Origin of the sequence: Pseudomonas sp. K5002 (assembly GCF_013386655.1) — a bacterium.
Taxonomy (GTDB): Bacteria; Pseudomonadota; Gammaproteobacteria; order Pseudomonadales; family Pseudomonadaceae; genus Aquipseudomonas.
In genome coordinates this window covers 1-41,043 of record NZ_JACARK010000196.1, presented here as the reverse complement: position 1 = coordinate 41,043, position 41,043 = coordinate 1, and the positions used below count along the sequence as shown (strand labels likewise).

The following is a 41,043-nucleotide window of genomic DNA, read 5'->3' as shown; positions in this document are numbered from 1 at the left end:
GGTGCCGGCGCCGAGCTGCCGACCACCCTCACCGGTGCGGCCGTGGCCATCGCTGACAAGCTGGATACCCTCGTCGGTATCTTCGGTATCGGCATGTTGCCTACCGGCAGCAAAGACCCGTATGCGCTGCGCCGTGCGGCCCTGGGCGTGCTGCGGATCCTGATCGACAAGAAGCTCGACCTCGACCTGACCCAGGCCGTGGTGTTTGCGGTTGGCCAGTTCGGTGCCAAGGTCAAGCAAGCGGGCCTGGCCGAGCAAGTGCTGGAGTTCGTGTTCGACCGTCTGCGTGCGCGTTACGAAGACGAAGGTGTGGACGTTTCGGTGTACCTGTCGGTACGTGCCCTGCAACCAGGTTCGGCGCTGGACTTCGACCAGCGTGTGCAGGCCGTACAGGCCTTCCGCAAGCTGCCGGAAGCCGGTGCCCTGGCCGCCGTGAACAAGCGTGTATCGAACCTGCTGAGCAAGGCCGACAACCTCGGCAATGCCGAAGTCGACCCGGGCCTGTTTGCCGATGCCAAGGAGTTCTCGCTGAACTCGGCCATCGCCAAGGCAGAAAATGCAGTGAAGCCGCTGATCGCCGAACGCAACTACGCCGAAGCACTGGCGCGCCTGGCCACCTTGCGTGAGCCGGTGGATGCGTTCTTCGAAGCGGTGATGATCAATGCCGAAGACGCGGGCGTGCGGAAAAACCGCTACGCCATGCTGGCGCGCCTGCGCGGCCTGTTCATCAATATCGCTGACATTTCCGTACTGAGCTGACCATGTTGAAACTGCTGATTCTCGACCGGGACGGAGTGATCAATTACGACTCCGACGCTTACATCAAATCGGTGGCGGAATGGATTCCACTGCCCGGCTCGATCGAGGCCATCGCGCAGTTGAGCAAAGCGGGCTGGACAGTGGCCATCGCCACCAACCAGTCCGGCATCGCTCGCGGCTACTACGACATCGCCACCCTCGACGCCATGCACGCGCGCCTGCGCACGCTGGTGGCCGAGCAGGGCGGTGAAGTAGGGCTGGTGGTGTATTGCCCGCACGGCCCGGATGAAGGCTGCGATTGCCGCAAGCCCAAACCGGGTATGCTTAAAACTATTGCTGAACATTACAACGTGCCGTTGGCTGGGCTATGGTTTGTCGGGGACAGCCTCGGTGACCTGGAAGCCGCCAAAGCCGTCGACTCTCAGCCAGTTTTGGTAAAAACCGGGAAAGGCGAAAAGACCCAGGCTAAAACCCTGCCGGTAGGTACTTTGATTTTTGACGATCTGGCGGCGGTTGCCGCAGAACTTATCAACAACTAGCAGCCCTTCTGACTTCCTGACCAAGGACTGTTCGGGAGCGCGCTTTTAACAGGCGGGCGTTGTCCCGCAACGGTAAATGCCGCCATGTCGATTTTGCAGGCCATCAGAACCTTCTTCTTTTACCTGCTGTTGGGCACCAGCTCCTTTCTCTGGTGCACCCTGAGCTTTTTTATCGCGCCTTTCCTGCCGTTCAAGGCGCGCTATCGTTTCATCAACGTCTTTTGGTGCAACTGCGCGCTGTGGTTGACCAAGGTGTTCCTGAACATTCGTTTCGAGATCAAGGGCGCCGAAAACGTCCCGGACCAGCCTTGTGTGATTCTGTCGAACCACCAGAGCACCTGGGAAACCTTTTTCCTGTCTGCGTATTTCTCGCCCCTGAGCCAAGTGCTCAAGCGTGAGCTGCTGTACGTGCCATTCTTCGGCTGGGCCATGGCCATGCTGCGACCGATCGCCATCGACCGCGACAACCCCAAGGCCGCACTCAAGCATGTGGCCAAGAAGGGCGATGAGCTGTTGAAGGATGGGGTTTGGGTGCTGATCTTCCCTGAAGGTACGCGCGTGCCCTACGGCACTGTGGGCAAGTTCTCACGTGGCGGTACTGCCCTGGCGGTGAACGCCGGGCTGCCGGTGCTGCCGATTGCCCACAACGCCGGCAAGTTCTGGCCAAAGACCGGCTGGGCCAAGCGTCAAGGCACCATCACTGTAATCATTGGCGAGCCCATGTATGCCGAGGGCGAAGGCCCACGTGCCATTGCAGCGCTGAACGACCGTGCCCAGGCATGGAATGAAGCGCAACAAAGGGCCATGGGTTCGTTGCCGCCGGAGCCGGTTGTGGTCGACACGCCGGTGATTTGAGTTTCTGTGGATAACCTGTGTACGGTTTGTTGGCGAATTGCTCTTTTTAGCTTATAGGCTGCTGATTTACTTACATATTTCCCAAGCTCATAAAACAGCGGAAAAGGTGCATAAGTTTTTCCCGCATTAAAAAACCGGTCCCTGAGACCGGTTTTTTATGCACAGGTGAAAAGCCGCTATTCAGTCTCGCCACAATGGCAGCTGAAGGATGAAGGTCGTACCTTTACCCACCTCGCTTTCGCAGCGAATTCTCCCACCGTGACGATCCACGACGGCCTTGACCATGGTCAGCCCCAACCCCAATCCTTCACTGCCCTGAGCCGAGGCGAAGCGCCGGTATTGAGCGAAGAGTTCGGGCAAATCCTGCGGGGAGATTCCTCGCCCCTGGTCGCTGATACGGCACTCCAAAGCGTCTTCATGGCTGGTCAGGCTTAACGTAACGGTGGTGCCCGATGGGCTGTATTTCACCGCATTTTCCAACAGATTGAATAAGGCGCGGGTCAGCAGCGATTGATCTGCCCACACCATTTCTTCGCCGTCTTCATCCAGGTGATGGACCAGGCGAATGCCTTTCAACTGGGCGTGCACTGCGAGTTGATCAAATGCGTCGAGCACCAACATGGCGAACAGGCTGGGCTGGAATTGGTAGCCATCGGATTCGGCTTTCGCCAACTGCACGAATGATTCGGTCAGGTTCAGGGCACGGCGGACTTGTTGTTCGATCTGCGCAAATATCGGCGCGGCGGTGTCCTGAACATCCAACAGGGCCAGGATCGCCGAATGCGGCGCACGCAAGTCATGGGACAGAAAGCGCAACAGGGTCTCCCGTTGCTTCTGGGCATCACGCTCAATGCTCAGGTCTGTGAGGCTCAGCAGCCAGCCCAGGGCCACGTCACCGTCTGCAGGCAGCAGCGGCGCCAGGTCGAGGCGCAGGCTGCGGTCAAGGGTATCGCGAAACTCGACAATCTCCAGCGTCGACAGGGCAGGGCGAACACCGTCCTGCAGCGGTGGATAACCTAATGCGGCGAGCTGATCCAAGAGGTTTTCGGCCACCAGTTCATTGCCGAACACATCGCGGGCAATTCGATTGGCCAGCAGGACGTTGCCCCTGGGATCGGTAATCAAGGTTGCTACAGGCAAACATTCCAGCCCATCGGCCATGAAGCGACGAGTGTCCCGGGTACGGCTGACCGCTTGTTCGAGGGCGAAGATTCGTCCCTGCAATACATCACCCTGGCTGGCGGGCGCTCGACGGCGCTCCGGGAGCACTTTGGGTTCGTTGTCCAGGCGTGCCAGTTCCCAGCCGAAGTAGGCCAGGATCACGCTCAGGCGCCGCCAGTTCCAGATCAGGTAGCTGAGCAGCATGCCAATCAGACTTGCTGCCGGCGACCACCAATGGCCCAGGCGCAACAGGCCCCATGAACCCAGAAGCGCAGCCCCCATGCAACCGAGGGTCAGCCACAGTGCATAACGCGGGCGAATCAGCAGAAGGCCCAACAGCACCGCGACCATCGCGGTGGCCAGTAGCGTCGCCATCCACACGGGCAGATCGACAATACTGCGCCCTTGCAGCAAGCCATTGAGAATATTTGCCTGGATCTCCACGCCCGGGGTGGTGCCGACACTGGCCGAAAGCGGCGTGACATAACGGTCGCCCATGCCCGGTGCCGTAGCGCCAATCAGGATCAAGCGGTCGCGCAGCAACTCGGATGGCACCTCCCCGCGCAAGACACTGATATACGGCACGCTGGGAAAGCCGGCATGACTGGCAATAAAAGGAATTCGAATGGCATTTTCCCGCTGCCAGCTGGAGCTTTCCGACGGACCAGGTGCGCCCGGCATTCCGGATCGCTGGCCGCTCAGTTCAAACGCCAGCCAGGCTAACTGCGGTGTCAAATTACCGGGTGGACCTTCACGCAAATACAGGCTTCGAACGATGCCGTCGCTGTCCGCTTCCACGTTGATATGGCCGACGCTACGGGCGCAATCACGCAAGGGCAACACAGGCAGGATTTGCGCCACAGGCTGGCCGTAGCGTGGCGAACCTTCACGAATCAAAGGCAACAGGACGTTGCCAGCGCTGCACATAGCCTCGGCCAGGCGCAGGTCATTGGCTGGCTCCCGGGCGGGCTCGCTGAAGATCACATCAAACAGGATGCCGGCAGGCTTGGCGGCGCTCAGCCGATCAAGCAGGTCGGCATGCACACGTCGGGACCACGGCCATTGGCCGAGCTCCTTCAGGCTTCGGTCGTCGATCGTTACCAGCAGGATGCGTGGATCCACCGATAAAGGCGTCAGCCGGCGGAGGCTGTCATACAGCGGGTTATTGAGGGCCAGGCCAGGGCTCAGGGACAGGAAGGCCGTGATGGGTAATAGCAACAGGCTGACCCACAGCCATTCGCGCACCAGGCCATTGAACAGCCGCTGAGCCTGAGTCGGTTGGCGCTTTTCAGCCCTGTGCCACAGCCTCACCGGCTCGCGTCCAGGGCACTACTGCACGCGGTTCGCGGGTGGGTAATAGAAAATGTCATAAACCCCGGTTTCTCCCTCAAGCCCGTGTTCATCATATGCCGACAAGCGAACGTGATAGAACGATGCTTTCAGCCCAGTGAAGCGCATTTGCGGCTTGTCGGAGAAGTTTTCCTGCTTGATGTTCAGAAACTCCTTATCGGTCGCGACCTGGGCCCGGTAGCGCTGGGCCCCGGCCAATGGCCGCAGGAACAGGGTCCAGACAGGCGCATCGCCCTTTTGGCCGTCCTGGCCGACCAACCGTGGCGCATCAAGCAGTTCCACGGGTTTGAGTTCGCCTTGTTTCTTGAAGGCCAGGCCCTGCCGCGCACCAACCTTTACTTCACCAGAGACTGGACCGGTAATGGGCTTCTTCTTGATAGGGCGCGGGCTCGGTGGAGCGTCATCACGATTGACCGCCACTTGCCCGTTGAGTACTTCCACCAGCGATTGTTCGCCATCGTTACGCACACGGAAATGCGTGCCGCGTACCCCCAGAACGCCCACCGGGGTCATGATCTGGAAACGGTCATAGTCGCTGGCACGCTTGATCACGTAAGCCTCGACCTGACCTTCTTCAAGAATCACCTGGGGAATGGATTGCTCCTCGACCAGATGCAATCGGACCTGGGAGCTGGAGGGCAAGACAATCCGCGAGCCGTCCCCCAGCAACAGGCTGACAAATGCGCCCGATGAGGTTTTTACGCTTTCTTGTTCATCAATGAACATGCCTTCTTCCAGGGCCGTGGACACACCCTTGGCATCCAGTTTCCAGGCTTCACCCGTGAGGTGCTGCACCACTGCCGGAAGCGGTTGCGCGCGGCACATCCGGTTGTCGTCGATATAGGGTGCACGGGGAGGGGCAGGGCGTGCCAAGGCCGGAAGACTCACTACGCCAAGCGTAACGATCAGGCCCGAACTCAACAGCGTAGAAGCGGCAGAGCGGAATCGGCAAGGGAAAAAGGTCATGGCGCTCATCAAGATTTTAGTTCTAATGGGTCATCAGAAAGCACTTTCAGGCAGCGTCTTGCAGCGGGAAGACCTTGAGTACCGTCTACGATACTCGATGAGGTATCCAGTCGATAGCCGAAATATCTGGGAGCGTGAGATCCATTGCAGAAGATGACACGTCCCTGTGTCGGAGCACTTCCGTCGCTCCAATCCGTGTGTCATCCAGCGAGAGCGAATTTACCTACAACATAGGTGCATCGGACCGATTCGCAACATTTGTTCAGATTTGCGGGTACTTAAAATACCCAACGTTGGGTCTGCTGCTGTTCGCTGAGTTGCTGAAACGGTGAACGGGCGAAGCCCATGCCATTGCCGGGCTCACTCAAAGTCTGCCGTTCCTCGAACGGCATAGGTATCGCCGGCTTATTGGCCCCGACCGTTTCCGTGCCCAGCGTAGCAACCATCACCACCAATACCAGTCTTCCCCATACATCAACCTTCCCCAGAACGGCCATACGTCTCGAAACAGCATAAAACCAGATTGCCATTGATCCTTTTCCTGAAGGTCTCGAGCCGGTATCTTCCCAGCTTGGGTGTTGACGATTTCCAATGGCTTGCGGCCATTTGATATCAGCGTACCGAGAGATTCAGAGGGCCTGAGAATCTGGCCATAATTGTTCAGATTCGATGCCCGCATTCTTCAATAAGAAAGGACCCTGCCATGCGTGTCGCAATACTGGATGACGAACCTGCTGAACTGCGGCGGGTGGAACAGACACTGCGACAAATCCCCAGCGCTGCGGATCAGCCATGGGCCCTGCACTGCTTCGAGCGTGGAGAAGACCTGCTGCGACAACTGCGCCGCGAGACCTTTGACTTGCTGATCCTTGACTGGCAACTACCTGACCTCAGTGGCCTGGCATTGCTGCGCTGGACCCGCGAGCACATGGAAGCGCCGCCAGCCGCCATCATGCTTACCAGCCGCGATGCCGAGAGCGATATCGTCCAGGCGCTGAACAGTGGTGCCGATGATTACGTCAGCAAGCCGTTTCGTCCCAATGAGCTTAAGGCTCGGGTGAATGCCGTTCTGCGTCGCCACGGGTTGCAGAAGTCTGCAGCCAGTGAGGTGCATACCTTCAATGACCTGACCTTTGATGATGCTGAACTCACGGTGAGCAGGGCGGGAAAACCCATCAGCCTGACGGAGCGCGAATACCGCCTGGCGCGGTGCCTGTTTGAGAACCTGGCGCGGCCGCTGTCTCGAGAGTACCTGTATGAACGGTTCTGGACCCATGAGGAGATGGTGTCGTCGCGGCCGCTGGATACGCATATTTATCGGCTGCGGAATAAGCTCGGGCTGACGGCGGATCGGGGTTGGCAGTTGCTGACGATCTATGGGTACGGATATCGGTTGGAGAGTGTGACGGCGGCTTCCGAGGACTGAGATGTTCCACGTGGAGCATTTATAAAATGCTCATATCCAGCCCATAAAAAAGGCCAACGCTAAGCGTTGGCCTTTTTTTTTGCTGCAACCTGATCAGAAGTCCAGGTTGGAAACCGCCAGGGCATTGCTCTCGATGAAGTCACGACGAGGCTCGACCGCATCACCCATCAGGGTGTTGAAGATCTGGTCCGCGCCAATGGCGTCTTCGATGGTCACGCGCAGCATGCGACGCTGGGCTGGGTCCATGGTGGTTTCCCACAGCTGATCCGGGTTCATTTCGCCCAGACCTTTGTATCGCTGAATGGTATGGCGCTTGGTGCTTTCCGCCATCAACCAGTCCAGGGCTTCCTTGAACTCTTTGACCGCTTTCTTGCGCTCGCCACGCTGAATGTAAGCACCGTCGTCCAGCAGGGTGCTCAGTTGCGCGCCGAGGGTAACAACCGTCTTGTAGTCGTTGCTGCCGAAGAAGTCGCGGTTGAAGGTGACGTAGTTCGACAGGCCGTGGGAAATCAGTTCGACCTCTGGCAGCCAGACGTTACGTTCACGGTCTTCACGCAGGCTGGCTTTGTAGACCAGGCCGGATTTTTCAACGGTACGCAGGCGGACTTCGTACTGGGCCAACCAAGCCTGCATGTGAGCATGATCACCCAACTGTTCCAGGCTGACGGATGGCAGGTAGATGAAGTGCTCGGTCAGCTCCTGAGGGTACAGGCGCGACAAACGCTTGAGGGTCTTCATCACCATGCGGAAGTCGTTTACCAGGCGCTCCAACGCTTCACCGGAGATGCCCGGGGCTTCGTCGTTCAAGTGCAGGCTCGCATCTTCCAGGGCCGACTGCGTCATGTACTCTTCCATGGCGTCGTCGTCTTTGATGTATTGCTCTTGCTTGCCTTTTTTCACTTTGTACAACGGTGGCTGGGCGATGTAGATGTAGCCACGCTCGATCAACTCCGGCAACTGACGGAAGAAGAACGTCAGCAGCAGGGTGCGGATGTGCGAACCGTCAACGTCAGCATCGGTCATGATGATGATGTTGTGATAGCGCAGCTTGTCGATGTTGTACTCATCGCGGCCGATGCCACAGCCCAGGGCGGTGATCAAGGTGCCGACTTCCTGCGAGGAAATCATCTTGTCGAAACGCGCCTTCTCGACGTTGAGGATCTTACCCTTCAACGGCAGGATGGCCTGGGTGCGACGGTTGCGACCCTGCTTGGCGGAACCGCCAGCAGAGTCACCTTCCACCAGGTACAGTTCGGAGAGGGCAGGGTCTTTCTCCTGGCAGTCAGCCAGTTTGCCCGGCAGGCCGGCGATATCCAGCGCACCTTTACGACGCGTCATCTCACGGGCTTTACGCGCCGCTTCACGAGCCCGTGCTGCGTCGATCATCTTGCCGACAACCAGCTTGGCTTCGTTCGGGTTTTCCAGCAGGAAGTCGGAGAAGTATTTGCCCATTTCCTGTTCGACCGCTGTCTTCACTTCGGAGGACACCAGCTTGTCTTTGGTCTGGGAGCTGAACTTCGGATCCGGAACCTTGACCGAGATAATGGCGGTCAGGCCTTCGCGGGCATCGTCACCGGTGGTGGCGACTTTGTGTTTCTTCGCCAAGCCTTCCGCTTCGATGTAGGTGTTCAGGTTACGCGTCAGTGCAGAACGGAAACCCACCAGGTGAGTACCGCCATCGCGCTGAGGAATGTTGTTGGTGAAGCACAACAGGTTCTCGTTGAAGCTGTCGTTCCACTGCAGGGCGATTTCTACGCCGATGCCGTCTTCACGCTGGATGTTGAAGTGGAACACCTGATTGACCGCGGTCTTGTTGGTGTTCAGGTATTCAACGAACGCACGCAGGCCGCCTTCGTACTTGAACAGCTCTTCCTTGCCGCTGCGTTCGTCCTTGAGGACGATACCCACACCGGAGTTCAGGAAAGACAGTTCACGAATCCGCTTGGCCAGAATGTCCCAGCTGAAGTGGATGTTCTTGAAGGTTTCAGCCGAAGGCTTGAAGTGAATCTGCGTACCAGTGCTTTCGCTGTCACCGACGATTTTCATCGGTTCCTGTGGAACACCATGAACGTAAGTCTGTTCCCAGATCTTGCCGCTACGACGTACAGTCAGGATCAGCTCTTCGGAAAGGGCGTTTACTACCGAAACACCTACACCGTGCAAACCGCCGGATACTTTATAGGAGTTATCGTCGAACTTACCGCCGGCGTGGAGCACGGTCATGATGACCTCTGCCGCCGAAACGCCTTCTTCTTTATGCACATCTACCGGAATGCCGCGACCGTTGTCGCGTACGGTGATGGATTCGTCCGGGTGGATGATGATGCTGATGTCGTCGCAGTGACCGGCCAAAGCTTCGTCGATCGAGTTATCGACCACCTCGAACACCATGTGGTGCAGACCGCTGCCATCATCGGTATCACCGATGTACATACCGGGACGTTTGCGTACGGCATCCAAACCTTTAAGCACTTTAATGCTGGTCGAGTCGTACGTATTCGTATTTTCTTCGCTCATGCCTTCACTCCCGATGGTCGTGGGTCTGGGTGATACGGCCTTGTTCCACGTGGAACAAAGCGACTGGCGTTTCCGTCTGCCAGCCTTCCCTCAATAATTCGTGGTCTACACAGGTGATAAACACCTGGCAGCGTAAGTCTTCCAACAAGCGGCATAACGCGCGGCGGTGCTGCTCGTCCAGTTCGGACGGCAAGTCATCCACCAGATAAATACATTGCCCGCGCCGGGCCTGGCTAACCAGATGCCCCTGGGCGATACGCAAAGCGCAGACCACCAACTTCTGCTGACCGCGGGACAAGATATCCGCAGCATTATGTGCGCCCAATCTAAGGCGCAAATCAGCCCGTTGTGGTCCGGCCTGGGTGTGACCAATTTGCTGATCCCGTTGCAAGGACGTCGCGAGCACTGCACTCAGTTCCCGGTCTTTGTCCCAACCACGGTAGTAGCTCAACGTCAGCCCCTCGAGTTCAAGTAACTCGCTCAAGGTCTGCTCAAAGACTGGTTTCAAGGCTTTGATATAGGCGCGGCGGTATTCATCTATTTCAGCGCTGGCCAGGCACAGTTCCCGGTCCCAAGCAGCTTGCGAAGCGGCGTCAAGTGTACCATGCCGCAGCCATGAGTTCCGCTGCCGCAGGGCCTTCTGCAGGCGCTGCCAAGTGGCCATGAAACGCGGTTCCACGTGGAACACTCCCCAATCGAGGAATTGCCTGCGGATTTTTGGCGCGCCTTCCAGCAAGCGGAAGCTGTCCGGGTTGATCAGTTGCAGCGGCAGGATTTCTGCCAGCTGCGCAGCACTACGAGCATTCTGCCCATCGATGCGGATTTGAAACTCCCCCTGACGATCACGAGAAATCCCCAGGCTGCTATGACCGCCTTCGGCCAATTCGACTTGGCCAAATACTGTGCACGCCAGTTGCTCGTACTGAATCACCGGCAACAAGCGGGCACTGCGAAAGGAACGAGCGAGCCCCAGCAGGTGAATGGCTTCCAGCACGCTGGTTTTGCCACTGCCGTTGGCGCCGTGGAGGATATTGATGCGGGGGGAGGGGGAGAAGGTCACCGGGTGCAAATTGCGCACCGCGGTGACCGAGACGCGACTGAGGGACATCTAGCTTCTGCTGAACATGATTACAGGCGCATCGGCATGACAACGTAAGCCGAGTCATCGTTGTCGGATTCTTGTACCAGGGCGCTGCTGTTGGAGTCAGACAGAATCAGGCGAACCTGTTCAGTGGTCATCACGCCCAGCACGTCCAACAGGTAGCTGACGTTGAAGCCGATTTCCAGGTTGCCGCCGTTGTAGTCGACGCCCACTTCTTCTTCCGCTTCTTCCTGCTCAGGGTTATTCGCCTGGATTTTCAGTTGGCCGTTGGCCAATTGCAGGCGGATACCACGGTATTTCTCGTTGGAAAGAATAGCGGTACGGCTGAACGCTTCACGCAGGGCCTGACGATCACCGATCACCAGCTTGTCGCCGCCTTTAGGCAGAACGCGCTCGTAATCCGGGAACTTGCCGTCAACCAGCTTGGAAGTGAAGGTGAACTCGCCAGTGGTCGCGCGGATGTGGTGCTGGCCCAGCACGATACTGACATTGCCATCCGGCTCAGTCAGCAGGCGCGCGAGTTCCAGAATACCTTTACGCGGCACGATCACCTGGTGGCGATCCGGCTGACCGATATCGGCCTTCATCGAGCACATGGCCAGACGGTGACCGTCGGTGGCTACGGCGCGGATGATGCCTTCGGAGACTTCCAGCAGCATGCCGTTAAGGTAATAACGCACGTCCTGCTGGGCCATGGCGAAGCTGGTGCGCTCGATCAAGCGGCGCAGTCGGCTTTGTTCCAGGCTGCAGGTCAGCGAGCCTGGACCTTCTTCCACGGTCGGGAAGTCGTTGGCCGGCAAGGTCGACAGGGTGAAACGGCTGCGACCGGCCTTGACCACCAGCTTTTGCTCATCAACCTTGATGTCGATCAGCGCGTCGTTGGGCAGGCTCTTGCAGATGTCCATCAGCTTGCGCGCCGGCACGGTGATCTCGCCGGGTTCGGCGGGCTCTTCGAGCTGGACGCGACCGACCAGCTCGACTTCCAGGTCGGTACCGGTCAAGGACAATTGCTGGCCTTCGACAACCAGCAATACGTTGGAAAGCACCGGCAAGGTCTGTCGGCGCTCGACGACGCCTGCGACCAGTTGCAGGGGTTTCAACAGGGCTTCGCGTTGAATGGTGAAATGCATGGTCTAGTCCCTTGCCTTAATAAGCTGCGCTGGTGTTCATCAAGTAGTCAGTGTACGCAGCAGGTTCTTGTAGTCCTCGCGAATATCCGCGTCGGATTCCTTAAGTTCGTTGATCTTGCGGCACGCGTGCAAGACCGTGGTGTGGTCGCGACCGCCAAACACATCACCAATTTCCGGCAGGCTGTGGTTGGTCAGCTCTTTGGAGAGCGCCATCGCTACCTGGCGGGGACGTGCCACCGAGCGCGAACGGCGCTTGGACAGCAGGTCGGAAATCTTGATCTTGTAATACTCGGCCACGGTGCGCTGGATGTTATCCACACTCACCAGCTTGTCTTGCAACGCCAGCAGGTCTTTCAGGGATTCGCGAATCAGCTCGATGGTGATGTCACGACCCATGAAGTGCGAGTGAGCGATGACCCGCTTGAGTGCGCCTTCCAGTTCACGCACGTTGGAGCGAATGCGCTGGGCGATAAAGAACGCGGCGTCGTGCGGCAGGTCGACTTTGGCCTGGTCGGCCTTTTTCATCAGGATCGCGACGCGGGTTTCAAGCTCCGGCGGTTCTACCGCTACGGTCAGGCCCCAGCCGAAGCGCGACTTCAGGCGCTCTTCCAGGCCTTCGATTTCCTTCGGATAACGGTCACTGGTCAGGATGACCTGCTGGCCACCTTCGAGCAACGCGTTGAACGTGTGGAAAAACTCTTCCTGGGAACGTTCCTTGCGGGCGAAGAATTGAATGTCATCGATCAGCAAGGCATCAACGGAACGGTAGAACCGCTTGAACTCGTTGATGGCGTTGAGCTGCAACGCCTTGACCATATCGGCCACGAAGCGCTCCGAGTGCAGGTACACGACCTTGGCATTCGGGTTCTTCTTTAATAGGTGGTTACCCACGGCGTGCATCAAGTGAGTTTTACCCAAGCCAACGCCACCATAAAGGAAGAGCGGGTTGTAACCGTGCTTGGGATTGTCGGCGACCTGCCAGGCAGCCGCGCGGGCCAGCTGGTTGGATTTACCTTCGACAAAGTTCTCAAAGGTGAACGTGCGGTTCAGATAGCTGGTGTGCTTGAGCGCACCCTCTACCTGGACGGTGCGCTGTTCGGCACGAACCGGGGCCTGTTGTGAGCTGGCGCCGGCCATTGGGTCAAAGCTGTCGCGGGACGGCTCTTCATTTATAGGCGCGTTTTTCTGCGACGAGGATTTCGAAGGCGTCTGGGCGACCGGGGCTGGCGAGTTATTAACAGGTGCCGCAGCGGCCTGAGCCTGGGAGGCACTGGCTGCCAACGGTGCATTCGGCGCAGCACGAGGTGCCGAGCTACGTTTGCTGCCTATTAATAAGGAGAGCACCGGAGCAAGCCCGTTGCCATGTTCATCGAGTAATTCGAGAACGCGGCTCAGGTATTTCTCGTTGACCCAGTCGAGAACAAAACGATTGGGTGCGTAGACACGCAACTCGTCGCCTTCGGCTTCGACCTGTAGCGGACGGATCCAGGTGTTGAATTGCTGGGCAGGCAGCTCATCGCGCAAAAGCTCCACGCACTGCTGCCAAAGTTCCACTGACACGGATATCCCCTAAGTTGAAAGCCGGTGAGGCAAAAACAGCCGCCATTGTAGCGGCCAGCCGCCCACTTATCCACATGTAGGTTGCTCACAGGGCGCCAAGAATCAATGCCTTAACCGTAAAAAAGGCGACAAATGGTCTGTGCATAAGCTCTGTGGATAAGCGCCCCTAAGCTCGTTGTACAAGTGGGGTCGAAAGTCTGTGGGTAACTGGCCTGTGGATAACTAGCCATTCCACACACAGCTTATCCGATAGCGCAGCACAGGCAGAGCACCGTTTCTCCCCCGTGTTGTCATTCTCTGTACAGCCCGTAGAATATGGCCTAAAGGCAGTTATCCACAGAAGATGGGGTGCCTAGCTTTTATAAGCTTTACAGAAAAGCTTTAAATAACTTCCTTCTTTATTTTTATATCTATGGCATTGCTCGTGAAAGGCGAATCGCCCGGATTCGGTCCGCAGGCCTCCAGATATCTAATTAAAGGAAAAGCTGGTTGGAAATTGACCTAGAGGCTTGCTTTCTCTAGAATCGCCGGTCTCTTAAAACGGGGGCCATTCCGGCCCGTTGTGGACGAACCAGGTAACACGCCATGAAACGTACTTTCCAACCAAGCACCATCAAACGCGCCCGTACTCACGGCTTCCGTGCTCGCATGGCCACCAAGAACGGCCGTGCTGTCCTGTCGCGTCGCCGCGCCAAAGGTCGTGCGCGTCTGGCAGTTTGATAATCCGGTACTGGTGGTGAGTCAGGACTTCAGTCGGGAAAAGCGTCTGCTAACCCCCCGGCATTTCAAGGCAGTCTTTGACTCCCCCACCGGCAAGGTTCCGGGGAAAAATCTCCTGCTCCTTGCGCGTAACAACGATCTGGATCACCCCCGTCTCGGGTTGGTGATCGGCAAGAAGAGCGTAAAGCTCTCCGTTGAGCGCAATCGCCTCAAGCGTCTGATGCGCGAATCGTTTCGCCTCCACCAGGAAACTCTGGTTGGTTGGGATATTGTTATCGTCGCGCGCAAAGGCTTGGGGGACGTAGAAAACCCCGAATTGATTCAGCATTTCGGCAAGCTCTGGAAACGTTTGGCTCGTACCAACAAGCCAGCACCAGCTGTCAGCACCGAAACTGTAGGGGTAGACAGTACTGATGCGTAAACTGGCCCTCGTTCCGATCCAGTTTTACCGCTATGCCATTAGTCCCCTGATGGCAAACCACTGTCGTTTCTACCCCAGTTGTTCCTGCTACGCGTTGGAAGCCATAGAAAATCATGGCCTTCTGCGCGGTGGCTGGCTGACCTTTCGTCGTTTAGGTCGCTGTCATCCGTGGAATCCCGGTGGTTATGACCCGGTTCCGCCTATCCCTACCTCCCGTTCTTCTTCGATGGCCGAGTAATCATGGATATTAAACGCACGATCCTGATCGTCGCCCTGGCAATCGTGTCCTACTCTATGGTTCTTAAGTGGAACCAGGATTATGGCCAAGCTGCCCTGCCGACTCAGAATGTTGCTACCAATCAGTCGGCGCCGGCTATTCCGGATACGCCACTGGGTAACAATGCTGCCGCCAGTGCCGATGTACCCAGCGCGAATGCCGATACCAGTACCCCGGTAGAAACCCCGGTCGTCACCAATAAAGACCTCATCCATGTAAAAACGGATGTACTGGACCTGGCAATCGACCCACAGGGTGGTGATATCGCCCAGCTGAAGCTGCCGCTGTATCCACGTCGCCAAGACCATCCGGATGTTCCGTTCCAGCTGTTCGATAACGGTGGCGAACGTGTATATCTGGCGCAAAGTGGCCTGACCGGTACTGACGGTCCGGATGCTCGTGCTACCGGTCGTCCGGTTTATTCGACCGAACAGAAGACTTATCAACTGGCCGATGGCCAGAACCAGTTGAACGTCGACCTGAAATTCAGTCACGACGGCGTCAACTACATCAAGCGTTTCAGCTTCACCCGCGGTTTGTACGATCTGAAAGTCACTTACCTGATCGACAACGAAAGCGCGAAGCCGTGGACGGGCAACCTGTTTGCCCAGCTCAAGCGTGACAACAGCGCCGATCCTTCTTCCAGTACCGCCACCGGCACCGCGACGTACCTGGGCGCAGCCCTGTGGACAAGTAGCGAGCCGTACAAAAAAGTGTCGATGAAAGATATCGACAAGGGCGCGCTGAAAGAAACCGTTCAAGGTGGCTGGGTTGCCTGGTTGCAACACTACTTCGTGACCGCATGGATCCCGAACAAAGGTGATGCCAACCTGGTTCAAACCCGCAAAGACAGCCAAGGCAACTACATCATTGGCTTTACTGGCCCGACGTTGACCGTCGCGCCGGGTGCCAAGGCTGAAGCCAGCGCCACGTTGTACGCCGGTCCGAAGAGCCAGGCAGTCCTCAAAGAGTTATCCCCAGGTCTGGAACTGACTGTGGATTACGGCATTCTGTGGTTCATTGCCCAGCCTATTTTCTGGCTGCTGCAACATATCCACAGCATTGTGGGTAACTGGGGCTTCTCGATTATCCTGCTGACCATGCTGATCAAGGGGATCTTCTTCCCACTGTCGGCCGCCAGCTACAAGTCGATGGCGCGTATGCGTGCCGTGGCCCCGAAACTGGCTGCGCTGAAAGAACAACATGGCGATGACCGGCAGAAAATGTCCCAGGCCATGATGGAGCTGTACAAGAAAGAGAAGATCAACCCGCTGGGTGGATGCTTGCCGATTCTGGTGCAGATGCCGGTATTCCTGTCGCTGTACTGGGTGCTCCTGGAAAGCGTGGAAATGCGCCAGGCTCCGTTCATGCTGTGGATAACTGACCTGTCGATCAAAGACCCGTTCTTTATCCTGCCGATCATCATGGGCGCGACCATGTTCATCCAGCAGCGCCTGAACCCGACTCCGCCGGACCCGATGCAGGCCAAGGTAATGAAAATGATGCCAATCATCTTCACCTTCTTCTTCCTGTGGTTCCCGGCTGGTCTGGTGCTGTACTGGGTGGTCAACAACTGCCTGTCGATCTCCCAACAGTGGTACATCACACGTAAAATCGAAGCGGCTACCAAAAAAGCCGAGGCGTAATTTACTCTGTGGATAACACCACTCAAGACGCCCCCTAGTGGGGCGTTTTGCTTTCTGTCACTTTTATCCGGGTACCCGCCATGAGCGCTCCTCGTGAAACCATCGCCGCTGTCGCCACCGCTCAAGGTCGTGGTGGTGTCGGTATCGTTCGTATTTCCGGGCCGCTCGCCGGCGTGGCGGCCCAGGCCATCAGTGGGCGGGAACTGAAGCCGAGGTATGCGCATTACGGGCCGTTTTTAGGTGCTGATGAAGAAGTGCTGGATGAAGGTATCGCCCTTTATTTCCCGGGGCCGAACTCCTTTACCGGCGAAGACGTCCTGGAGCTGCAAGGCCACGGCGGCCCGATCGTTCTGGACATGCTGCTGCAGCGTTGCCTGCAGTTGGGTTGCCGCCTGGCACGTCCGGGTGAATTCAGCGAACGCGCGTTCCTCAACGACAAACTCGACCTGGCCCAGGCCGAGGCGATTGCCGACCTGATCGAAGCCAGCTCTGCACAAGCTGCGCGCAATGCGTTGCGCTCGTTGCAGGGCGCGTTTTCCCTGCGTGTGCATAACCTCACCGAGCAGTTGATCAGCTTGCGCATCTACGTGGAGGCCGCGATTGATTTCCCGGAGGAAGAAATCGACTTCCTTGCCGATGGCCATGTCCTGGCGATGCTGGATAAGGTTCGTGATGAGTTATCCACAGTGCTGCGCGAAGCCGGGCAAGGTGCCTTGCTGCGCGACGGTATGACCGTGGTGATTGCCGGCCGTCCCAACGCCGGCAAGTCGAGCCTGCTCAATGCCCTGGCCGGGCGAGAGGCCGCGATCGTCACCGAGATCGCCGGCACCACGCGGGATATCCTGCGCGAACATATCCACATCGATGGCATGCCCCTGCATGTGGTGGACACCGCTGGACTGCGTGACACCGATGACCAGGTGGAAAAGATCGGGGTGGAACGCGCGTTGAAGGCCATCACGGAAGCTGACCGCGTGTTGCTGGTGGTGGATGCCACCGCGCCAGAGGCTGCAGACCCGTTCGCACTGTGGCCGGAATTCCTCGAACAACGGCCGGACCCGGCCAAGGTCACGCTGATTCGCAACAAGGCTGACCTGACGGGCGAGGCAATTGCCCTGGAAGTCAGTGAAGATGGCCACGTGACAATCAGCTTGAGTGCCAAGGCTGCAGGAGAAGGGCTGGAACTGCTGCGCGATCATCTGAAAGCGTGCATGGGCTACGAGCAGACTTCGGAAAGCAGCTTCAGCGCTCGTCGCAGGCACCTGGAGGCACTGCGGCATGCCAGCGCCGCCCTCGAGCATGGCCGTGCGCAACTGACGCTGGCAGGAGCCGGTGAGCTGCTGGCTGAGGATTTACGCCAGGCGCAGCAGCTGTTGGGTGAGATCACCGGCGCATTCAGCTCCGATGATTTGTTGGGGCGGATCTTTTCAAGCTTCTGTATCGGGAAATAGGCGGTTATCCACAGCTGGCTGGTTACCAGTTGTAGGAAACTGTTCCGAGTAACGTCCGGCTTTCACCCCAGTAGCAGCGGCCCGCATCGTTGCAGCCGGACACATACTCCTTGTCGAACAGGTTCTTCGCATTCACGTCTACCGACCAGTGCTGGTCAATCTGGTAACCAATGGCGGCATCCACCAACGTCACGCTTCCAGCATCCAGCTTCCCGTATAGAGAAGGCGCGGTGTAAGCGAAAGTGCTGTCGAAGTAGCGCACGCCGCCACCGACGGACAAGCCCTTGAGCTGGCCATCAAGAAAGCGGTATTTGCCCCAGACCGAAGCCTGATTACGCGGAACACCGGTCATCTGGTGACCTTCCACGAGCGACGTTGCCGAATCCTTGGTAATCCGAGCATCGGTGTAGGTGTAGGCCGCAGTCACGTTCAAATTAGGTGTGAGGTTGTTGTTGACCTCCACTTCCACACCCTTGGCCCGGCTTTCGCCGACCTGGCGGTAGGTATTGGTCGTGGCGTCGAGGTACGTGTCGTCCTGCTTGCGCAAGTCATAGACCGACAACGTCATCGCCGTGTCCCAGCCGGTTGGCTCGTACTTGAGGCCTACTTCGTATTGACTGCTGGTGATCGGGTCCAGCGGTGTGCCGGCATTGGAGATCTGCTGTACCGGGACGAACGCGGTCGAGTAGCTGACATATGGCGTCAGGCCATTGTCGAACTGGTACATGATCCCGCCCTGATAGGTGAACTTGCGGTCTTCAGAGCTGATGTTGCCGGCCTTGGGCACCTTGTCGCGAAAATCACTGTCGACCCAGTCCTGCCGCCCGCCGAGCAAGAATAACCAGTGGTCATACTTGCTCTGAAGCTGTGCATAAACACCTTTCATCTGCTGTTCGAGCAACGTGTTTTGCACCGCGAGAGGCGTCAATGGGTCCCTCAGGTACACCGGGTTATACACATTGATCGTGCCTGCAAATCCGGCATTCCAATCCTGGCTGAACGAGGTACGGTCATAGCTGGCACCGAACAGCACGGTATTTTCCAGCCCGCCTACCTGGAATTTGCCTTCCAACTGGTTATCCAGCGAGTAGACCATCGATTTGTTGTAGCGGTCGTAGGCATTCATGTTCAGCTGTGTGCCGAACCCCGCATTATTCAGGTTGCCTGGCCAGGTTTCATGGCGGGTGATTCGCGACTGCATGTAGCGCGAGTTCTGCCGAAACTGCCAGTCATCATTGAAGCTGTGGCTGAACTCGTAGCCGGTGCTCCAGGTTTCCCGTTCGAAGGTGTTCCAATCCGGGTCACCGAGCATGGTGTGCTTGGAGAGCTTTCCGTTGGGGTTGGTCAGTAACGTGCCTGCTGCAGGTAGGCCAAGTTCAAGATTGGTGTGGTCTTTCTGGTAGTTGGCCAGCAGCGTCAGGGTGTTGTAGTCGTCGAAATTGAGGGTCAGGGACGGTGCGATATACAGACGGTCATCGGGAACGTGATCGGTCTGGGTGTCGGACTTCCTGCCGAGCATCACCACCCGTCCAAGGATATTGCCGCTGTCGTCCAAGGGACCGGAGATATCCACACCCACCTGGCGCCGGTTATTAGAACCGTAGGTCAGCTGAACTTCGCCTTGTGGTGTAGCTGTCGGGTGTTTACTCACCAGGTTGACCAGGCCACCGGGTGCGTTTTCGCCGTAGAGCAGGGAAGAAGGGCCACGGAATATCTCCACCCGTTCCAGGCCATAAGGTTCGCTGGTGGTGTCATACCGGTTGCCTTGGACTCGCAAGCCATCGCGCAGCAGGCCGTAGCCATAATCCGTGGCGTTGAAACCGCGAATGAAGAACAAGTCACCGGCCAGCCCGTCGCCCGCAGCGAAGGGAGGGGCAAAGATTCCCGGCACATAGCCCAGCACTTCTGTGAGCGTCTGGGATTTTTGATCCTTGATGCGCTGGCCGGTCACCACCGACACCGAGCGCGGGGTTTCCGACAATGGTGTGCTGGTCTTGGTACCGATTCGGCTGTTTTGCGCCTTGTAACCTATATCCCCGGCAATTTCCTGATTGAACCCAGTCTGTTGATAAGTGCTGACAGTAGTGGGGGCCAACATGAGCTGTTCCCCGCTCGTAGCCGGCTGCAGCGCGTAGCTGCCGGGGCCTTGAACCGCCGCCTGCAATCCCGAGTTTTGCAGCAATAACGCAAACCCTTGCTCCACCGAGTAGTCACCCTCCAGCCCAGGACTTTGCAGGCGCGCCGTCTGCTGCGGCGAGAATGACAGAATCACATTGGCCTTCGACGCAAATTGGCTCAAGGCATTGTCGAGTGGCCCGGAGGCGATCACGTAATGTTGCACTGGGCTGGCAGCAATGGCCCGAGTGCATAGCAAGGTGCTGGCAGTCGCGGCCGTGGCCAGCAGCAAGCCATACGTGATGCCGTGATGGGAGAGACGCTGGCGAAGTTTTGTAGGAAGGCGCATGTGTGAGTAAGCCCTGAAGGTAGCATCGTGATTACCTGTAGGGCCGCGCCAGGTAAAAAAAAGATAACCCCAGTTGAGAGTATTTTTTCAGTATCAAGCTGTAAGCGTTACGGAGACCCAATAGCGCGTGAAATACTTCACGTGGATCGGCAGCGTGACCTGCAAGTTGGCCAATACGGCGTCGGTGGAATCAAGACGGAAAGTGCCGGACACCCGCAGCCGCGCTGATGCGGCATCGCACTGCATAACGCCCGGCCGATAGCGCGCCAGTTCGTCGATGACATCCCCCAGTCGCGCATCCAGAACGATCAGTTGGCCGTCGACCCATGCGGCTTGGTTCCTGCGATAAATATGGCTGGGGCCTACGTCTTGCGTGCCGAAGTCGACACTCTCACCAGGTCCAAGCACTCGGCTATGGGCCGGCTGGTCGACGGGTTGCACGCTGACCCGGTCTTCCAGCACACCAACCCGCGTCGACCCTTGCAGTTGGCGAACAGTGAACCGCGTACCCAAGGCTTGAACACGACCCTCATGGGTTTCGACATAAAACGGTGTCTGCCGGCCCGACTTTCCGGTGTGGATAAGTACTTCCCCCTCACGCAAACGGACCAGTCGCTGCTGCCCATCGAAAAGTACGTCGATAGCCGTGTTCGTATTGAGGTCAATTTGAGTGCCGTCGGCCAACCCGATTCGCCGTCGTTCGCCGACCTTGGTCCGATAGTCAGCCCAGAGGTTGCCCAGGGATGTGTGTTGTTGAACGTTCCACCCCAAGTACCCGGCGGCACCGAGCATCAGCATCAGCTTGAGCACTTGCCGCCGTTGTTGACTGGCCGAGAGCGCACGACGGGTGAAGTCCTTGGGTAGCGCACCGAGGCCACGTTGCAACTGCTCCATCTGGTTCCAGGCCGCCTGATGGGAGGGATCGCCGTTGAGCCATTGCTGCCAGGCACTTTGTTGCGCGGGTGTCGGTGGCTGCGATTGAAATTGCACGTACCAACTGGCGGCGGCTTCGAACGTCTTGCGATCCGGGGCAGCCATTACATGCCCGCCATGATCAAGGCGCATTCAGTCAGGGCCCGAACCATATGTTTCTTGACGGTGGTCAGCGAGACACGCAACTGATCGGCGATCTGTTGATAAGTCAGGCCTTCGACCTGGGACAGCATGAAAATTCGCCTGGCCCGCTCCCCCAGCCCACACAAGGCTTTATCCACAGCAACGAGGGTTTCAATGATGATGGCCTTGTCTTCTTCACTGATTGCGATCGCTTCGGGCCGGTCTGCCAGGGTTTGCAGATAGGCCTGCTCAATGGCGCGGCGACGATAGCGGTCAATCACCAGTCCCCGGGCAACTGTGGCCAGATAGTCCCTGGGCTCGAGGATCTGCGTCGCATTGCGGCCGCCCAGGATCCGCACGAACGTATCGTGTGCCACGTCAGCTGCATCGCAGGCGTTATGCAACTTTCCCTTGAGCCAGCTGTGCAACCACGAATGGTGCTGCTCATAGATGTGTTGGACTGCAACGGTATGCGAGGGAAGGGCCATGAGAGGTGACGAGGCAGGTTAATGATAATAACTATTATTAACTGCCGTGACGCTTTCTCACAATAGGCGTTCCATCAACCCGTTTCACAAATGCAAATGAACTGTTTCCTGCCTGACCGAGGATTTTCGGAGGCATCTGCCTGCCTGAAACTTATCGGGATCCGTATTTTCTGTGGATTAAGCCCTGTGAATAACCGCCCCTGTGCCCAGTTGATAACCAGGCTTGAAACCTGAGTAAAAACCCCTCTGTGGATAACCACCCGTTTAATCCACAGGCTTAAAGCACTTATCCAAGGGCCTCATTGGCACCTAACCACAGACTTTTGAATCTCTGTACATAATGTAAATAAAGGCCTGTAGAGATTTATCCACAGAAACATGCCTCAGTAGAAATAAACATAAAAACAAAGATTTAATAAATTTCTCTCTTTTAATTTCTATTGTTCGTGATTCATCCACAGCTGGTTAAATTTTGTGCAAAGGGTTCTTTAGGAAGGGCGAAGTCCCTATACTTGCCGACTCGTTCGAAAACCTGATCTCGAACGCTCATTCCTAATTACCTACAGAAGCAGGCACGAGGTGCGTGGTGGATTTCCCTTCCCGTTTTGAAGTGATCGTCATCGGCGGCGGTCATGCCGGTACCGAGGCAGCACTGGCGTCAGCACGCATGGGGGCAAAAACCCTGTTGCTGACGCATAACGTGGAAACCCTCGGCGCCATGAGCTGCAACCCCGCGATTGGCGGGATTGGCAAAAGCCATCTGGTCAAGGAAATCGATGCCCTCGGCGGCGCGATGGCCATGGCTACCGACAAAGGTGGTATTCAATTTCGCGTATTGAACAGTCGCAAAGGCCCGGCCGTACGAGCCACACGTGCTCAAGCCGACCGCATCCTGTACAAGGCCGCTGTCCGCGAAACCCTGGAAAACCAGCCGAACCTGTGGATATTTCAACAGGCAGCCGATGACCTGATCGTCGAACAAGACCAGGTACGCGGTGTTGTCACGCAAATGGGCCTGCGTTTCTTCGCAGAATCCGTGGTGTTGACCACCGGTACCTTCCTCGGCGGACTTATCCACATCGGTATGCAGAACTATTCCGGTGGCCGCGCCGGTGATCCACCGTCAATCGCCTTGGCTCAGCGCCTTCGCGAACTGCCACTGCGTGTTGGTCGCCTGAAAACCGGCACGCCGCCGCGAATTGATGGCCGGTCTGTGGATTTCTCGGTGATGACCGAGCAAGCCGGCGATACACCGATCCCGGTGATGTCGTTCATGGGCTCCAAGGAACAGCATCCAAAGCAGGTCAGTTGCTGGATTACCCATACCAACGCCCGCACCCACGAAATCATTGCTGCGAACCTCGACCGTTCGCCGATGTATTCCGGGGTGATCGAAGGTATTGGCCCGCGCTACTGCCCGTCGATCGAAGACAAGATCCACCGCTTTGCCGACAAGGAAAGCCACCAGGTTTTTATCGAACCGGAAGGTCTGACTACCCACGAGCTTTACCCGAACGGGATTTCAACTTCCTTGCCGTTCGACGTGCAAATCCAGATCGTGCAGTCGATTCGCGGTATGGAAAATGCGCACATCGTGCGTCCTGGCTACGCCATCGAGTACGACTACTTCGACCCGCGTGACCTGAAATACAGCCTGGAAACCAAGGTCATCGGCGGTTTGTTCTTTGCAGGGCAAATCAACGGCACCACCGGTTACGAAGAAGCCGGCGCCCAGGGTTTGCTGGCCGGAACCAACGCGGCACTGCGTGCACAGGGCAAAGACAGCTGGTGCCCGCGTCGCGATGAGGCGTACATCGGTGTGTTGGTCGACGACCTGATCACCCTCGGAACCCAGGAACCGTACCGAATGTTTACGTCCCGGGCCGAATACCGCCTGATCCTGCGGGAAGACAACGCCGACCTGCGCTTGACCGAAAAAGGTCGCGAATTGGGCCTGGTCGACGACGTGCGTTGGGCGGCCTTCTGCAAAAAACGCGAAAGTATCGAGTTGGAAGAGCAACGCCTGAAAAGTACCTGGGTTCGCCCGGGCACCGAGCAAGGCGATGCGATTGCCGAAAAATTCGGCACGCCGCTGACTCACGAATACAACTTGCTGAACCTGCTGTCCCGGCCGGAAATCGACTACGCTGGTCTGATCTCGGTCACCGGCGCTGGCGCAGAAGATCCACAGGTTGCCGAGCAGGTCGAAATCAAGACCAAATACGCCGGTTACATTGACCGTCAGCAGGATGAGATCGCTCGTCTGCGGGCCAGCGAAGACACCAAGCTGCCTGTGGATATCGATTACACAAACATTTCCGGGCTGTCGAAAGAGATCCAAGGCAAGCTGGGGATAACTCGACCGGAGACCCTGGGCCAGGCGTCCCGTATCCCGGGCGTCACGCCGGCAGCCATCTCGCTGTTGATGATTCATTTGAAAAAACGCGGCGCGGGCCGTCAGTTGGAGCAAAGCGCTTGAGTTCGTTGGTCACCTCGCAACACGCCGAAGAGTTATCCACAGGTGCTCGCCAGCTTGGCGTCAACCTGACCGAAGCCCAGCACGAGTTGCTGCTGGGTTATCTGGCCCTGTTGATCAAATGGAACAAGGCTTACAACCTCACTGCGGTGCGTGACCCGGACGAAATGGTCTCCCGCCATCTGCTCGACAGTCTCAGTGTCATGCCGTTTATCGAAAACGGCCGCTGGCTCGACGTTGGCAGCGGCGGCGGCATGCCCGGCATCCCGCTGGCGATCCTGTTTCCGGAGTCGCAAGTGACCTGCCTGGACAGCAACGGCAAGAAAACCCGCTTCCTGACCCAGGTCAAACTCGAACTCAAGCTGGATAACCTGCAAGTTATCCACAGTCGCGTCGAAGCCTTTACGCCTGAACAGCCTTTCAACGGAATTGTTTCCCGGGCGTTCAGCAGCATGGAGAACTTCAGCAACTGGACCCGCCACCTCGGCGACCGCGATACCCGTTGGCTGGCAATGAAGGGCGTTCATCCAAGCGACGAGCTGTTAGCATTGCCGGCAGACTTCCACCTCGATAGCGAACACGCCTTGGCCGTACCCGGTTGCCAAGGCCAACGCCATCTGCTGATACTGCGCCGCACGGCATGATTGGGAACACAAGCAAGAATGGCTAAGGTATTCGCGATAGCGAACCAGAAAGGTGGCGTGGGCAAAACCACCACCTGCATCAACCTCGCAGCATCCCTGGTCGCTACCAAGCGTCGGGTGCTGTTGATCGATCTCGATCCACAGGGCAACGCCACCATGGGTAGCGGTGTGGATAAACACGGCCTGGAAAACTCGGTCTACGACTTGCTGATTGGCGAGTGCGACCTGGCCCAGGCCATGCACTTCTCCGAGCACGGCGGTTATCAACTGCTGCCGGCCAACCGCGATTTGACCGCGGCGGAAGTGGTGCTGCTGGAAATGCAGATGAAAGAAAGCCGTCTGCGCAGCGCCCTGGCGCCGATCCGAGAGAATTACGACTACATTTTGATCGACTGCCCGCCGTCGCTGTCGATGCTGACGTTGAACGCACTGGTTGCGGCCGACGGGGTGATTATCCCCATGCAGTGCGAGTATTTCGCGCTCGAAGGCTTGAGCGACCTTGTGGATAACATCAAGCGTATCGCCGAGTTGCTCAACCCGAACCTGCAAATCGAAGGCCTGCTGCGGACCATGTATGACCCGCGCCTGAGCCTGATGAACGATGTGTCGGCACAGCTCAAGGAACACTTCGGCGATCAGCTCTACGACACCGTGATTCCACGCAACATCCGCCTGGCCGAAGCGCCAAGCTATGGCATGCCCGCGCTGGCGTACGACAAGTCTTCCCGCGGCGCCATTGCCTATCTGGCGCTGGCCGGCGAGATGGTTCGCCGTCAACGCCGCAATTCACGCACCGCTGCAGCCCAGCCAACTTAAGGAATCCCCATGGCCGTCAAGAAACGAGGTCTCGGACGTGGACTGGATGCACTGCTGAGTGGTCCGACTGTCACGACCCTTGAAGAACAGGCAGTGCAGGCCGACGAGCGCGAGCTGCAGCACCTGCCGCTGGACCTGATCCAGCGCGGCAAATACCAGCCGCGCCGGGACATGGACCCGCAGGCGCTGGAGGAATTGGCGAATTCGATCAAGGCCCAGGGCGTGATGCAGCCGATCGTGGTGCGCCCGATTGGTGCAGGCCGCTTTGAAATCATAGCCGGCGAGCGCCGCTGGCGCGCCAGCCAGCAGGCCGGCAAGGAAACCATTCCGGCAATGGTGCGCGATGTGCCGGATGAAACCGCCATCGCCATGGCGTTGATCGAGAACATCCAGCGTGAAGACCTCAATCCGATCGAGGAAGCGATCGCCCTGCAGCGTTTGCAGCAGGAATTCAAACTGACTCAGCAGGAAGTCGCGGATGCGGTGGGCAAGTCCCGGGTTACCGTGTCCAACCTGTTGCGCCTGATCGCGCTGCCAGAAGTCATCAAAACCATGCTTTCCCATGGCGACCTGGAAATGGGTCATGCCCGTGCTTTGCTCGGTTTGCCGGAAAATCAACAGGTTGAGGGGGCGCGACACGTTGTCGCACGAGGCCTCACCGTTCGTCAGACCGAGGCCCTGGTTCGCCAGTGGCTCAGTGGCAAACCTGCACCGGTCGAAACCGCCAAACCTGATCCGGATATTGCACGCCTGGAGCAGCGCCTGGCCGAACGCCTAGGCTCTGCGGTGCAAATTCGTCATGGCAAGAAAGGCAAAGGGCAATTGGTCATCGGATATAACTCATTGGAAGAGCTTCAGGGCGTCCTTGCCCACATCCGCTGAAACAATTGCTTCTGTAGCGCGCAGTCGGAAATCACTACCCGGCAGTTGAATAGGGGCAGAACCGCCCCTATACTCTGCGCGCATTTTGTCGGCACAAATTATGCCAAGTTATTGATTTCCGGCAGCCGACCATTGAGGAGCAAGAGTGATGGAAACCCGCACGCCAAACACGTTGCCGTTCCATCGCTTGGCCGTTTTCCCGGTTTTAGTGGCTCAATTTGTCATTTTACTGATCGCCTCTTTGGCGCTCTGGTATTGGTATGGAGTCGTAGCCGGATACTCGGGACTCTGCGGAGGCCTGATAGCCTTGCTGCCCAATATGTATTTTGCTCACAGGGCCTTTCGGTTTTCCGGCGCCCGAGCAGCCCAGGCTATCGTCCGGTCTTTTTATGCCGGCGAGGCGGGGAAATTGATTTTGACGGCAGTGCTGTTTGCACTGACCTTTGCAGGTGTGAAGCCATTGGCGCCGCTGGCTGTATTCGGCGTCTTCGTGTTGACCCAACTGGTCAGCTGGTTCGCTCCCCTGCTAATGAAAACAAGACTTTCGAAACCTTAGGGCGTTTGAGGCAACCATGGCAGAAACAACCGCTTCGGGCTATATCCAGCACCACTTGCAGAACCTGACCTTCGGTCAGCTTCCCAACGGCGGCTGGGGCTTTGCCCACTCCGCAGCAGAAGCCAAAGAAATGGGCTTCTGGGCATTCCACCTGGATACTCTGGGCTGGTCTGTCGCATTGGGTCTGATCTTCGTCCTGATTTTCCGCATGGCGGCAAAGAAGGCGACTTCCGGTCAGCCAGGTGCTTTGCAGAACTTCGTTGAAGTATTGGTCGAATTCGTCGATGGCAGCGTGCGGGACAGCTTCCATGGTCGTAGCGCGGTGATTGCACCGTTGGCACTGACCATCTTCGTCTGGGTGTTCCTGATGAACGCCGTCGACCTGATCCCGGTCGACTGGATTCCTCAGCTGGCCATCCTGATCTCCGGCGATCACCACATTCCATTCCGTGCGGTTTCGACCACGGACCCTAACGCCACCCTGGGCATGGCCCTGTCGGTGTTCGCGTTGATCATTTTCTACAGCATCAAGATCAAGGGCATCGGCGGCTTCATCGGCGAACTGACCCTGCACCCGTTCGGCAGCAAGAACATCTTCGTTCAAGCGCTGCTGATCCCGGTGAACTTCCTGCTGGAGTTCGTGACCCTGGTCGCCAAGCCGATTTCCCTGGCCCTGCGACTGTTCGGCAACATGTATGCCGGCGAGCTGGTGTTCATTCTGATCGCTGTGATGTTCGGCAGTGGTCTGCTCTGGCTTAGCGGCCTGGGCATTGTTCTGCAGTGGGCGTGGGCTGTGTTCCACATCCTGATCATCACCCTGCAGGCGTTTATCTTCATGATGCTGACCATCGTCTACCTGTCGATGGCGCACGAAGAGAACCATTAAGACCAGTCTCGACTAGTCTGATGTCCCTCCCGGTCAAACGGGAGGGTAGCCCTGAAGGGCTATGAAACGATTTGTTTTACCGCTTTAAAATCTAAAAAACCTAAACCATACGACGTAAAAGTCGGGAGGAAAGATGGAAACTGTAGTTGGTCTAACCGCTATCGCTGTTGCACTGTTGATCGGCCTGGGCGCCCTGGGTACTGCCATTGGTTTCGGCCTGCTGGGCGGCAAGTTCCTGGAAGGCGCAGCGCGTCAGCCAGAAATGGTTCCAATGCTGCAAGTTAAAATGTTCATCGTCGCCGGCCTGCTCGACGCCGTGACCATGATCGGTGTTGGTATCGCTCTGTTCTTCACCTTCGCGAACCCCTTCGTTGGTCAACTCGCCGGTTAATCACTCGTTTTTTCGAGTGATTGGTGTGTTGTGCAACGAACGAGCGAGGTATTGGCGTGAACATTAATGCAACCATTATTGGTCAGTCCTTAGCGTTCTTGATTTTTGTAGTTTTCTGCATGAAGTTCGTATGGCCTCCGGTCATCGCGGCTTTGCACGAACGTCAGAAGAAGATCGCAGACGGACTGGACGCTGCCGCACGAGCAGCTCGCGACCTGGAGTTGGCCCAAGATAAAGCGGGTCAACAACTGCGCGAAGCGAAAGCTCAGGCAGCTGAAATCATTGAGCAAGCCAAGAAACGCGGTAACCAGATCGTTGAAGAGGCTGTTGAAAAAGCCCGTATCGACGCTGACCGTGTGAAGGTTCAGGCTCAAGCCGAGATCGAGCAGGAACTGAACGGTGTCAAAGATGCGCTGCGTGCCCAACTGGGTGCTCTGGCCGTCGGCGGTGCTGAGAAGATCCTGGGTGCCACAATCGATCAAAACGCGCACGCGGAGCTGGTAAACAAACTGGCTGCTGAAATTTAAGCGAGGGCGATCATGGCAGAATTGACCACGTTGGCCCGACCTTACGCTAAGGCAGCCTTCGAGCACGCCCAGGCCCACCAGCAGCTGGCCTCTTGGTCAGCCATGCTCGGCCTGGCTGCAGCAGTGTCGCAAGACGACACCATGCAGCGCGTGCTCAAGGCCCCGCGACTGACGAGCGCAGACAAGGCCGCCACGTTTATTGACGTGTGCGGCGACAAGTTTGATGTGAAAGTGCAGAACTTCATCCACGTCGTTGCCGAAAACGACCGTCTCCCGCTTCTGCCGGAGATCGCCGCTCTGTTTGACCTGTACAAGGCCGAACAAGAGAAATCGGTAGATGTTGAAGTGACCAGTGCTTTTGCATTGAACCAAGAACAGCAAGACAAACTCGCCAAGGTTCTCAGTGCACGACTCGACCGGGAAGTGCGCCTGCAAGTTGCGGAGGATGCCACCCTGATTGGTGGTGTCATCATTCGCGCCGGCGACCTGGTTATCGATGGCTCGATTCGCGGCAAACTCGCGAATCTTGCCGAAGCATTGAAATCTTGAGTTTGAAGGGGCAGCAGAGCAATGCAGCAACTCAATCCTTCCGAAATAAGTGAAATTATCAAGGGCCGCATCGACAAGCTCGATGTGACCTCCCAAGCCCGTAACGAAGGCACTGTCGTCAGCGTATCTGACGGCATCGTGCGGATTCACGGTCTGGCCGACGTAATGTACGGCGAGATGATCGAGTTTCCGGGCGGCGTCTACGGTATGGCCCTCAACCTGGAGCAAGACTCTGTAGGTGCCGTTGTATTGGGCTCCTACCAGACTCTGGCCGAAGGCATGAGCGCCAAGTGCACAGGCCGCATCCTGGAAGTTCCGGTTGGTAAGGAACTGCTGGGTCGCGTTGTCGACGCACTGGGTAACCCAGTTGACGGCAAAGGTCCGCTGAACAACACCGAGACCGATGCGGTCGAGAAAGTTGCTCCAGGCGTGATCTGGCGTAAGTCGGTAGACCAGCCTGTACAGACTGGCTACAAGGCTGTCGATGCCATGATTCCTGTCGGCCGTGGCCAGCGTGAGCTGATCATCGGTGACCGTCAGATCGGTAAAACCGCTCTGGCGATCGACGCGATCATCAACCAGAAAGACAGCGGGATTTTCTGCGTCTACGTAGCCATCGGTCAGAAACAATCGACCATCGCCAACGTGGTTCGCAAGCTGGAAGAAAACGGCGCCCTGGCTAACACCATCGTCGTGGCCGCCAGTGCTTCCGAATCCGCTGCACTTCAGTTCCTGGCACCGTACTCCGGTTGCACCATGGGCGAATACTTCCGCGACCGCGGTGAAGACGCGCTGATCGTTTATGACGATCTGTCCAAGCAAGCAGTGGCTTACCGCCAGATTTCCCTGCTGCTGCGCCGTCCACCAGGCCGTGAAGCTTACCCAGGCGACGTGTTCTATCTCCACTCCCGTCTGCTGGAGCGCGCATCCCGCGTTTCGGAAGAATACGTAGAGAAGTTCACCAACGGCGCAGTGACCGGCAAAACCGGTTCCCTGACCGCACTGCCGATCATCGAAACCCAGGCTGGCGACGTTTCCGCGTTCGTTCCGACCAACGTGATTTCCATCACCGACGGTCAGATCTTCCTGGAATCGGCCATGTTCAACTCCGGGATCCGTCCTGCAGTGAACGCCGGTGTTTCGGTATCCCGTGTGGGTGGTGCCGCTCAGACCAAGATCATCAAGAAGCTCTCCGGTGGTATCCGTACCGCTCTGGCTCAGTACCGTGAACTGGCGGCATTCGCCCAGTTCGCTTCTGACCTGGACGAAGCGACCCGTAAGCAACTTGAGCATGGTCAGCGCGTTACCGAGCTGATGAAGCAGAAGCAATACGCACCAATGTCGATCGCTGACATGGCGCTGTCGCTGTATGCCGCTGAGCGTGGGTTCCTGACCGACGTTGAAATCACCAAGGTCGGCAGCTTCGAACAAGCGCTGATTGCTTACTTCAACCGCGATCACGCCGAATTGATGGCGAAGATCAACGTGAAGGGTGACTTCAATGACGACATCGACGCTGGCATCAAAGCCGGTATCGAGAAGTTCAAGGCCACCCAAACCTGGTAAGCCGCAGCGGGGGCCGCGAGGCTCCCGCTTGCTAACCTGATAGGTGTTACATGGCAGGCGCAAAAGAGATTCGCAGTAAGATTGCGAGCATCAAAAGCACGCAAAAGATCACCAGCGCCATGGAAAAAGTGGCGGTCAGCAAAATGCGCAAGGCACAAATGCGCATGGCTGCTAGCCGTCCCTACGCGGAGCGTATCCGCCAGGTTATTGGTCATCTGGCCAACGCCAACCCGGAATATCGCCACCCGTTCATGATCGATCGCGAAGTAAAGCGCGTCGGTTATGTCGTGGTGAGCAGTGACCGTGGTTTGTGCGGTGGTTTGAATACCAACCTGTTCAAGGCCCTGGTCAAGGACATGGCGGTAAACCGCGAAAAAGGCGTCGAGATCGATCTGTGTGTGGTCGGTAGCAAGGGTGCGGCCTTTTTCCGCAACTTCGGCGGTAACGTCGTTGCAGCTATCAGCCACCTGGGTGAAGAACCGTCGATCAATGATTTGATCGGCAGCGTCAAGGTGATGCTGGATGCATACCTGGAAGGCCGGATTGACCGCCTCTCCGTGGTATCCAACAAGTTCATCAACACCATGACGCAACAGCCTACCGTGGAGCAGTTGATTCCATTGGTGGCCGCCCCGGAACAAGAACTCAAGCACCACTGGGACTACCTCTACGAACCAGACGCCAAAGAGCTGCTTGACGGCTTGATGGTGCGCTACGTGGAGTCGCAGGTGTACCAGGCGGTGGTCGAGAACAACGCGGCTGAACAAGCTGCGCGGATGATCGCGATGAAGAACGCTACCGACAACGCCGGTGATTTGATCAGCGATTTGCAGCTGATCTACAACAAGGCGCGTCAGGCTGCGATCACCCAAGAGATCTCGGAAATCGTCGGCGGCGCTGCCGCGGTTTAACGGTTCAAATATTCAGAGGATCCAGCTATGAGTAGCGGACGTATCGTTCAAATCATCGGCGCCGTTATCGACGTGGAATTCCCACGCGACAGCGTACCGAGCATCTACAACGCTTTGAAAGTCAAAAGCGATGCAGGCACCACCCTGGAAGTTCAGCAGCAGCTGGGCGACGGCGTGGTTCGTACCATTGCAATGGGTTCCACCGAAGGCTTGAAGCGCGGTCTGGAAGTCACTGACTCTGGCGCAGCCATCTCCGTACCGGTCGGTAAAGCGACCCTGGGCCGGATCATGGACGTCCTCGGTAACCCGATCGACGAAGCCGGTCCAATCGACACCGAAGAGCGCTGGGGCATTCACCGTCCTGCGCCTTCCTTCGCGGAACAAGCGGGCGGCAACGACCTGCTGGAAACCGGCATCAAGGTTATCGACCTGGTTTGCCCGTTCGCCAAGGGCGGTAAAGTCGGTCTGTTCGGTGGTGCCGGTGTAGGCAAAACCGTAAACATGATGGAACTGATCCGTAACATCGCCATCGAGCACAGCGGTTATTCCGTGTTCGCCGGTGTGGGTGAGCGTACTCGTGAGGGTAACGACTTCTACCACGAGATGAAGGATTCCAACGTTCTGGACAAAGTGGCACTGGTTTACGGTCAGATGAACGAGCCGCCGGGTAACCGTCTGCGCGTAGCACTGACCGGCCTGACCATGGCCGAGAAGTTCCGTGACGAAGGTAACGACGTTCTGCTGTTCGTCGACAACATCTATCGTTACACCCTGGCCGGTACTGAAGTATCCGCACTGCTGGGCCGTATGCCTTCCGCAGTAGGTTACCAGCCGACCCTGGCCGAAGAGATGGGTACTCTGCAAGAGCGTATCACTTCGACCAAAAACGGTTCGATCACCTCGATCCAAGCGGTATACGTACCTGCGGATGACTTGACTGACCCGTCGCCAGCGACCACGTTCGCCCACTTGGACGCCACCGTCGTACTGTCCCGTGACATCGCCTCCCTGGGTATCTACCCAGCGGTCGATCCACTGGACTCGACTTCGCGCCAGCTGGACCCGAACGTCATCGGCCAGGAACACTACGACACCGCTCGCGGCGTCCAGTACGTTCTGCAGCGTTACAAAGAACTGAAGGACATCATTGCGATCCTGGGTATGGACGAGCTGTCGGAAACCGACAAGCAGTTGGTATCCCGCGCTCGTAAGATCCAGCGCTTCTTGTCGCAGCCGTTCTTCGTGGCTGAAGTCTTCACCGGTGCCTCGGGTAAATACGTTTCCCTGAAAGACACCATTGCTGGCTTCAAAGGCATCCTCAACGGTGACTACGACCACCTGCCAGAACAAGCGTTCTACATGGTCGGCGGCATCGAAGAAGCGATCGAGAAAGCCAAGAAACTGTAATTCCGGCGCCCGGTAACGGGCGCTAATCAGGTTGAGGCAAGCAGATGGCTATGACATTCCATTGCGATATCGTCAGCGCGGAAGGGGAAATCTTCTCCGGTCAGATCGAGAGTGTGATTGCACACGGCGAACTGGGCGACCTGGGTATTAACTTTGGCCACGCGCCATTGATTACATCCTTGAAGCCTGGTCCGATCACTCTGACCAAGCTGGGCGGGGAACGGGAGGTGTTTTACATCTCCGGTGGTTTCCTCGAGGTTCAGCCGAACATGGTCAAGGTACTTGCCGACACCGTGCAACGTGCTGCCGACCTGGATGAAGCCTCCGCTCAGGAAGCCGTCAAGGCTGCCGAGAAGGCCCTGAACGAAAAAGGCGCAGATTTCGACTACGGTTCTGCTGCTGCACGTCTGGCCGAGGCCGCAGCTCAGCTGCGCACCGTCCAGCAGATCCGCAAGAAGTTTGGCGGCTAAGCCGTCAAACCTCATGCGTGATTGATTAAAAAGGGTAGCCTCGGCTACCCTTTTTCTTTTTTTGCAAAACACTTCTTTGGTCTGAAGTCTGACCGCCCAGGATTGGTAGCCATTCATGTCTCTCGAAATCGTAATTCTTGCCGCAGGCCAGGGCACCCGCATGCGTTCGGCCCTGCCCAAGGTGCTGCACCCGGTTGCCGGCAACTCCATGCTTGGCCATGTTATCCACAGCGCCCGGCAGCTGGATCCACAGCGCATTCATGTGGTGATCGGCCACGGTGCCGATGTGGTGCGTGAGCGGCTGGCGGCGGATGACCTGAATTTCGTATTGCAGGACAAGCAATTGGGTACCGGGCATGCCACCGCGCAGGCCGTGCCGTTCATCAAGGCCGACACCGTGCTGATCCTCTACGGTGACGTGCCGCTGATCGAAGTGGAAACCTTGCAGCGCCTGCTCAAGCACGTGGTACCAGGCCAGATGGGCCTGCTCACTGTCGAGCTGGACGACCCGACCGGCTACGGTCGCATCGTGCGCAACGCTGACGGCAAGGTCGCCGCCATCGTCGAGCATAAAGACGCCAGCGAAGCCCAGCGCGCCATCACTGAAGGCAACACCGGCATCCTCGCTGTGCCGGCTGACCGCCTGGCTGACTGGATGAGCCGCTTGTCCAACAACAACGCCCAGGGCGAGTACTACCTGACCGACGTCATCGAGATGGCCGTCAGCGATGGCCTGGTGGTCGCCACCGAACAGCCCCACGACCCGATGGAAGTGCAGGGCGCCAACGACCGCAAGCAACTGGCGGAGCTGGAGCGTCACTACCAACTGCGTGAAGGCCGCCGCCTGATGGCGCTGGGCGTGACGCTGCGTGATCCGGCACGTTTCGATGTGCGGGGTGACGTCACCGTTGGCCGCGACGTGCTGATCGATATCAATGTGATCCTCGAAGGCCGCGTGGTCATCGAAGACGACGTGGTGATCGGGCCGAACTGCGTGATCAAGGACAGCACCCTGCGCAAGGGTGTGGTGATCAAGGCCAACAGCCATATCGACGGTGCGGTGATGGGCGAGGGCAGTGATGCGGGTCCGTTCGCGCGTTTGCGTCCGGGCAGCGTGCTGGGCGCCCGCGCCCACGTGGGTAACTTTGTCGAACTGAAAAACGCCCGGATGGGTGACGACGCCAAGGCCGGCCATCTGGCTTACCTCGGCGATGCAGTGATCGGTGCCCGCAGCAATATCGGCGCAGGCGCCATCACCTGCAATTACGACGGCGCCAACAAGTACCAGACGACCATTGGCGATGACGTGTTTATCGGCTCCAACAACTCGCTGATCGCCCCCGTCACTATCGGTGATGGTTCAAACACCGCCGCAGGTTCCACCATCAACCAGGATGTGGATAAGTCCCAGTTGGCCGTGGCCCGCGCCCGCCAGCGCAACATCGACGGCTGGAAGCGCCCGGTCAAAATCAAAAAGACCTGAGTTATCCACAACCCTGAAACACTGCGGTACTCATGTGGGAGCGGGCTTGCTCGCGAAGGCGGTCTTTCGGTTGATACATGCGCCGACTGACACACCGCCTTCGCGAGCAAGCCCGCTCCCACATTTTTATCTGTGTTGATTCAAAAAACTCAGTCGCATGCTTGACCATTTTGAATGAATAGGTTTTGATTTCCTTCGTTATCTTTCGAAACGAAACTTATCATCACCATGTCGAAACGAAATACACCCCAACGTCGCCACAACATCCTTGCCATGCTCACCGAGCAAGGTGAAGTCAGCGTGGACGAATTGGCCAAGCGTTTCGAAACCTCGGAAGTCACCATCCGCAAGGACCTGGCGGCCCTCGAAAGTAACGGTCTGTTGCTGCGTCGCTACGGTGGCGCCATCACCATGCCTCAGGAACTGGTCGGTGATCCGGCACAGCCCATTTCGGCCTACAAGCGCGCCATCGCCCGTGCGGCCGTCCGGCGTTTGCGGGAACACGCGCGCATCATCATCGACAGCGGCAGCACCACCGCCGCCATGATCCCCGAATTGGGCCACCAGCCCGGCCTGGTGGTGATGACCAACTCCCTGCACGTTGCCAGCGCCTTGAGCGACCTGGAACACGAGCCGGTATTGTTGATGACCGGCGGCACCTGGGACCCGCATTCGGACTCGTTCCAGGGTCAGGTCGCCGAACAGGTACTGCGTTCCTACGATTTCGACCAGCTCTTTATTGGTGCCGATGGCATCGACCTGGAGCGCGGCACCACCACCTTCAACGAATTACTGGGGCTGAGCCGCGTCATGGCCGAAGTCGCCCGCGAAGTGGTGGTGATGGTCGAGTCCGACAAGATTGGCCGCAAGATCCCCAACCTGGAACTGCCCTGGAGCAGCGTCCATACCCTTATTACCGATGATCGCCTGCCACTTGAGGCCCGCGACCAGATTCAAGCCCGCGGCATCACGCTGATTTGCGCGGCAGTCATCTAGGAGAGAAACCATGTGTGGAATTGTTGGCGCAGTCGCTGAACGAAACGTCACTGCCATTTTGCTCGAAGGCCTCAAACGCCTGGAATACCGTGGCTACGACAGCGCCGGTGTGGCGCTCTTTACCAACGCCGGCAAGCTTGAGCGCATGCGTCGCCCGGGCAAGGTCAGCGAACTCGAACAAGCGTTGGCCGGTGAGCCGCTGGTAGGCCGCCTGGGTATCGCCCACACCCGTTGGGCCACCCACGGCGCGCCGTGCGAACGCAATGCTCACCCGCACTTCTCCGGTGACCTGGCGGTTGTGCACAACGGCATCATCGAAAATCACGAAGTGCTGCGTGAACAACTCAAAGGCCAGGGTTATGTCTTCACCTCGGACACCGACACCGAAGTCATCGCCCACCTGCTGAACCACAAGCTCAAGGACATCGGCGACCTGACCAACGCTCTCAAGGCCACCGTCAAGGAACTGCACGGCGCCTATGGCCTGGCCGTGATCAGCGCCAGCCAGCCCGACCGCCTGGTCGCCGCCCGCAGTGGCAGCCCGTTGGTGATCGGACTGGGCCTGGGCGAGAACTTCCTCGCCTCCGACCAACTGGCCCTGCGCCAGGTGACCGACCGCTTCATGTACCTGGAAGAAGGCGACATCGCCGAGATCCGCCGTGAAAGCGTGTCCATCTGGGACGTCAACGGCCAGTCCGTGGAACGTGAGGCCGTGCAGTACCGCGACGGCGCCGAAGCCGCCGACAAGGGCGAGTTCCGCCACTTCATGCTCAAGGAAATCCACGAGCAACCGGCCGTGGTGCAACGCACCCTGGAAGGTCGCCTGAGCCAGAACCAGGTATTGGTGCAAGCCTTCGGCCCGCAAGCTGCCGAGCTGTTCGCCAAAGTGCGCAACGTGCAAATCGTCGCCTGCGGCACCAGCTACCACGCCGGTATGGTCGCCCGTTACTGGCTGGAAGAACTGGCCGGCATCCCGTGCCAGGTCGAAGTCGCCAGCGAATTCCGCTACCGCAAGGTGGTGGTGCAGCCCGACACTCTGTTCGTGACCATCTCCCAGTCCGGCGAAACCGCCGACACCCTGGCCGCCCTGCGCAACGCCAAGGAACTGGGCTTCCTCGGCAGCCTGGCGATCTGCAACGTCGGCATCAGCTCGCTGGTGCGCGAGTCCGACCTGACCCTGCTGACCCAGGCCGGTCGTGAAATCGGCGTGGCATCCACCAAGGCCTTCACCACCCAGTTGGTCGGCCTGTTGTTGCTGACCCTGTCCCTGGGCCAGGTTCGCGGCACGCTGGGCGAAGGCGTTGAGGCACACCTGGTCGAAGAACTGCGCCGCCTGCCGGCCCGCCTGGGTGAAGCCCTGGCCATGGACAGCACTGTGGAGAAAGTCGCTGAGCTGTTCGCCGACAAACACCACACCCTGTTCCTCGGCCGTGGTGCGCAATACCCGGTGGCAATGGAAGGTTCGCTCAAACTCAAGGAAATCTCCTATATCCACGCCGAAGCCTACCCGGCCGGTGAGCTCAAGCACGGTCCGCTGGCCCTGGTGGATGACGACATGCCAGTCGTTACCGTCGCGCCGAACAACGAACTGCTGGAGAAGCTCAAGTCCAACCTGCAGGAAGTGCGCGCCCGTGGCGGGCAACTGATCGTGTTCGCCGACGAGAAGGCCGGCATGACCAATGGCGAAGGCACCCACGTCATCAACATGCCGCACATCCACGACACCCTGTCGCCGATCCTCTACACCATCCCGCTGCAGCTGCTGTCGTATTACGTGGCTGTGCTGAAGGGCACCGACGTTGACCAGCCGCGTAACCTGGCGAAGTCGGTGACGGTGGAATAAGCCGCACCCGAACCACCAAAACCCCCGTTCTTCGGGGGTTTTGCTTTTTCAGGCTACCGAGCATCGGGTCTTGCCGTTTCTGTGGACTAATTCCGGGAGTATTCCCCTGCTTTACCCCTAGAATGCGCCCTGTGGATAACTAGCCAGGGAATGCCGCCGCCATGAACATCGAACTGCTGATCGCCGGTATCGTCGTGCTGATCATTGTCGTCGGCCTGGTCGGCTGGCTGGTGGGGGTCTACAACGGCCTGGTGATGCGCCGCAACGATGTGGATAAAGCCTTCGCCAACATCGACGTGCTGCTCAAGCAGCGGGCAGACCAGATTCCCGACCTGATGCGCGTGGTGCAAACCGCCATGAACCATGAGAACGCGCTGTTCACCCGCCTCAGCGACGCCCGCACCGCGTACCTCAACGCCAGCAGCCTCACCGATAAAGTCGATGCCTCCAACCAGCTCAATACGGCGCTCAAGTCGGTGATTGCAGTGGCCGAGAATTATCCGACGCTGATCTCCGGCCCCAACATGGTCGAGTTGCAGCAGGCGATCTCGGCAGTGGAGGAACGCATCGCCGACCGTCGCGAGTTCTTCAATGAGTCGGTCAACCTCTACAACATCGCCATCGCGATTTTTCCTGATCTGTTCTTCGCCAAGATGCTCGGCTATCAGCGCATTCCGCTGCTGGCCATCAGCGCCGAAGAAACCCGCTACGACGGCGTGAAGCTTGAGGTGCCGGGGGCATGAAAACCACCCAGGCAGGGGTTGTCACAAAAAAACCAGCGTGGAAAACCCTGGTGGCACTGGTCTTTCTCGCCGGCTTTATTGGCCTGATGGTCTACGCCCCGACGATCCTGGTGGCGCTGTTTTTTCCTGTGTGCATCCTGATCGGACTGCTGGCCAGCTTCGGCCCCAATTTCTATCGCACCGAACAGCGCCTGGCCACCAGCCAGATACGCTCATTGGCCATGGGGCTGGTGGAGGTGAACGGCAAGGTGATCGTCGACACGCCCCTGATCTCCCCGGTCCACGGCAAGCCTTGCGCCGGTTACGTGTGGGTCATCGAAGAAGGCACCAAAGACAAGGATGGCGATTGGAGCTGGAGCCAGGTCTCGGCCGAGGCTCGCTGCAATGACTTCCGCCTGCAGGACGCCACCGGTGAAGTGACAGTGATTGCCGAGGGTATCGACCTGTTCGGCAAGAAGCGCCCTGACGACCATGAATGGATCAGCAGCTCCCGCCGCCAGGGCGAACTGCTCCTCACCCAGGATATGCAGGTGATGCTGATTGGCGACGCCTGCGAGCGTGCGGGCAAGACGGTGATTGCCCAGGGCCGGCAACCTGACGCGGTGTTCGGCCTGGCCGAGACCAAGGAGGTGGAAAACCGCCGTGTGCTGGCGCCGCTGTGGCGCGCCGGTGGTTTCTACGCGGTGGTGGTGGGTTTGATCGGCGTCGGCATCATGGCCATGACGCCGGAACATTTTGCCCAACTGCATTTGCCGGGCCCCGCCACCTACCAGCAAATGGCAGAGCTGAATCCCGCCTATCGGTTTCTGGCCTGGTTGTACCGTGACAATGGCTTCGTGATTCCTTTCATGGCCGCGTTTGGCTTCTTGCTGACGATGTTTGTGGTGTTGCTCGCGCTGCGGCTCTTGCTGCCCACGGGCATGCGCCTGGCGGTAGGCCGCGTGCTGGGCGCCTGGATGGGCCTGGGCATGGTGATTGGCGGCGTAGTGACCTTGCTGCTGGTGGTGGCCCAGGTGGACACCATGAAGGTGTTCCTGGTGTGGATGATGATTCTGCTGGGCACCCTGGTGTTTTCGATCTTTGAGCAACGCAAGCTAGGGGTGGCGTACAAGCATTTCGCAAAAGATGCCGGCACTGCCGGTTTAGGCGACGAAGACGCCTGATCAGGGTACAAACTCAACCTTCAAGCCTCGGCTGGCGCTGCGGCCCTGATCATCGGTGACCCGCAACCGGTACTCCCCCGACTTACCCGGCCGCCAGTTCAGCGTGGTTTGCGGCGGGCCCTGGCCGATCAGGGTCTGGTCGGCGAACCAATACAGCGTCAGTGCATCACTGGCCGCGTTGGCGTTCAGCGGGATGCTTTCCTGGGGCTGGGACAGGCGCAGGTGGTAGCTGACCTGGGTCAGCGGCGAGCGAATCTGTGGCGCTTCGCTTTGATCGCCGACACGGTTGGGTTGGCAGCTTTTCTGCACATTGGGCGGCGTACGCCGGGGCAGCCCGGCGGCGCGGAACAGCCGCTGCACATCACTGGGCCAGAATTCGAAGACTTCTTCACGGGTGTACTGCGGGTCGAACGGCGGGCACGCGGCCTTGCCGGTGCGGGTGTCGATCAGCACCGGGCGGTGCAGGTTGGACACCCGAATCGGTGACACGCCTGGGATGTACCAGGTCTTGCGGGTACGTGGGCACCAACGGTTGGGCAAGTCACCAGAGGCCGCGCAGACGTCGATGCGGATCAGCCCGGCAGGCGGCTTGTCGGGTTTGATCACCACATTGGGCAAGGCCAGCGGCAGGGCGTCGGCGATACGGAAGAACAACGGTGCCGCAGTTTTCGCACCGATAAACTCAGGATTCGGACGGCCATCGAAGTTGCCCACCCACACCACCAGCACGTACGGGCCTACGAGGCCGGCGCTCCATGCATCATGAAAACCCCAGGACGTGCCGGTCTTCCAGGCCGTACGCCAGTGGCGCCCCGGCAGCCCGTCCGGGCGCGGGTTGCGCCGCAG

The 41,043-nt window shown here is 58.1% G+C and carries 37 protein-coding genes and 1 pseudogene; 27 read left to right on the top strand and 11 right to left on the bottom strand.

What is annotated here, in order from left to right; genetic code table 11:
• The 3 genes from HX846_RS11155 to HX846_RS11145 all read left to right on the top strand — a co-directional run.
• Nucleotides 1-759, top strand: a 759-nt coding sequence (locus tag HX846_RS11155; RefSeq protein ID WP_178965390.1) for a glycine--tRNA ligase subunit beta, incomplete at its 5' end; no start/stop codon positions are given.
• Between the two features lie 2 nt (nt 760-761).
• Nucleotides 762-1,298, top strand: coding sequence for a D-glycero-beta-D-manno-heptose 1,7-bisphosphate 7-phosphatase (gmhB, locus tag HX846_RS11150; protein WP_166742131.1), 537 nt, complete (start codon nt 762-764; stop codon nt 1,296-1,298).
• Nucleotides 1,299-1,382: 84 nt separating this feature from the next.
• On the top strand, nt 1,383-2,153 hold the full coding sequence (locus tag HX846_RS11145; RefSeq protein ID WP_087694572.1) for a 1-acyl-sn-glycerol-3-phosphate acyltransferase: 771 nt from the start codon (nt 1,383-1,385) through the stop codon (nt 2,151-2,153).
• Nucleotides 2,154-2,333: 180 nt separating this feature from the next.
• On the opposite strand, the gene HX846_RS11140 is transcribed toward HX846_RS11145, so the two are convergent.
• The 3 genes from HX846_RS11140 to HX846_RS11130 form a co-directional block, all read right to left on the bottom strand.
• Nucleotides 2,334-4,625: a CHASE2 domain-containing protein gene (locus tag HX846_RS11140; RefSeq protein ID WP_178965389.1), complete on the bottom strand. Its 2,292-nt coding sequence runs from the start codon at nt 4,623-4,625 to the stop codon at nt 2,334-2,336.
• A gap of 18 nt (nt 4,626-4,643) precedes the next feature.
• Complete coding sequence (locus HX846_RS11135) at nt 4,644-5,639, bottom strand: FecR domain-containing protein (protein ID WP_250884777.1); 996 nt, start codon at nt 5,637-5,639, stop codon at nt 4,644-4,646.
• A gap of 269 nt (nt 5,640-5,908) precedes the next feature.
• On the bottom strand, nt 5,909-6,160 hold the full coding sequence (locus HX846_RS11130) for a hypothetical protein (RefSeq protein ID WP_003213590.1): 252 nt from the start codon (nt 6,158-6,160) through the stop codon (nt 5,909-5,911).
• Nucleotides 6,161-6,333: 173 nt separating this feature from the next.
• On the opposite strand from HX846_RS11130, the gene HX846_RS11125 reads away from it, so the two are divergent.
• Nucleotides 6,334-7,056 carry a response regulator transcription factor gene (locus tag HX846_RS11125; RefSeq protein WP_178902936.1) on the top strand — a complete coding sequence of 241 codons (723 nt, stop codon included), beginning with the start codon at nt 6,334-6,336 and terminating at the stop codon, nt 7,054-7,056.
• A gap of 93 nt (nt 7,057-7,149) precedes the next feature.
• Here the strand turns inward: HX846_RS11125 and gyrB are convergent, their stop codons facing one another.
• From gyrB to dnaA, 4 genes are read right to left on the bottom strand one after another with little or no spacing between them, the layout of a single operon-like run.
• Nucleotides 7,150-9,573 (bottom strand): DNA topoisomerase (ATP-hydrolyzing) subunit B, encoded by a 2,424-nt coding sequence (gene gyrB, locus HX846_RS11120; RefSeq protein WP_003213587.1) that lies wholly within the window; start codon nt 9,571-9,573, stop codon nt 7,150-7,152.
• A 4-nt stretch (nt 9,574-9,577) separates the two neighbouring features.
• A complete protein-coding gene (gene recF / locus HX846_RS11115; protein ID WP_003213585.1) occupies nt 9,578-10,681 on the bottom strand; it encodes a DNA replication/repair protein RecF in 1,104 nt (367 codons plus the stop codon).
• Nucleotides 10,682-10,701: 20 nt separating this feature from the next.
• Nucleotides 10,702-11,805 (bottom strand): DNA polymerase III subunit beta, encoded by a 1,104-nt coding sequence (gene dnaN / locus HX846_RS11110; protein WP_003213582.1) that lies wholly within the window; start codon nt 11,803-11,805, stop codon nt 10,702-10,704.
• A 39-nt stretch (nt 11,806-11,844) separates the two neighbouring features.
• A complete protein-coding gene (gene dnaA, locus HX846_RS11105; protein WP_032868695.1) occupies nt 11,845-13,365 on the bottom strand; it encodes a chromosomal replication initiator protein DnaA in 1,521 nt (506 codons plus the stop codon).
• A gap of 585 nt (nt 13,366-13,950) precedes the next feature.
• On the opposite strand from dnaA, the gene rpmH reads away from it, so the two are divergent.
• The 5 genes from rpmH (at nt 13,951) to mnmE (ending at nt 17,880) form a co-directional block, all read left to right on the top strand.
• Nucleotides 13,951-14,085 (top strand): 50S ribosomal protein L34, encoded by a 135-nt coding sequence (gene rpmH, locus HX846_RS11100; RefSeq protein ID WP_003213577.1) that lies wholly within the window; start codon nt 13,951-13,953, stop codon nt 14,083-14,085.
• 16 nt (nt 14,086-14,101) lie between these two features.
• Nucleotides 14,102-14,506 (top strand): ribonuclease P protein component, encoded by a 405-nt coding sequence (gene rnpA / locus HX846_RS11095; RefSeq protein ID WP_010168490.1) that lies wholly within the window; start codon nt 14,102-14,104, stop codon nt 14,504-14,506.
• Nucleotides 14,499-14,744, top strand: coding sequence for a membrane protein insertion efficiency factor YidD (yidD, locus tag HX846_RS11090; RefSeq protein WP_003213574.1), 246 nt, complete (start codon nt 14,499-14,501; stop codon nt 14,742-14,744). The genes rnpA and yidD overlap by 8 nt, the downstream gene beginning before the upstream one ends.
• A 2-nt stretch (nt 14,745-14,746) precedes the next feature.
• Nucleotides 14,747-16,429, top strand: a complete 1,683-nt coding sequence (gene yidC / locus HX846_RS11085; RefSeq protein ID WP_003213572.1) for a membrane protein insertase YidC — start codon at nt 14,747-14,749, stop codon at nt 16,427-16,429.
• 80 nt (nt 16,430-16,509) lie between these two features.
• Nucleotides 16,510-17,880, top strand: coding sequence for a tRNA uridine-5-carboxymethylaminomethyl(34) synthesis GTPase MnmE (gene mnmE / locus HX846_RS11080; RefSeq protein ID WP_008439550.1), 1,371 nt, complete (start codon nt 16,510-16,512; stop codon nt 17,878-17,880).
• 22 nt (nt 17,881-17,902) lie between these two features.
• Here mnmE and HX846_RS11075 read toward each other — a convergent pair whose 3' ends face one another.
• From HX846_RS11075 to HX846_RS11065, 3 genes are all read right to left on the bottom strand, one after another.
• Entirely contained in the window at nt 17,903-20,344 is a 2,442-nt protein-coding gene (locus HX846_RS11075; RefSeq protein ID WP_178965388.1) for a TonB-dependent siderophore receptor, read from the bottom strand.
• 93 nt (nt 20,345-20,437) lie between these two features.
• Nucleotides 20,438-21,382, bottom strand: coding sequence for a FecR domain-containing protein (locus HX846_RS11070; RefSeq protein ID WP_177048263.1), 945 nt, complete (start codon nt 21,380-21,382; stop codon nt 20,438-20,440).
• Entirely contained in the window at nt 21,382-21,888 is a 507-nt protein-coding gene (locus tag HX846_RS11065) for a sigma-70 family RNA polymerase sigma factor (RefSeq protein WP_008439546.1), read from the bottom strand. Before HX846_RS11065 ends, HX846_RS11070 begins: the two co-directional genes overlap by 1 nt.
• Before the next feature lie 586 nt (nt 21,889-22,474).
• Here HX846_RS11065 and mnmG point away from each other — a divergent pair.
• From mnmG to HX846_RS10975, 18 genes are all read left to right on the top strand, one after another.
• Nucleotides 22,475-24,367 (top strand): tRNA uridine-5-carboxymethylaminomethyl(34) synthesis enzyme MnmG, encoded by a 1,893-nt coding sequence (gene mnmG, locus HX846_RS11060; RefSeq protein WP_087694608.1) that lies wholly within the window; start codon nt 22,475-22,477, stop codon nt 24,365-24,367.
• Entirely contained in the window at nt 24,364-25,008 is a 645-nt protein-coding gene (gene rsmG, locus HX846_RS11055) for a 16S rRNA (guanine(527)-N(7))-methyltransferase RsmG (RefSeq protein WP_003213561.1), read from the top strand. Before mnmG ends, rsmG begins: the two co-directional genes overlap by 4 nt.
• An 18-nt stretch (nt 25,009-25,026) precedes the next feature.
• Nucleotides 25,027-25,824, top strand: a complete 798-nt coding sequence (locus HX846_RS11050; RefSeq protein WP_003213559.1) for a ParA family protein — start codon at nt 25,027-25,029, stop codon at nt 25,822-25,824.
• Between the two features lie 9 nt (nt 25,825-25,833).
• Nucleotides 25,834-26,706 carry a ParB/RepB/Spo0J family partition protein gene (locus HX846_RS11045; RefSeq protein WP_178965387.1) on the top strand — a complete coding sequence of 291 codons (873 nt, stop codon included), beginning with the start codon at nt 25,834-25,836 and terminating at the stop codon, nt 26,704-26,706.
• Between the two features lie 148 nt (nt 26,707-26,854).
• Entirely contained in the window at nt 26,855-27,262 is a 408-nt protein-coding gene (locus HX846_RS11040) for a F0F1 ATP synthase subunit I (protein ID WP_003213556.1), read from the top strand.
• A 16-nt stretch (nt 27,263-27,278) separates the two neighbouring features.
• The gene (atpB, locus tag HX846_RS11035) at nt 27,279-28,148 is read left to right on the top strand and encodes a F0F1 ATP synthase subunit A (protein ID WP_003213554.1); all 870 of its coding nucleotides are present in this window, start codon (nt 27,279-27,281) and stop codon (nt 28,146-28,148) included.
• A 133-nt stretch (nt 28,149-28,281) separates the two neighbouring features.
• A complete protein-coding gene (gene atpE, locus HX846_RS11030) occupies nt 28,282-28,539 on the top strand; it encodes a F0F1 ATP synthase subunit C (protein WP_002555987.1) in 258 nt (85 codons plus the stop codon).
• A gap of 56 nt (nt 28,540-28,595) precedes the next feature.
• Nucleotides 28,596-29,066 (top strand): F0F1 ATP synthase subunit B, encoded by a 471-nt coding sequence (locus HX846_RS11025; RefSeq protein WP_008439543.1) that lies wholly within the window; start codon nt 28,596-28,598, stop codon nt 29,064-29,066.
• Between the two features lie 12 nt (nt 29,067-29,078).
• On the top strand, nt 29,079-29,615 hold the full coding sequence (locus HX846_RS11020) for a F0F1 ATP synthase subunit delta (RefSeq protein WP_003213551.1): 537 nt from the start codon (nt 29,079-29,081) through the stop codon (nt 29,613-29,615).
• 21 nt (nt 29,616-29,636) lie between these two features.
• Nucleotides 29,637-31,181, top strand: a complete 1,545-nt coding sequence (atpA, locus tag HX846_RS11015; protein WP_003213549.1) for a F0F1 ATP synthase subunit alpha — start codon at nt 29,637-29,639, stop codon at nt 31,179-31,181.
• A 50-nt stretch (nt 31,182-31,231) separates the two neighbouring features.
• Nucleotides 31,232-32,092, top strand: coding sequence for a F0F1 ATP synthase subunit gamma (gene atpG / locus HX846_RS11010; RefSeq protein WP_003213547.1), 861 nt, complete (start codon nt 31,232-31,234; stop codon nt 32,090-32,092).
• 27 nt (nt 32,093-32,119) lie between these two features.
• Entirely contained in the window at nt 32,120-33,499 is a 1,380-nt protein-coding gene (gene atpD, locus HX846_RS11005; RefSeq protein ID WP_003213545.1) for a F0F1 ATP synthase subunit beta, read from the top strand.
• A gap of 44 nt (nt 33,500-33,543) precedes the next feature.
• Complete coding sequence (locus tag HX846_RS11000) at nt 33,544-33,969, top strand: F0F1 ATP synthase subunit epsilon (RefSeq protein WP_008439541.1); 426 nt, start codon at nt 33,544-33,546, stop codon at nt 33,967-33,969.
• A 115-nt stretch (nt 33,970-34,084) separates the two neighbouring features.
• Nucleotides 34,085-35,452: a bifunctional UDP-N-acetylglucosamine diphosphorylase/glucosamine-1-phosphate N-acetyltransferase GlmU gene (gene glmU, locus HX846_RS10995; protein WP_178965386.1), complete on the top strand. Its 1,368-nt coding sequence runs from the start codon at nt 34,085-34,087 to the stop codon at nt 35,450-35,452.
• 228 nt (nt 35,453-35,680) lie between these two features.
• Nucleotides 35,681-36,448 carry a DeoR/GlpR family DNA-binding transcription regulator gene (locus HX846_RS10990; RefSeq protein ID WP_003213539.1) on the top strand — a complete coding sequence of 256 codons (768 nt, stop codon included), beginning with the start codon at nt 35,681-35,683 and terminating at the stop codon, nt 36,446-36,448.
• Between the two features lie 10 nt (nt 36,449-36,458).
• The gene (gene glmS / locus HX846_RS10985; protein WP_008439539.1) at nt 36,459-38,291 is read left to right on the top strand and encodes a glutamine--fructose-6-phosphate transaminase (isomerizing); all 1,833 of its coding nucleotides are present in this window, start codon (nt 36,459-36,461) and stop codon (nt 38,289-38,291) included.
• Between the two features lie 161 nt (nt 38,292-38,452).
• On the top strand, nt 38,453-39,034 hold the full coding sequence (locus HX846_RS10980; RefSeq protein WP_003213535.1) for a LemA family protein: 582 nt from the start codon (nt 38,453-38,455) through the stop codon (nt 39,032-39,034).
• Complete coding sequence (locus HX846_RS10975) at nt 39,031-40,197, top strand: hypothetical protein (RefSeq protein ID WP_177040971.1); 1,167 nt, start codon at nt 39,031-39,033, stop codon at nt 40,195-40,197. The genes HX846_RS10980 and HX846_RS10975 overlap by 4 nt, the downstream gene beginning before the upstream one ends.
• Here HX846_RS10975 and HX846_RS10970 read toward each other — a convergent pair.
• A pseudogene (locus HX846_RS10970) lies at nt 40,198-41,043 on the bottom strand (penicillin-binding protein 1C); the annotation flags it as partial.

Bases quoted from the DNA above. Each gene is read 5' to 3' on its own strand.
- gmhB (WP_166742131.1), top strand. From the start codon at position 762: ATGTTGAAACTGCTGATTCTCGACCGGGACGGAGTGATCAATTACGAC.
- HX846_RS11145 (WP_087694572.1), top strand. From the start codon at position 1,383: ATGTCGATTTTGCAGGCCATCAGAACCTTCTTCTTTTACCTGCTGTTG.
- HX846_RS11135 (WP_250884777.1), bottom strand. From the start codon at position 5,639: ATGAGCGCCATGACCTTTTTCCCTTGCCGATTCCGCTCTGCCGCTTCT.
- HX846_RS11130 (WP_003213590.1), bottom strand. From the start codon at position 6,160: ATGGCAATCTGGTTTTATGCTGTTTCGAGACGTATGGCCGTTCTGGGG.
- HX846_RS11125 (WP_178902936.1), top strand. From the start codon at position 6,334: ATGCGTGTCGCAATACTGGATGACGAACCTGCTGAACTGCGGCGGGTG.
- gyrB (WP_003213587.1), bottom strand. From the start codon at position 9,573: ATGAGCGAAGAAAATACGAATACGTACGACTCGACCAGCATTAAAGTG.
- recF (WP_003213585.1), bottom strand. From the start codon at position 10,681: ATGTCCCTCAGTCGCGTCTCGGTCACCGCGGTGCGCAATTTGCACCCG.
- dnaN (WP_003213582.1), bottom strand. From the start codon at position 11,805: ATGCATTTCACCATTCAACGCGAAGCCCTGTTGAAACCCCTGCAACTG.
- rpmH (WP_003213577.1), top strand. From the start codon at position 13,951: ATGAAACGTACTTTCCAACCAAGCACCATCAAACGCGCCCGTACTCAC.
- yidD (WP_003213574.1), top strand. From the start codon at position 14,499: ATGCGTAAACTGGCCCTCGTTCCGATCCAGTTTTACCGCTATGCCATT.
- yidC (WP_003213572.1), top strand. From the start codon at position 14,747: ATGGATATTAAACGCACGATCCTGATCGTCGCCCTGGCAATCGTGTCC.
- mnmE (WP_008439550.1), top strand. From the start codon at position 16,510: ATGAGCGCTCCTCGTGAAACCATCGCCGCTGTCGCCACCGCTCAAGGT.
- HX846_RS11075 (WP_178965388.1), bottom strand. From the start codon at position 20,344: ATGCGCCTTCCTACAAAACTTCGCCAGCGTCTCTCCCATCACGGCATC.
- HX846_RS11070 (WP_177048263.1), bottom strand. From the start codon at position 21,382: ATGGCTGCCCCGGATCGCAAGACGTTCGAAGCCGCCGCCAGTTGGTAC.
- HX846_RS11065 (WP_008439546.1), bottom strand. From the start codon at position 21,888: ATGGCCCTTCCCTCGCATACCGTTGCAGTCCAACACATCTATGAGCAG.
- HX846_RS11050 (WP_003213559.1), top strand. From the start codon at position 25,027: ATGGCTAAGGTATTCGCGATAGCGAACCAGAAAGGTGGCGTGGGCAAA.
- HX846_RS11045 (WP_178965387.1), top strand. From the start codon at position 25,834: ATGGCCGTCAAGAAACGAGGTCTCGGACGTGGACTGGATGCACTGCTG.
- HX846_RS11040 (WP_003213556.1), top strand. From the start codon at position 26,855: ATGGAAACCCGCACGCCAAACACGTTGCCGTTCCATCGCTTGGCCGTT.
- atpB (WP_003213554.1), top strand. From the start codon at position 27,279: ATGGCAGAAACAACCGCTTCGGGCTATATCCAGCACCACTTGCAGAAC.
- atpE (WP_002555987.1), top strand. From the start codon at position 28,282: ATGGAAACTGTAGTTGGTCTAACCGCTATCGCTGTTGCACTGTTGATC.
- HX846_RS11020 (WP_003213551.1), top strand. From the start codon at position 29,079: ATGGCAGAATTGACCACGTTGGCCCGACCTTACGCTAAGGCAGCCTTC.
- atpA (WP_003213549.1), top strand. From the start codon at position 29,637: ATGCAGCAACTCAATCCTTCCGAAATAAGTGAAATTATCAAGGGCCGC.
- atpG (WP_003213547.1), top strand. From the start codon at position 31,232: ATGGCAGGCGCAAAAGAGATTCGCAGTAAGATTGCGAGCATCAAAAGC.
- atpD (WP_003213545.1), top strand. From the start codon at position 32,120: ATGAGTAGCGGACGTATCGTTCAAATCATCGGCGCCGTTATCGACGTG.
- HX846_RS11000 (WP_008439541.1), top strand. From the start codon at position 33,544: ATGGCTATGACATTCCATTGCGATATCGTCAGCGCGGAAGGGGAAATC.
- glmU (WP_178965386.1), top strand. From the start codon at position 34,085: ATGTCTCTCGAAATCGTAATTCTTGCCGCAGGCCAGGGCACCCGCATG.
- HX846_RS10990 (WP_003213539.1), top strand. From the start codon at position 35,681: ATGTCGAAACGAAATACACCCCAACGTCGCCACAACATCCTTGCCATG.
- glmS (WP_008439539.1), top strand. From the start codon at position 36,459: ATGTGTGGAATTGTTGGCGCAGTCGCTGAACGAAACGTCACTGCCATT.
- HX846_RS10980 (WP_003213535.1), top strand. From the start codon at position 38,453: ATGAACATCGAACTGCTGATCGCCGGTATCGTCGTGCTGATCATTGTC.
- HX846_RS10975 (WP_177040971.1), top strand. From the start codon at position 39,031: ATGAAAACCACCCAGGCAGGGGTTGTCACAAAAAAACCAGCGTGGAAA.